Annotated in this window: 49 protein-coding genes, 1 tRNA gene and 1 pseudogene (2 of these 51 running past the window's edge); 31 read left to right on the forward strand and 20 right to left on the reverse strand. The window is 62.4% G+C overall.

Annotated features, from left to right (window positions below; genetic code table 11):
• Positions 1-6,351, forward strand: the end of a protein-coding gene (locus tag ACI7M0_RS00680; RefSeq protein ID WP_405314543.1) for an immunoglobulin-like domain-containing protein. 20,868 nt of this gene lie to the left of the window's left edge; the window shows 6,351 of its 27,219 coding nt (coding positions 20,869-27,219); its start codon lies beyond the left edge, outside the window; the stop codon is at positions 6,349-6,351.
• 145 nt (positions 6,352-6,496) lie between these two features.
• Positions 6,497-6,838, forward strand: a complete 342-nt coding sequence (locus ACI7M0_RS00685; RefSeq protein ID WP_003255921.1) for a hypothetical protein — start codon at positions 6,497-6,499, stop codon at positions 6,836-6,838.
• A 69-nt stretch (positions 6,839-6,907) separates the two neighbouring features.
• On the opposite strand, the gene ACI7M0_RS00690 is transcribed toward ACI7M0_RS00685, so the two are convergent.
• Positions 6,908-7,468 carry a WYL domain-containing protein gene (locus ACI7M0_RS00690; RefSeq protein WP_064491746.1) on the reverse strand — a complete coding sequence of 187 codons (561 nt, stop codon included), beginning with the start codon at positions 7,466-7,468 and terminating at the stop codon, positions 6,908-6,910.
• A 207-nt stretch (positions 7,469-7,675) separates the two neighbouring features.
• Here ACI7M0_RS00690 and ACI7M0_RS00695 point away from each other — a divergent pair, with 207 nt between their 5' ends.
• The 7 genes from ACI7M0_RS00695 (at position 7,676) to ACI7M0_RS00725 (ending at position 15,690) form a co-directional block, all read left to right on the forward strand.
• Entirely contained in the window at positions 7,676-8,470 is a 795-nt protein-coding gene (locus ACI7M0_RS00695) for a tetratricopeptide repeat protein (protein WP_014589291.1), read from the forward strand.
• A gap of 133 nt (positions 8,471-8,603) precedes the next feature.
• Positions 8,604-9,056: a MarR family winged helix-turn-helix transcriptional regulator gene (locus tag ACI7M0_RS00700; protein WP_003255908.1), complete on the forward strand. Its 453-nt coding sequence runs from the start codon at positions 8,604-8,606 to the stop codon at positions 9,054-9,056.
• Positions 9,053-11,140 carry an FUSC family protein gene (locus ACI7M0_RS00705; protein ID WP_020190729.1) on the forward strand — a complete coding sequence of 696 codons (2,088 nt, stop codon included), beginning with the start codon at positions 9,053-9,055 and terminating at the stop codon, positions 11,138-11,140. The genes ACI7M0_RS00700 and ACI7M0_RS00705 overlap by 4 nt, the downstream gene beginning before the upstream one ends.
• Positions 11,137-11,349 carry a DUF1656 domain-containing protein gene (locus ACI7M0_RS00710; RefSeq protein ID WP_003255905.1) on the forward strand — a complete coding sequence of 71 codons (213 nt, stop codon included), beginning with the start codon at positions 11,137-11,139 and terminating at the stop codon, positions 11,347-11,349. Before ACI7M0_RS00705 ends, ACI7M0_RS00710 begins: the two co-directional genes overlap by 4 nt.
• A complete protein-coding gene (locus ACI7M0_RS00715; protein WP_010951565.1) occupies positions 11,346-12,221 on the forward strand; it encodes an HlyD family secretion protein in 876 nt (291 codons plus the stop codon). The genes ACI7M0_RS00710 and ACI7M0_RS00715 overlap by 4 nt, the downstream gene beginning before the upstream one ends.
• The gene (locus tag ACI7M0_RS00720) at positions 12,218-13,636 is read left to right on the forward strand and encodes an efflux transporter outer membrane subunit (RefSeq protein ID WP_129933011.1); all 1,419 of its coding nucleotides are present in this window, start codon (positions 12,218-12,220) and stop codon (positions 13,634-13,636) included. The genes ACI7M0_RS00715 and ACI7M0_RS00720 overlap by 4 nt, the downstream gene beginning before the upstream one ends.
• A gap of 110 nt (positions 13,637-13,746) precedes the next feature.
• A complete protein-coding gene (locus tag ACI7M0_RS00725; RefSeq protein WP_104960572.1) occupies positions 13,747-15,690 on the forward strand; it encodes an FTR1 family protein in 1,944 nt (647 codons plus the stop codon).
• Positions 15,691-15,752: 62 nt separating this feature from the next.
• On the opposite strand, the gene ACI7M0_RS00730 is transcribed toward ACI7M0_RS00725, so the two are convergent.
• Both ACI7M0_RS00730 and ACI7M0_RS00735 read right to left on the reverse strand, forming a co-directional pair.
• Positions 15,753-15,998, reverse strand: coding sequence for a TIGR02647 family protein (locus tag ACI7M0_RS00730; protein WP_003255900.1), 246 nt, complete (start codon positions 15,996-15,998; stop codon positions 15,753-15,755).
• 69 nt (positions 15,999-16,067) lie between these two features.
• On the reverse strand, positions 16,068-16,370 hold the full coding sequence (locus ACI7M0_RS00735) for a hypothetical protein (protein WP_010951568.1): 303 nt from the start codon (positions 16,368-16,370) through the stop codon (positions 16,068-16,070).
• Positions 16,371-16,518: 148 nt separating this feature from the next.
• Between ACI7M0_RS00735 and ACI7M0_RS00740 the strand changes: the two genes are divergently transcribed.
• A complete protein-coding gene (locus ACI7M0_RS00740) occupies positions 16,519-17,181 on the forward strand; it encodes a glutathione S-transferase (protein ID WP_129933010.1) in 663 nt (220 codons plus the stop codon).
• A gap of 124 nt (positions 17,182-17,305) precedes the next feature.
• Here the strand turns inward: ACI7M0_RS00740 and argH are convergent, their stop codons facing one another.
• The gene (gene argH, locus ACI7M0_RS00745) at positions 17,306-18,700 is read right to left on the reverse strand and encodes an argininosuccinate lyase (protein WP_020193156.1); all 1,395 of its coding nucleotides are present in this window, start codon (positions 18,698-18,700) and stop codon (positions 17,306-17,308) included.
• A 297-nt stretch (positions 18,701-18,997) separates the two neighbouring features.
• Between argH and ACI7M0_RS00750 the strand changes: the two genes are divergently transcribed.
• The 7 genes from ACI7M0_RS00750 (at position 18,998) to rsd (ending at position 25,377) form a co-directional block, all read left to right on the forward strand.
• Positions 18,998-19,741 carry a LytTR family DNA-binding domain-containing protein gene (locus ACI7M0_RS00750; RefSeq protein ID WP_129933009.1) on the forward strand — a complete coding sequence of 248 codons (744 nt, stop codon included), beginning with the start codon at positions 18,998-19,000 and terminating at the stop codon, positions 19,739-19,741.
• Positions 19,742-19,859: 118 nt separating this feature from the next.
• On the forward strand, positions 19,860-20,801 hold the full coding sequence (hemC, locus tag ACI7M0_RS00755) for a hydroxymethylbilane synthase (RefSeq protein ID WP_104960573.1): 942 nt from the start codon (positions 19,860-19,862) through the stop codon (positions 20,799-20,801).
• On the forward strand, positions 20,798-21,565 hold the full coding sequence (locus ACI7M0_RS00760; RefSeq protein ID WP_104960574.1) for a uroporphyrinogen-III synthase: 768 nt from the start codon (positions 20,798-20,800) through the stop codon (positions 21,563-21,565). The genes hemC and ACI7M0_RS00760 overlap by 4 nt, the downstream gene beginning before the upstream one ends.
• 45 nt (positions 21,566-21,610) lie before the next feature.
• The gene (locus tag ACI7M0_RS00765) at positions 21,611-22,711 is read left to right on the forward strand and encodes a uroporphyrinogen-III C-methyltransferase (protein ID WP_104960575.1); all 1,101 of its coding nucleotides are present in this window, start codon (positions 21,611-21,613) and stop codon (positions 22,709-22,711) included.
• Entirely contained in the window at positions 22,708-23,946 is a 1,239-nt protein-coding gene (locus tag ACI7M0_RS00770) for a heme biosynthesis protein HemY (RefSeq protein ID WP_010951574.1), read from the forward strand. Before ACI7M0_RS00765 ends, ACI7M0_RS00770 begins: the two co-directional genes overlap by 4 nt.
• A gap of 222 nt (positions 23,947-24,168) precedes the next feature.
• Positions 24,169-24,675 (forward strand): disulfide bond formation protein B, encoded by a 507-nt coding sequence (locus ACI7M0_RS00775; protein WP_010951575.1) that lies wholly within the window; start codon positions 24,169-24,171, stop codon positions 24,673-24,675.
• Positions 24,676-24,906: 231 nt separating this feature from the next.
• Positions 24,907-25,377, forward strand: a complete 471-nt coding sequence (rsd, locus tag ACI7M0_RS00780; RefSeq protein WP_104960576.1) for a sigma D regulator — start codon at positions 24,907-24,909, stop codon at positions 25,375-25,377.
• A gap of 8 nt (positions 25,378-25,385) precedes the next feature.
• On the opposite strand, the gene ACI7M0_RS00785 is transcribed toward rsd, so the two are convergent.
• Entirely contained in the window at positions 25,386-26,024 is a 639-nt protein-coding gene (locus ACI7M0_RS00785; protein WP_049588040.1) for an FKBP-type peptidyl-prolyl cis-trans isomerase, read from the reverse strand.
• Between the two features lie 178 nt (positions 26,025-26,202).
• On the opposite strand from ACI7M0_RS00785, the gene ACI7M0_RS00790 reads away from it, so the two are divergent.
• On the forward strand, positions 26,203-27,180 hold the full coding sequence (locus ACI7M0_RS00790) for an AlgP family protein (protein WP_405314544.1): 978 nt from the start codon (positions 26,203-26,205) through the stop codon (positions 27,178-27,180).
• Here the strand turns inward: ACI7M0_RS00790 and ACI7M0_RS00795 are convergent.
• Entirely contained in the window at positions 27,159-27,638 is a 480-nt protein-coding gene (locus ACI7M0_RS00795; protein ID WP_064491755.1) for a TIGR02444 family protein, read from the reverse strand. The genes ACI7M0_RS00790 and ACI7M0_RS00795 overlap by 22 nt on opposite strands.
• A 50-nt stretch (positions 27,639-27,688) precedes the next feature.
• Between ACI7M0_RS00795 and ACI7M0_RS00800 the strand changes: the two genes are divergently transcribed.
• From ACI7M0_RS00800 to ACI7M0_RS00810, 3 genes are all read left to right on the forward strand, one after another.
• Entirely contained in the window at positions 27,689-29,599 is a 1,911-nt protein-coding gene (locus ACI7M0_RS00800; RefSeq protein ID WP_010951580.1) for an ATP-binding cassette domain-containing protein, read from the forward strand.
• Positions 29,599-30,186 carry a mechanosensitive ion channel family protein gene (locus ACI7M0_RS00805; protein ID WP_010951581.1) on the forward strand — a complete coding sequence of 196 codons (588 nt, stop codon included), beginning with the start codon at positions 29,599-29,601 and terminating at the stop codon, positions 30,184-30,186. Before ACI7M0_RS00800 ends, ACI7M0_RS00805 begins: the two co-directional genes overlap by 1 nt.
• Before the next feature lie 198 nt (positions 30,187-30,384).
• Positions 30,385-31,017, forward strand: a complete 633-nt coding sequence (locus tag ACI7M0_RS00810) for a LysE family transporter (protein WP_010951582.1) — start codon at positions 30,385-30,387, stop codon at positions 31,015-31,017.
• Positions 31,018-31,062: 45 nt separating this feature from the next.
• Here ACI7M0_RS00810 and ACI7M0_RS00815 read toward each other — a convergent pair whose 3' ends face one another.
• Positions 31,063-31,818 (reverse strand): slipin family protein, encoded by a 756-nt coding sequence (locus tag ACI7M0_RS00815; RefSeq protein ID WP_129933007.1) that lies wholly within the window; start codon positions 31,816-31,818, stop codon positions 31,063-31,065.
• 2 nt (positions 31,819-31,820) lie between these two features.
• Complete coding sequence (locus tag ACI7M0_RS00820; RefSeq protein ID WP_129933006.1) at positions 31,821-33,167, reverse strand: nodulation protein NfeD; 1,347 nt, start codon at positions 33,165-33,167, stop codon at positions 31,821-31,823.
• 98 nt (positions 33,168-33,265) lie between these two features.
• Between ACI7M0_RS00820 and ACI7M0_RS00825 the strand changes: the two genes are divergently transcribed.
• From ACI7M0_RS00825 to ACI7M0_RS00835, 3 genes are all read left to right on the forward strand, one after another.
• Complete coding sequence (locus ACI7M0_RS00825; RefSeq protein WP_104960580.1) at positions 33,266-33,724, forward strand: aminoacyl-tRNA deacylase; 459 nt, start codon at positions 33,266-33,268, stop codon at positions 33,722-33,724.
• A 61-nt stretch (positions 33,725-33,785) separates the two neighbouring features.
• Positions 33,786-34,028: a DUF2789 domain-containing protein gene (locus ACI7M0_RS00830; protein ID WP_129933005.1), complete on the forward strand. Its 243-nt coding sequence runs from the start codon at positions 33,786-33,788 to the stop codon at positions 34,026-34,028.
• A 69-nt stretch (positions 34,029-34,097) separates the two neighbouring features.
• Entirely contained in the window at positions 34,098-34,736 is a 639-nt protein-coding gene (locus ACI7M0_RS00835; RefSeq protein ID WP_003255871.1) for a hypothetical protein, read from the forward strand.
• A 6-nt stretch (positions 34,737-34,742) separates the two neighbouring features.
• Here ACI7M0_RS00835 and ACI7M0_RS00840 read toward each other — a convergent pair whose 3' ends face one another.
• From ACI7M0_RS00840 to ACI7M0_RS00850, 3 genes are all read right to left on the reverse strand, one after another.
• The gene (locus ACI7M0_RS00840) at positions 34,743-35,180 is read right to left on the reverse strand and encodes a CBS domain-containing protein (protein ID WP_010951586.1); all 438 of its coding nucleotides are present in this window, start codon (positions 35,178-35,180) and stop codon (positions 34,743-34,745) included.
• Positions 35,181-35,350: 170 nt separating this feature from the next.
• Positions 35,351-37,081, reverse strand: coding sequence for a dipeptidase (locus ACI7M0_RS00845; RefSeq protein WP_129933004.1), 1,731 nt, complete (start codon positions 37,079-37,081; stop codon positions 35,351-35,353).
• A gap of 162 nt (positions 37,082-37,243) precedes the next feature.
• Positions 37,244-37,320: transfer RNA gene (locus tag ACI7M0_RS00850), tRNA-Arg, on the reverse strand.
• Positions 37,321-37,487: 167 nt separating this feature from the next.
• On the opposite strand from ACI7M0_RS00850, the pseudogene ACI7M0_RS00855 reads away from it, so the two are divergent.
• From ACI7M0_RS00855 to ltrA, 4 genes and pseudogenes are all read left to right on the forward strand, one after another.
• Positions 37,488-37,612: pseudogene (locus tag ACI7M0_RS00855) on the forward strand (aryl-sulfate sulfotransferase); the annotation flags it as partial.
• Between the two features lie 184 nt (positions 37,613-37,796).
• Positions 37,797-39,239 (forward strand): NADP-dependent succinate-semialdehyde dehydrogenase, encoded by a 1,443-nt coding sequence (gene gabD / locus ACI7M0_RS00860; protein ID WP_010951596.1) that lies wholly within the window; start codon positions 37,797-37,799, stop codon positions 39,237-39,239.
• Positions 39,240-39,421: 182 nt separating this feature from the next.
• Complete coding sequence (gabT, locus tag ACI7M0_RS00865; RefSeq protein ID WP_003255866.1) at positions 39,422-40,699, forward strand: 4-aminobutyrate--2-oxoglutarate transaminase; 1,278 nt, start codon at positions 39,422-39,424, stop codon at positions 40,697-40,699.
• 473 nt (positions 40,700-41,172) lie between these two features.
• Positions 41,173-42,594, forward strand: a complete 1,422-nt coding sequence (ltrA, locus tag ACI7M0_RS00870) for a group II intron reverse transcriptase/maturase (RefSeq protein WP_029886716.1) — start codon at positions 41,173-41,175, stop codon at positions 42,592-42,594.
• Positions 42,595-42,656: 62 nt separating this feature from the next.
• Here ltrA and ACI7M0_RS00875 read toward each other — a convergent pair whose 3' ends face one another.
• Positions 42,657-42,911, reverse strand: coding sequence for a hypothetical protein (locus ACI7M0_RS00875; protein WP_405314545.1), 255 nt, complete (start codon positions 42,909-42,911; stop codon positions 42,657-42,659).
• On the opposite strand from ACI7M0_RS00875, the gene ACI7M0_RS00880 reads away from it, so the two are divergent.
• Together ACI7M0_RS00880 and ACI7M0_RS00885 are read left to right on the forward strand one after the other, a co-directional pair.
• On the forward strand, positions 42,807-43,964 hold the full coding sequence (locus tag ACI7M0_RS00880; protein WP_405314605.1) for an ISL3 family transposase: 1,158 nt from the start codon (positions 42,807-42,809) through the stop codon (positions 43,962-43,964). The genes ACI7M0_RS00875 and ACI7M0_RS00880 overlap by 105 nt on opposite strands.
• Positions 43,965-44,071: 107 nt before the next feature.
• Positions 44,072-45,331: a response regulator gene (locus ACI7M0_RS00885; RefSeq protein WP_129971891.1), complete on the forward strand. Its 1,260-nt coding sequence runs from the start codon at positions 44,072-44,074 to the stop codon at positions 45,329-45,331.
• Positions 45,332-45,420: 89 nt separating this feature from the next.
• On the opposite strand, the gene ACI7M0_RS00890 is transcribed toward ACI7M0_RS00885, so the two are convergent.
• Together ACI7M0_RS00890 and desA are read right to left on the reverse strand one after the other, a co-directional pair.
• Positions 45,421-46,449, reverse strand: a complete 1,029-nt coding sequence (locus tag ACI7M0_RS00890; RefSeq protein ID WP_064491760.1) for a sensor domain-containing diguanylate cyclase — start codon at positions 46,447-46,449, stop codon at positions 45,421-45,423.
• 99 nt (positions 46,450-46,548) lie between these two features.
• Positions 46,549-47,733 carry a delta-9 fatty acid desaturase DesA gene (gene desA / locus ACI7M0_RS00895; RefSeq protein WP_010951599.1) on the reverse strand — a complete coding sequence of 395 codons (1,185 nt, stop codon included), beginning with the start codon at positions 47,731-47,733 and terminating at the stop codon, positions 46,549-46,551.
• 146 nt (positions 47,734-47,879) lie between these two features.
• On the opposite strand from desA, the gene dibA reads away from it, so the two are divergent.
• On the forward strand, positions 47,880-49,775 hold the full coding sequence (gene dibA / locus ACI7M0_RS00900; protein ID WP_129932965.1) for a phosphodiesterase DibA: 1,896 nt from the start codon (positions 47,880-47,882) through the stop codon (positions 49,773-49,775).
• A 28-nt stretch (positions 49,776-49,803) separates the two neighbouring features.
• On the opposite strand, the gene ACI7M0_RS00905 is transcribed toward dibA, so the two are convergent.
• From ACI7M0_RS00905 to ACI7M0_RS00930, 6 genes are all read right to left on the reverse strand, one after another.
• Positions 49,804-50,448: a methionine ABC transporter permease gene (locus ACI7M0_RS00905; protein ID WP_010951601.1), complete on the reverse strand. Its 645-nt coding sequence runs from the start codon at positions 50,446-50,448 to the stop codon at positions 49,804-49,806.
• A complete protein-coding gene (locus ACI7M0_RS00910) occupies positions 50,438-51,547 on the reverse strand; it encodes a methionine ABC transporter ATP-binding protein (RefSeq protein ID WP_129932966.1) in 1,110 nt (369 codons plus the stop codon). The genes ACI7M0_RS00905 and ACI7M0_RS00910 overlap by 11 nt, the downstream gene beginning before the upstream one ends.
• Before the next feature lies 1 nt (position 51,548).
• Positions 51,549-52,349, reverse strand: coding sequence for a MetQ/NlpA family ABC transporter substrate-binding protein (locus ACI7M0_RS00915; RefSeq protein WP_129932967.1), 801 nt, complete (start codon positions 52,347-52,349; stop codon positions 51,549-51,551).
• Positions 52,342-53,727 carry an LLM class flavin-dependent oxidoreductase gene (locus ACI7M0_RS00920; RefSeq protein ID WP_054889040.1) on the reverse strand — a complete coding sequence of 462 codons (1,386 nt, stop codon included), beginning with the start codon at positions 53,725-53,727 and terminating at the stop codon, positions 52,342-52,344. The genes ACI7M0_RS00915 and ACI7M0_RS00920 overlap by 8 nt, the downstream gene beginning before the upstream one ends.
• Complete coding sequence (locus ACI7M0_RS00925; protein WP_104960588.1) at positions 53,727-54,908, reverse strand: SfnB family sulfur acquisition oxidoreductase; 1,182 nt, start codon at positions 54,906-54,908, stop codon at positions 53,727-53,729. Before ACI7M0_RS00925 ends, ACI7M0_RS00920 begins: the two co-directional genes overlap by 1 nt.
• A gap of 141 nt (positions 54,909-55,049) precedes the next feature.
• Positions 55,050-56,088 carry the 3' portion of an SfnB family sulfur acquisition oxidoreductase gene (locus ACI7M0_RS00930; RefSeq protein ID WP_129932968.1) on the reverse strand. 203 nt of this gene lie beyond the right edge of the window, so 1,039 of the gene's 1,242 nt are visible here — the last part of the coding sequence; its start codon lies beyond the right edge, outside the window; the stop codon is at positions 55,050-55,052.

The following is a 56,088-nucleotide window of genomic DNA, read 5'->3' on the forward strand; positions in this document are numbered from 1 at the left end:
GTGACCGACACCACTGACGAAGTGGTGGCCAAGCTGACCGCCACCCCTTCGGTCACCGAAGGCGGCGAGATCACCTACACCATCACGCTGACCAACAAAGACGGTCTGCCAATCAACAACCACAGTGCATTGACCTTCACGCTGAGCGACGGCAAAACCGTCATCACCGTGCCGGCTAATGGCACCGTGGGTACTGCCACTGTCACTGCCCCGGACAACGTCTACGTCGGCGCTAACGACCCTGTCGTGAAGTCGATCGCAACCGTTGGAGGCGCTGATGTCGGCAAGTTCGAGCAACTGACGCTGGACAAAGCCCCGGTCAGCACTACCGTGACCGACGAGCCTGGCACCCCAGGCAACCCGGGCGGCAGCAACGAAGGCGACCTGGTCAAGGTCACTATTACTGCTGACCAGACCTCGGTGGCCGAGAACGTCAAGCCGACCTTCACCGTGCACGTCAACCAGCCGCTGGCCCACGACCTGGTCGTGACCCTGAGCAACAACGCCCAGGTCACCATCAAGGCCGGCGAAACCAGCGCGCCGTACACCCACGCTGCGCAGGGCGATGACGTCTACAACGACGCTGGCCAGATCAGCCTGGGCATCAACTCGGCGGTAGACGCCACTGGTGCGACCTTCGAGAACCTGGAGCTGGGCGGTGCCGCGAAGGTGGATGTCACCGACACCACCGACGAAGTGGTGGCCAAGCTGACCGCGACCCCTTCGGTCACCGAAGGCGGCGAGATCACCTACACCATCACGCTGACCAACAAAGACGGTCTGCCGATCAACAACCACAGTGCATTGACCTTCACGCTGAGCGACGGCAAAACCGTCATCACCGTGCCGGCCAACGGCACCGTGGGCACTGCCACCGTCACTGCCCCGGACAACGTCTACGTCGGTAGCAACGACCCTGTGATCAAATCGATCGCAACCGTTGAAGGCGCGGACGTCGGCAAGTTCGAGCAACTGACACTGGACAAGACCCCGGTCAGCACGTCGGTCACCGACGAGCCGGGCACCCCGGGCAACGAAGGCGACCTGGTCAAGGTCACCATCACGGCCGACCAGACCTCGGTGGCCGAGAACGTCAAGCCGACCTTCACCGTCCACGTCAACCAGCCGCTGGCCCACGATCTGGTCGTGACCCTGAGCAACAGCGCTCAGGTCACCATCAAGGCCGGTGAAACCAGCGCGCCGTACACCCACGCTGCGCAAGGCGATGACGTCTACAACGACGCGGGCCAGATCAGCCTGGGCATCACGTCCGCTGTGGATGTAGACGGTCGCACCTTCGAGAACCTGGAGTTGGGCGGTGCTGCGAAGGTGGATGTCACCGACACCACCGACGAAGTAGTGGCGAAGCTGACCGCGACCCCTTCGGTCACCGAAGGCGGCGAGATCACCTACACCATCACGCTGACCAACAAAGACGGTCTGCCGATCGACAAGCACGCGGCGCTGACCTTTACCCTGGACGATGGCAAAACCACCATCACCATCCCGGCTAACGGTACAACCGGCACTGCCACCGTCACTGCCCCGGACAACGTCTACGTCGGTACCAACGACCCTGTGATCAAATCGATCGCAACCGTTGAAGGCGCGGATGTCGGCAAGTTCGAGCAACTGACGCTGGACAAGACACCGGTCAGCACGTCGGTGACCGACGAGCCAGGTACGCCGGGCAATGAAGGCGACTTGGTCAAGGTCACCATCACGGCCGACCAGACCTCGGTGGCCGAGAACGTCAAGCCGACCTTCACCGTCCACGTCAACCAGCCGCTGGCCCACGATCTGGTCGTGACCCTGAGCAACAGCGCTCAGGTCACCATCAAGGCCGGTGAAACCAGCGCGCCGTACACCCACGCTGCGCAAGGCGATGACGTCTACAACGACGCGGGCCAGATCAGCCTGGGCATCACGTCCGCTGTGGATGTAGACGGTCGCACCTTCGAGAACCTGGAGTTGGGCGGTGCTGCGAAGGTGGATGTCACCGACACCACCGACGAAGTAGTGGCGAAGCTGACCGCGACCCCTTCGGTCACCGAAGGCGGCGAGATCACTTACACCATCACGCTGACCAACAAAGACGGTCTGCCGATCGACAAGCACGCGGCGCTGACCTTTACCCTGGACGATGGCAAAACCACCATCACCATCCCGGCTAACGGTACAACCGGCACTGCCACCGTCACTGCCCCGGACAACGTCTACGTCGGTACCAACGACCCTGTGATCAAATCGATCGCAACCGTTGAAGGCGCGGATGTCGGCAAGTTCGAGCAACTGACGCTGGACAAGACACCGGTCAGCACGTCGGTGACCGACGAGCCAGGTACGCCGGGCAATGAAGGCGACTTGGTCAAGGTCACCATCACGGCCGACCAGACCTCGGTGGCCGAGAACGTCAAACCGACGTTCACCGTGCACGTCAACCAGCCGCTGGCCCACGACCTGGTCGTGACCCTGAGCAACAATGCCCAGGTCACCATCAAGGCCGGTGAAACCAGCGCGCCGTACACCCACGCTGCGCAGGGTGATGACGTCTACAACGACGCTGGCCAGATCAGCCTGGGCATTAATTCGGCAGTGGACGCCACTGGTGCGACCTTCGAGAACCTGCAACTGGGCGGCAACGCTTCGGTTCAAGTGACCGACACCACTGACGAAGTGGTGGCCAAGCTGACCGCCACCCCTTCGGTCACCGAAGGCGGCGAGATCACCTACACCATCACGCTGACCAACAAAGACGGTCTGCCAATCAACAACCACAGTGCATTGACCTTCACGCTGAGCGACGGCAAAACCGTCATCACCGTGCCGGCTAATGGCACCGTGGGTACTGCCACTGTCACTGCCCCGGACAACGTCTACGTCGGCGCTAACGACCCTGTCGTGAAGTCGATCGCAACCGTTGGAGGCGCGGACGTTGGCAAGTTCGAACAGCTGACACTGGACAAGACCCCGGTCAGCACCGCCGTGACCGACGAACCAGGTTCGGGAACTCCAGGCGCCGGCAACAAGGGCGACGTCACCACCGTCGGTATTACCGGCACGACTTCTCTGACCGAGGGTGAAACCGGCCAGTACACCCTGACGCTGAGCAACGCGTCCAAGTCCGAAGTCACTATCACCCTTAGATACAGCGGTACCGCCCAAAACGGTGATGACTTCACCGGTGTTGCGACCGTGAAGATTCCGGCCAACAGCACAGGCACGACGTTCAACATCGCTACCCTCAACGACAAACTGGTCGAAGGTACCGAGAACTTCGTCGTGAAGATCGAAACCGCCACGGGTGGTAACTTCGAGAACCTGCAGGTTGATAGCAGCAAATCGAGCGTGACGACCACCATTCTCGACAATGACCACCTGCCGGTTTCGCCTGGCGGCGCGGTATTTGGCGTTGAGGACACCGATTACGTGTTTGCCTGGAGTGATTTCAAAGTCACTGATGCCGACGGCAACACTAACCTGTCTGTGACCATTACCTCGCTCCCGGCCGCCGGCAACTTGCAGTTCTTCAACGGTACTGCATGGGTGAATGTGGCCGTTGGCCAGGTGGTCAGCCAGGCTGATATCACTGCCAAGAACCTGAAGTTCGTTCCGGCCCTCAACCAGTCGGGTACGGACAACTACGGTGGTAATGGCGTGGGTAACCAGAAGGCTGACTACGCCCAGTTCAAGTTCAAGCCGAACGATGGCACCAACCTGGGCAGCGAAGTGACCATGAAGGTCGATATCAGCCCGGTTGCCGATAAACCGACCCTGAGCTTCGGCAGTGCCGATATCGAGTCCAAAGGGCTGACCAAGGAAGTCTGGACCAGCCTCAAAGGCCTGGGTACTGGCGGCAACGGCATTACCGGCGAGGATCTGAAGACGGTCTTTGCCAACTCCGGCAGCGCGAACTCCAGCAGCACCACTACCAACGTGCAGTCCGATGGCAGCGTCACCGCTGGCACCGGTTCGAAAACGTCGGGCCTGATCTACCTGGAAGCCGGCAAGGTCTATACCTTCAGTGGTTCGGCCGACGACAGCTTCGTGGTCACCATCGGTGGCAAGACTGTAGTCACAGCCACCTGGGGAGCCGGTGGCGGGGTTTCGGGTACCTTTACCCCGAATACCAGCGGCTACTACCCGATCGAGGTCTACCATGCCAACCAGTCCGGTCCAGGCAGCTATGACCTGAACATCCAGGTGGGCTCCGGTGCCGTTACCGACCTGAGCAGCTCGAACGTCAAGATGTACCAGAACGTTACCGAGATGGCGAACGCAGGCCTGGGTGTGTCCGACCTGCACACCGTGAATGGTCAGAGCTACTACGACGGCTACAAGCTCAACGAAGGGCCTGAGGGTGGCTCGGTGAAACTGGTCGGTATCTCCACCGCCCTGACCGACACTGACGGCTCCGAAAGCCTGAACGTGACACTCAGCGGTATCCCGAAAGGTACCGTGTTGAGCGATGGTGCAGGCCACACGGTCACGGTAGGTACTGCCCCGGTCGATGTGACAGGCTGGAAACTCAGCAGCCTGACGCTGACCCCGCCGGCCTATTACAAAGGCTCGTTCGACATCACGGTTACCTCGACTGCCACCGAAAGCCTGGGCGGCTCGGCCATCACTACCGGCAATATCCCGGTGACGGTGTACGGCGCGACCTACAAGGCCAGTGTGGGTACCTCGGGTAATGACACGCTGACCGGTAGTGAAGGCAACGACATCTTCGTCGCTGACGTATCCGGGCTGAACGTGGTTCAGGGCAAGAACTACAACATCGCCTTCATGGTCGATAGCTCGGGCAGTATGAGCGACAAGTCGATTGCCGACGCCAAGACGCAGTTGGCCTCGGTGTTCAACACGCTCAAGGCCAGCCTGGGCTCGGACACCTCGGGTACCGTAAACATCTTCCTGGTCGACTTCGATACCCAGGTAAACAAGAACGTGGCAGTGAACCTTGCCGACCCGGATGCTTTGAGCAAGTTGCAGGCGGTATTGAACTCGATGGTGGGCGGCTACTACGGTGGCGGTACCAACTATGAAGACGCGTTCAAGACCACGTCCAACTTCTTCAACAGCACCATGGCCACCAGCAACAAAGGTGCGGAGAACCTGACTTACTTCATTACCGACGGTAAGCCAACCTACTATCAGAGCAATGAGTCCACCAACCCTAGCCTGTGGAAGAATGGCAAGAGCCTGGACGATGTAGTCAACGTCAACAATTACAAGATGGGTGACACGTTCAGCGCCTGGGCCGACGCGACTCACAAGGTCGAGATCAGCAGCAGTGGTGTGGTCAAAGTGCTGACCTATACCGAGAACCGCCGAGGTGAGTTGGTGCTCGACTCCACCAAGACGGTCGGCACCCTTCACGCACAGGGTGATGGTACCTATGAACTCTCCAGCCTGGACGGTACCGGCTACGCGGATTACTGGAACTACGTCTACTCGGCCGCAGGTTCTACTGAAAGTTTCGCAGTATTGGGCGGCACCAATGGCTTGAGCAAAGTCCAGGCTATCGGCCTGAACAGCGATGTCACGCTGAACGATCTGAAACCTTACGACAGTGCCGGCAAGCCACAGACCAATATCGACCCGTCCGATTTGGCCAAGGCGATTCTCGGTCACTCCGAAGCAACGGTGCCAGGTGCCGACACCATCGATAGTGGTAACGGCAACGACATCATCTTCGGTGACCTGATCACCCTCAACGGTGTCGTCAGCGAGGGCTACCAGGCCCTGCAGACGTACGTTGCACAGAAGAGCGGTGTTGAAGTCAGTGCTGTCACTACCAGCAATGTTCACCAGTACATCACCGAGCACTACACCGAGTTCGATATCTCCGGTGCCAAAGACGGCAACGACATCCTGTCGGGCGGCAATGGCAATGACATCCTCTTCGGCCAAGGTGGTAGCGACACGCTGAATGGTGGCAAAGGTAACGACATCCTGCTGGGCGGTACTGGCAATGACACCCTGATCGGTGGCCAGGGCGACGATATCCTGATCGGTGGCAGCGGTGCCGACACCTTCGTATGGAAGGCTGGCGACGTCGGTAACGACGTGATCAAGGACTTCAACAAGGCCGAGGGTGACCGTATCGATCTGAAGGACCTGCTGCAGGGTGAGAAGGGCAGCACCATCGACAACTACCTGAAGCTCACCACGGTGGAGGGTACGACCACGTTGCAAGTCAGCAGCGAAGGCAAGCTCAACGCCGAAGGTGGTATCGCCAACGCCGACGTGACCATCAAGCTGGAAGGCGTCAACTGGTCCAACCAGACGATCAACTCGTTGATCAGCGGTGCCGATCCGACCATCATCATCCACAACAAGGACAGCTGACAGACCACCGGGGCCGCACAGCGGCCCCGGCTCTTTCCTGCCACCCGCCAACAGCGCATACTCTGGCGCCGGGCCTGCGCGCCCGGCGATCTTTGCCTATGCTGCTGTCTACCAACAAGGAAACAACGTGACGAGGGACATCGCCATGTTCTACGTGCAACGCAACGCCGCCGGCCAGTTGCTGCGGGTGGAAGCAGCCGCGTTTGATCAGTTCACCGAAATGCTCCCTTCAGACCATGCCGATATCCAGGAATGGTTTGCCGATGACGTCGTGGAGAATAGCCTCAACCAGCTGAAACAAAGCGACCTGGACATGATCCGCGTGCTCGAGGACCTGATCGACGTGCTGACCGCCAAGGGCGTGTTCAAGATCACCGACCTGCCCGCCGGTGCGCAGGCCAAGCTGCTCAACCGTTCCACGGCGCGCAAGGCGCTCAGCAGTCTCAATAACCTGATTGACGAAGAAGAGCAGGGCGGGCTGATCTAACAGCGAGCTGGTTCCCGCGACAGTCGCCGCCGGGTTGGTGTTCGGAGCCAGCGAAGAGGCCAGTACAGGCTACAAATTCTGGTACTGAGCCGCCGCATTGCTCAGAATCCTGCCAATCTCTTCCCGCAAGCCGGCAGGCTGCTCTACCACCACCCTGTCCCCATGGCTCAACAGCCACCAGCGTAATGGCCAACCGTCACTTACCGTGCCGCGTAACCGATGCCCATGCTCCAGCGCCGTCAGTTGCATGTCGCTGCTCAATGGCGCATCCCGCAACTGCCGCGCCAGTGCATCGCTGACTCGTGCCACCAGCTCCACGCCCTCACCCTGCGATGGCTGCAACGCATCCCCTCGCAGATGTGTCAGCAAGTCGAAATTACCGCGCAATTCGCCCACGGCACTGGCCGACCAGTGCCAACCGAATGGAATGCTCTTGTCATTGCGTTCCAGCGGGAATATCAGCGAAAGCTCGTTGAGGTCACGCTCGACAGTGCGTTTGCTGACCGTGAAGCCAACGTCACGCAGGCGCCAGACCAGCTCGGCGCTGGTTATGCCTGGGGAACGGCTGGGCAACTGGCGCAGCAGCGCCCACTGTCGGCTGAGGGTGGCGCGAGTGGTGGCGAACGGCAAAAGATAACGTCCTTGTCTAGGCTTGCCGCAATAGGATGGCGGCATGCGTGGGGCATGGCAATTGGCCACAGCCTGCTCAGATCAAGGAAGTCGCATTTGGTTGCCTCGTGCCGAATCGTTCGCGACAGGTTTTGACGTGACATCACGCAGAATCACGCCTCATCACAGCCGAAGGTTGGGGTTGTGCGTCGTTCAATGAGGATGAACATGTCTGTTGCCAGCAATATCCATTCGCTACTTGCCCGCCTTCTGCCCGAGCGGGTCATCGCCCCTCCTGCCCCTGCAGGAAGGCGACAGCGGCTGTTTTCCGGTGTGGGCTTGCCCAGCCAGCGGTCGCTGCTGGTCAACCGCCTGGATGAGGCCAACGACCTGCAGGCGGTGTATGTCGACCTGCGTCGTCAGGCATTGCAAGGCAGCGTGTCCGCATTGAACGACCTCGGCTGGATCTGGCTCAACGGCAAGTACTGGCGGGCCGATACCGTGCTGGCCGGGCACCTGTTGCGCATGGCGGCCCTGCAGGGCAATGCTGCTGCCTGGTTCAACCTTGGCCAGCAGCACTACTTCGGCAAAGGCATCGACCCTTCCTATGTGCAGGCGGCGGAGTGTTACCGGCAGGCCTTCGACCGCGGCATGCTGCATGCCGCCGCCGCCCTGGGTGACCTGTATGAGGAGGAGGTGTGCGACGGTGACCTGGAATGGCAGGTTGACCTGGTGCAAGCCTATCAGTGGTTCTTGCGTGGCGCCGAACAGGGCGAAGCGCGTTGTCGTTTTGAAGTGGGCTACCGGTTGATGCATGGGCTGCACGTAGAGGCCAACCTCAAGGCAGCGCTGTACTGGCTTGAGCTGGCGGCAGCGGCGGGGGTGGTGCAAGCGGCAGAGGAGCTGGCGGTGCATTTCAGCAGCCGTGATGCGGTGCGGTATCAGGAGTGGCGGGACCGGGCGGTGCAGATGGGCAGCACATTGGCCTTGACCATGAAGCTGGAAGACCAGATCCATCCCTGAGTATGTCTCTTCAGTGCTGACTGAAAAATGAACAACATTTAACCCAGGCTATCCGTCGCCCCCTGTTGACGACAGGGGGATGTCGGGGCGTATATTGATAGTTAGCAAACTATGAATATATTTGGTTCTCTTCATGTCCCTTGATTTCCTGCGCCTGCAAGTCAGCAGTGGCCTGGTAGTCGCTGCCCGCCACTGGCGGCGCATCTGTCATACCGCCTTGACCGGCTACGGCATTTCCGAGGCCTGCGCTGCACCGCTGCTGATGATCGTGCGCCTGGGCGACGGCGTGCACCAGGTAGCTGTGGCCCAGGCCGCTGGCCTGGAAAGCCCGTCGCTGGTACGCCTGCTTGACCAATTGTGCAAAGCTGGCCTGGTGTGCCGCAGCGAGGACCCACTGGATCGCCGCGCCAAGGCACTGAGCCTGACTGCCGAAGGCCGTGCCCTGGCCGAAGCCATCGAAGCCGAACTGGTGCGCTTGCGCCGCGATGTGCTCGGCGGTATCGATCAGGCCGACCTGGAAGCTGCCTTGCGTGTGCTTCGTGCCTTCGAGGCTGCCGGCCTGGGCAGTGCAGGCGGGGTGGCATGAACGGCTTCTTCAGCTCCGTCCCTCCGGCCCGTGACTGGTTCTACGGCGTGCGCACCTTCGGCGCGTCCATGATTGCCCTGTACATTGCTTTGCTCATGCAACTGCCGCGCCCCTACTGGGCCATGGCGACGGTATACATCGTCTCCAGCCCCTTCGTCGGCCCGACCAGCTCCAAGGCGTTGTACCGTGCCGTCGGCACGTTGCTCGGCGCTGGCGGGGCAATCTTCCTGGTGCCGCCGCTGGTGCAGTCACCGTTGCTGCTGAGCATCGCCGTTGCCCTGTGGACCGGCACCTTGCTGTTCCTTTCGCTGAACCTGCGCACGGCCAACAACTACGTGCTGATGCTGGCCGGTTATACCCTGCCGATGATTGCCTTGGCCGTGGTGGATAATCCGCTGGCAGTGTTCGATGTGGCTTCTTCTCGTGCGCAGGAAATCTGTTTGGGAATTGTCTGCGCGGCAGTCGTCGGGGCTATCTTCTGGCCACGCCGGCTGGCGCCGGTGGTAGTCGGTGCCACCGGAAACTGGTTCACCGAGGCGATTCGCTACAGCGACACCTACCTGGCCCGCGATGCCAGCGCTGACAAGGTCGGCGGTATGCGCGGGGCGATGGTCACCACCTTCAACTCGCTGGAGCTGATGATCGGTCAGCTCGCCCACGAAGGTGCCGGCCCGCATACCCTGAAGAACGCCCGCGAATTGCGCGGGCGGATGATCCATCTGCTGCCGGTGATCGACGCCCTCGACGATGCACTGGTTGCCCTGGAAGGCCGCGCCCCGGCCCAGTTCGCCCAGCTTCAACCCGTGCTGGAAGCCGCTCGTGAATGGCTCAAAGGCACTGCCGACAGCGCTTCGGTAGCGCACTGGGCCACGTTGCATGAGCAGATCGGCCGCTTGCAGCCCGCTACAGCCGCCCTCGACCAGCGCGCCGAGCTGCTGTTGTCCAACGCCCTGTACCGCCTGACCGAATGGGCCGACCTGTGGCAGGACTGCTGCACCCTGCAGCATGCCCTGCGTACCGATGATGCCAAGCCTTGGCGTGCGGTGTATCGCCACTGGCGGCTGGGCCGCCTGACAGCGTTTTTCGATCGTGGCCTGATGCTCTACTCGGTAGCCTCCACGGTCCTGGCGATCGTGGTCGCCTGCGGCCTGTGGATCGGCCTGGGCTGGAACGACGGCGCCAGTGCGGTAATCCTCGCGGCAGTTGCGTGCAGCTTCTTCGCCGCCATGGACGACCCGGCACCGCAGATCTACCGGTTCTTTTTCTGGACGCTGATGTCGGTCATCTTCTCCAGTCTGTACCTGTTTTTGGTACTGCCCAACCTGCACGACTTCCCGATGCTGGTGCTGGCCTTTGCCGTGCCGTTCATCTGCATAGGCACCCTGACCGTACAGCCGCGCTTCTACCTGGGCACCTTGCTGACCATCGTCAACACCTCGACCTTCATCAGCATCCAGGGTGCCTACGACGCCGACTTCTTTACCTTCCTCAACTCCAACCTTGCCGGCCCCGCGGGCCTTCTGTTCGCCTTTATCTGGACCCTGGTGATGCGCCCGTTCGGCGTGGAACTGGCGGCCAAGCGCATGACCCGCTTCGCCTGGCGCGACATCGTCGAAATGACCGAGCCTGCGACCTTGGCCGAACACCGCCAGGTTGGCGTACAGATGCTCGACCGCCTGATGCAGCACCTGCCACGTCTGTCGCAAACCGGCCAGGACAGTGGTGTGGCACTGCGCGACCTGCGCGTGGGGTTGAACCTGCTCGACCTGCTGGCGTACATGCCGCGCGCCGGCCAGCAGGCTCGCGAGCGGCTGAACACTGTGGTCGAGGAAGTCGGTGCGCACTACGCCGCCTGCCTGCGTGCTGGCGAACGCCTGCATGCCCCGGCCGCACTGCTGCGCAACATGGAACGCGCTCGCCTGGCGCTGAACCTGGATGAGCTGTACGAGCGCGGCGATGCCCGCACCCACCTGCTGCATGCCCTGAGTGGCCTGCGCCTGGCGCTACTGCCGGGGGTGGAGGTGATGCTCGAACCCGCCGAACAACCGCAACTGCCCCCCGGGCTCGACGGAGCGCCCTTGTGATTGGTGAACTGGATATCAGCGGGGTGTTCCTGCCCACGCTGCTGGTGATGATGTTTGGCACCTACCTGCTGTTCCTGGGGGTGCACGCGGTGCTGGTGCGCCTGCATTTCTACCGCCTGGTCTGGCACCGGGCGTTATTCAACGTTGCCCTGTATGCCGTGCTGCTCGGCGCGGTGGACCACTTTTGTCGAAACCTGATGCTGCCATGAAAAAACCTTTGCTGACCTTGGGCCGTGTGGTCCTGACCTTGCTGGTAGTGACCTTCGCCGCCGTGCTCGTGTGGCAGATGGTGGTCTACTACATGTTTGCCCCCTGGACCCGAGACGGCCATATCCGCGCTGACGTGATCCAGATCGCCCCCGATGTGTCGGGATTGATCCAGAAGGTCGAGGTGCGCGACAACCAGACCGTCAAACGTGGCGACGTGCTGTTCACCATCGACCAGGACCGCTTCACCCTGGCCCTGCGTCAAGCCAAGGCAACCCTTGGCGAGCGCCAGGAGACCCTGGCCCAGGCTTCCCGCGAAGCGCAGCGCAACCGCAAGCTGGGCAACCTGGTGGCCGCCGAGCAACTGGAAGAAAGCCAGTCCCGCGAGGCCCGTGCCCGTTCGGCTGTCAGCGAGGCGCAAGTGGCTGTCGATACTGCCCAGCTCAACCTTGACCGCTCGGTGGTGCGCAGCCCGGTAGACGGCTACCTCAACGACCGCGCGCCGCGTAACCACGAGTTCGTCACTGCTGGCCGCCCGGTGCTTTCGGTGGTCGACAGTGCCTCCTACCACGTCGATGGCTACTTCGAGGAAACCAAGCTGGGCGGTATACACATCGGCGATGCCGTGGACATCCGCGTGATGGGCGACAACACCCGCCTGCGTGGCCATGTGCAGAGCTTCGCCGCTGGCATCGAAGACCGCGACCGCAGCAGTGGCGCCAACTTGCTGCCCAACGTCAACCCGGCGTTCAGCTGGGTACGCCTGGCCCAGCGCATTCCGGTGCGCATCGCCTTTGACGAAGTGCCGCAAGACTTCCGCATGATCGCCGGGCGTACTGCGACGGTGTCGATCATCGAGGGCCAGCGCCCATGAAACAGCTGATCCTGGCTGGCCTGTGCCTGTCGCTGGGGGCCTGCATGATGGTGGGGCCCGACTATGAGGTGCCTGGGGATGCGGCCGTGCAACGCAATGACCTGAACGGCCCGCTGCGCCAGGATGCCGACAGCGTCGTATCGGCGCCGGTCCCCGAGGACTGGTGGCAGCTGTATCAGGATCAGCGGCTGAACGAGCTGGTGCGTCAGGCGCTGAGTGCCAACACCGAACTGCGCGTGGCGGCAGCCAACATCGCCAAAGCTCGCGCTCAGGTGGAGGTGGCTGAATCGCAAGGCGGCTTCAACGGTGGCGCCAAACTCGGCGCTCAGCGCTTGCAGGAGTCGGGCGAAGCCTTCCTGCAGCCTGAGAAGGTGCCGGTAGCCAACATCGGTGAGGCCATCATCAGTGCCTCGTACCAGTTCGACCTGTGGGGCACCTTCAAGCGTGGTACCGAGGCTGCCAAGGCAAATGCCGACGCGGTGCAGGCCGCTGCCGACACTGCCCGCATCACGCTTGTGGCGGACGTGGTCAAGGCTTATACCCAGGTGTGCTCAGCCAACGAGGAATACCACATTGCCCGTGAGTCCCTCGATTTGCAGGAGCAAAGCGTGAAACTCAACCAGCGCCTGCGCGATGCTGGGCGTGGCGATGAAACCCAGGTCACCCGCTCGCAGACCCAGTTCAAATCCTTGCGTGCCGAACTGCCACGCTTCAAGGCCGAACGCGAGACGGGCATGTACACCCTGGCTGCGCTGCTGGCCAAGCCGGTCGACCAGTTGCCTTCCGGTACCGCCGATTGTGCCGAGTTGCCGCACCTGAACCAGCTGGTCCCGGTGGGCGATGGCGCGGCCCTGCTCAAGCGCCGCCCCGACGTGCGCCAGGCCGAACGCCAGCTGGCTGCCGCCACCGCCTATATTGGCGTGGCTACCGGCGCGTTGTACCCGGACATCAGCATTGGCGCCCAGGTTGGCACCATCGGTATCCTGGAGAACCTTGGCGAGCCTTCGACCAACCGCTGGGGCTTTGGCCCGCAGATCAGCTGGAGCATCCCCACCAACGGCACCCGTGCCCGTATTCGCATGGCCGAGGCCTCGACCCAGGCGGCCCTGGCGCACTTCGATGGCGTGGTGCTGAACGCCATTCGCGAGACCCAGACCCGGCTGGCACAGTACAGCGCCTTGCTCGATCGGCGCGATGCGCTGGCCGAGGCGGAGAAGTCGGCGAAGGAAGCCGCGGACCAGACGCACCGGTATTACCAGGCAGGGCGTGAGTCGTTCCTGGCGGATTTGCAGGCGACGCGAACCTATACCGATATGCGTGCGCAGTTGGCTGCAGCCAATAGTCAAGTGGCGCAGGGGCAAATTGCCGTGTTCCTGGCGTTGGGTGGTGGTTGGAAGGGCACCGCCAAGCCCTGATGCGATCCTTGAGGGCTGGTCCGCTATGCCCTCCACTTCATCTGATTTGTAGCAAGATTTTTCATGAAATCTGCCCAGCACCCTTGAGTGAAGCAAAGTGGAAGTGAACAATGTTCTCTTTCGCATTTCCTTCGAGACTGGCCATGAAAACCCGTTCCCGTCTGCTTGCCTGGCTGCCGGCTGCATTGCTCGGCCCGGTGCTGGCGCTGTGCAGCACCTTGGCGCTGGCCGAGTCCCCCGCCGAGGCTGCCAAAGCCCAGCACTTGCTGGACTACATTGGCGCCGACTACCCGCCGACCGTGCAGGACGGCAAGGTAATCGACGAGGGCGAATACCGCGAGCAACAGGAGTTCAGCGCGGTATTGGCTGACCTGGTCAAAGGCCTGCCCGCAAATACTGAACAAGCGGCTTTGGAACAGGGCGTCCAGGCGCTGCGCCAGGCCATCGACCAGCGTCAGGAAGGTACTGCGGTCGCCAAACAGGCCCGGCAGCTGGGTGCGCGACTGGCGGTGGCCTACGAGGTCAGCCAGGCCCCGGTGATTACCCCGGACCCCGCCCGCGGCGCTGCGCTGTACGCACAGAACTGCTCGATCTGTCACGGCGCCACCGGCGCCGGCGATGGCCCGGCTGGCGTGGGCCTGGAGCCTGCACCCGCCAACCTGCGCGATGTCTCGCGCCTGGACCAGTTAAGCCTGTTCGACCTCTATAACACCCTGGCCCTGGGTATAGACGGCACCGAAATGCCGTCGTTTGCCGACCAGCTGGACGACCGCCAACGCTGGGATGTGGCCGCGTATATCGCCAGCTTCACCGCCAAGCCGGAAGCGGGCAAAGGTGACAAGACCTGGAACCTCGCCGACCTGGCTCGCCAAACCCCGGCCGAAGTCGCCGTCAACGAAGGCACTGCGGCCGTCGAGGCATTCCGCGCCCAGCGTGCCCAGCCGCCGCAGGTAAAGCGCGGGCCGGCGCAATTGCTCGAATACACTGCCAGCACACTCGACAAGAGCCTGGCGGCCTACCGCGCAGGCGACCACGATCAGGCCTATGACCTGTCGGTGGCGGCCTACCTGGAGGGTTTCGAACTGGTGGAAAGCTCGCTGGACAACATCGACACCCAGGCGCGCAAGGACACCGAAAAATCGCTGATGGCCTACCGTCAGTCCCTGCAGGACGGCCTGCCCGTGGCCCAGGCCGAACAGCGTCTGGCCGACGCCAAAACCAAGCTCGAGCAGGCGGCCAAGCTGCTGGGCAGCGATGGCCTGAGCTGGACGCTGAGCTATATCTCCGGTTTGCTGATCCTGCTGCGTGAAGGCCTCGAGGCGATTCTGGTGCTGGCGGCGATCCTGGCATTCCTGCGCAATACCGGGCAGCAGTCGGCAGTGCGCAGCGTCAACATCGGCTGGGGCCTGGCGCTGGTTGCCGGCTTCGCCACCTGGGCGCTGGCGGCCTATGTGATCGATGTGGGGGGCGCTCAGCGCGAGCTGCTGGAAGGCTGCACGGCGTTGTTCGCCGCGGTAATGGTGCTGTGGCTTGGCGTGTGGATGCATGATCGCCGCCACGCTGCCGCCTGGAAGGACTACATCAAGAGCAGCCTGGTCAGCGGTGGCGGGCGCTTCGGCTTTGCCGTGCTGGCATTCTTCTCGGTATACCGCGAATTGTTCGAAGTGATCCTGTTCTACGAGACCCTGTGGCTGCAGGCAGGCCCCGCCGGGCATCAGGCGGTGCTGGCGGGTGGCGCGACGGCACTGGTGCTGCTGGTGGGCTTGGCCTGGGTGATTCTGCGGGGTTCGGCCAAGCTGCCGCTATCGCTGTTCTTCAGCATCAACGCCGCGCTGCTGTGCGCGCTGTCGGTAGTATTCGCCGGGCATGGCGTGAAGGCGTTGCAAGAGGCCGGTGTGCTGGGCACACGGCCAGTGGCGTTCTTTGAGTTCGACTGGCTGGGGATTCATGCCGATGCCTACTCGCTGTCGGCGCAAGCGGTGGCCTTGCTGGCCATCGTGTTCCTTTACGGCCGCTCGTGGCTGGCGGAAAAGCGCAGTGCTGCGGCCAACTGACTGGAGCCTGCGCGGTCCCACAGGGACCGCGCAAGGTCTCAGATCTTGCGCCAGCCTGATGCTCAGGCTGGCTGTGGCGCCTTGAGAATGTTCTGCAGCAGCTGGACACTTTCAACGGCGTCATGACCCAGACTGGTCAGGTAGCCGCCATCCGGTTGATCGGTCAGCCCCTTCTCATGCAGGCGTTGCGCAGCCGCGATCAGGGCAGGGGATGCGGTGCTGGTTATCTTGATGCCTTCCTGGCTGCTGTCGTGTTTGAACAGCGCGAGTACTTCCATTTCGTCGATCAAATCGGGGGTAAAAGGCATGGCGACTCCTGACTTCCAGACAAGGATTGCGGCACTTTCTACGGTGCCTGATCTTCGAGTGTAGCCGGGTTATTCGTCGTCGCCTTGATCCATCTCAGGCGGCAGCTCCGGCAGTGCCCGCAGAGCGTTCTCATACCACTCGCCGTTGAACGCACGGTCCTCTACCAGCATGTTGTCGATCTCGAAGGCCAGCACATGGGCCATCAGGTTCAGAATGTCTTCACGCTCATAGCCGACCAGCGTCAGCTTGTTGAAAGTGGCCTTGGCCGCAGGCGGCTCGCCGCTTTCGATCTGGTTTTCGATGGCTTGGGTCAGCGTTGCCTCGGCGAAGGCTTCGTCGTCGTCATTGTCGATGTCGGTGGGCTCGCTCATCGCGGTACTCCTAGGATGGGATGCAACAGTGTGCCATGCCTATGGCGGCAATGCCCGGGCATTGACGGAGTGCATGACGCTGGTCAGGGGCAGGTGTTCAGTCTATAAAGGCCACGCCAACCCCTTACGGCCTGGAGGCTGTTTCGTCATGCTCAAGCTTTATGGATTCTCGGTCAGCAACTACTACAACATGGTCAAGCTGGCCCTGCTCGAAAAAGGCCTGCCTTTCGAGGAAGTCACCTTCTATGGCGGCCAGGCGGCACAGGCGCTGGAAGTGAGCCCACGGGGCAAGGTGCCGGTGCTTGAGACCGAACATGGCTTCCTCAGCGAAACCAGTGTGATCCTCGACTATATCGAGCAGACCCAGGGTGGCAAGGCACTGCTACCAGCCGACCCGTTCGGCCAAGCCAAGGTGCGGGAGCTGCTCAAGGAAATCGAGTTGTACATCGAGCTGCCTGCGCGTACCTGTTATGCCGAGTCGTTCTTTGGCATGTCGGTCGACCCGCTGATCAAAGAGAAAGCGCGTGCGGACCTGCTGGCCGGGTTTGCCACGCTCAAGCGCAACGGGCGCTTTGCCCCCTATGTTGCGGGCGAGCAGTTGACGCTGGCAGACCTGATGTTCTGCTTCTCGGTCGACCTGGCCAACGCGGTGGGCAAGAAGGTGCTGGACATCGACTTCCTGGCGGACTTCCCGCAGGCCAAGGCGTTGCTGCAACTGATGGGGGAGAACCCGCACATGCCGCGGATCTTGGCGGACAAGGAAGCGTCGATGCCGGCCTTCATGGAGATGATCCGCAGCGGCAAGCGCTGAGTCTGGTATTGAGCCCTTCGCGGGCATGCCCGCTCCCACAGGTCTGCACCGTTTTTGAAACTTGTGCAATACCTGTGGGAGCGGGCGTGCCCGCGAACGAGGGCGAAGCCCTCGCCTTGGGGGGTTAGCGAGACGCCAACAGACCCTTGCCACGCACTACGGCAGCACGCACCTGCGCCGGCGCCGTACCACCAATGTGGTCACGCGCATTCACCGAGCCTTCCAGAGTCAGCACGGCAAACACGTCCTGCTCGATCTGGTCGCTGAACTGGCGCAGTTCGTCCAGGCTCATCTCGGCCAAGTCCTTGCCAGTGTCCACACCATACTTCACCGCGTGGCCAACGATCTCGTGGCAGTCACGGAACGGCAGGCCACGGCGAACCAGGTAGTCGGCCAGGTCGGTAGCGGTGGAGAAACCGCGCAGGGCCGCTTCACGCATGATGGCGTGCTTGGGCTTGATCGCCGGGATCATGTCAGCGAAGGCCCGCAGCGAGTCGCGCAGGGTATCGGCGGCGTCGAACAGCGGTTCCTTGTCTTCCTGGTTGTCCTTGTTGTAGGCCAGCGGTTGGCCTTTCATCAGGGTCAGAAGGCCGGTCAGGGCGCCGAACACGCGGCCGCTCTTGCCACGTACCAGCTCTGGCACGTCCGGGTTCTTTTTCTGCGGCATGATCGAGCTGCCAGTGCAGAAGCGGTCCGGAAGGTCGATGAACTGGAACTGCGCGCTGGTCCACAGCACCAGCTCTTCGGAGAAGCGCGAAAGGTGCATCATCGCCACGCTGGCAGCGGCGCAGAATTCGATGGCGAAATCACGGTCCGACACGCCATCCAGCGAGTTGCCGGCCACGGCTTCAAAGCCCAGCAGCTTGCAGGTCAGTTCACGGTCGATCGGGTAGGTGGTGCCGGCCAGCGCGGCGCTGCCCAGTGGCATGCGGTTGGTGCGCTTGCGGCAGTCGACCAGGCGCTCATAGTCGCGGCTGAGCATTTCGAACCACGCCAGCAGGTGGTGGCCAAAGGTGACCGGCTGCGCCGTCTGCAGGTGGGTGAAACCAGGCATGATGGTTTCGGCTTCACGCTCTGCCTGCTCCAGCAGGCCCTGCTGCAGGCGGGTGATTTCAGCCAGGATCAGGTCGATTTCGTCGCGCAGCCAAAGACGGATGTCGGTGGCCACCTGGTCGTTGCGGCTACGCCCGGTGTGCAGCTTCTTGCCGGTGATGCCAATGCGGTCGGTCAGGCGTGCTTCGATGTTCATGTGCACGTCTTCGAGGTCGACACGCCAGTCGAAGTTGCCGGCTTCAATCTCGCCCTGGATGGTTTTCAGGCCATCGATGATGGTGTCGCGCTCGGCATCACTGAGCACGCCGACCTGCGCCAGCATGGTGGCATGGGCAATCGAACCCATGATGTCGTGACGGTACAGGCGCTTGTCGAAATCTACCGAGGCGGTGAAACGGGCGACGAAGGCGTCGACGGGCTCACTGAAGCGGCCGCCCCAGGACTGATTGGTCTTCTCGGTGCTCATGGATTCACTCATTGCAGGCGTGAACGAAAAAGTGGCGTCGATGATAGCAGGGTTGGGCTGGCTGCCGCAGGGCGCCGGTCGAGAGAAATGCCCGGAAAATCGCAGAGAAGGATTTCAAGGAATGAACGGCAGTGTTCCACGGACCGTCTACAGTTGGACAAAGGACTGGCAGTGAATCTGCCGGGCCGAGTGAATCTTTGGCCATCGCACCGGTCTAGAGCGTGACCGCAGTGTCGCTCGAACCACACCTGTCTACGCTATACCTGTGCGAGACTCATTCAGGAATCCAGCGCAATTATGAATGTCCTGATCGTTGATGACGAACCCCAAGGCCGTGAACGCCTCACCCGGCTGCTCGGCGAACTGGAGGGTTACACTGTGCTGGAGCCCAGCGCCACCAACGGCGATGAGGCCTTGGCGCTGATTGAAAGCCTCAAGCCCGATGTGGTCCTGCTGGACATCGGCATGCCAGGCCTGGATGGCCTGCAGGTTGCCGCTCGCCTGTGCGAACGCGAGGCGCCGCCCGCGGTGGTGTTTTGCTCCGGGGATGATGAATACGGTGCAGAGGCATTCAAGGACAGTACCCTCAGCCATGTGACCAAGCCCTTCCAGGCCCACGCCTTGCGCGATGCCTTGCGCAAGGCCGAAAAACCCAACCGCGCCCAATTGGCGGCGCTTACCCGGCCGGCCAATGAAGGCGGCGGCCCACGCAGCCATATCAGCGCCCGCACGCACAAAGGCATCGAACTGATCCCGTTACCCCAGGTGATCTATTTCATTGCCGACCACAAGTATGTGACCTTGCGTCACGAAGCCGGTGAAGTGCTGCTTGACGAGCCACTCAAAGCCCTGGAAGACGAATTTGGCGAACGCTTCGTGCGCATCCACCGCAATGCGTTGGTCGCCCGCGAGCGCATCGAACGCTTGCAGCGCACCCCCCTGGGTCACTTTCAGCTGTATCTGAAAGGCCTGGACGGCGATGCCTTGACCGTCAGCCGTCGCCATGTGGCCGGTGTGCGCAAGATGATGCAGACCCTCTGAGGCCCTTGGACTCGGCCCGCACCTGCACCTGACTGCGTATGACCTGTTGATCCGTATCTGCAAGCGATACCGGCGATGCTGTTATGATCGACGGTATTTCTCTGGATCGGGGCGTTTCATGTCCACTCGCGAAATCCGCATTGCCACCCGTAAAAGTGCTTTGGCCCTGTGGCAGGCCGAATACGTCAAGGCCCGCCTCGAGCAGGCCCACACCGGCCTGCAGGTGACCCTGGTACCCATGGTCAGTCGCGGTGACAAGTTGCTCGACGCGCCGCTGGCAAAAATCGGCGGTAAGGGGCTGTTCGTCAAGGAACTGGAAACCGCGCTGCTGGACAACGAAGCCGACATCGCCGTGCATTCGATGAAGGACGTGCCCATGGACTTCCCCGAGGGCCTGGGCCTTTACTGCATCTGCGAGCGTGAAGACCCGCGTGATGCCTTCGTTTCCAATACCTTTGACAGCCTCGAAGCGCTGCCTGCCGGCAGCATCGTCGGCACCTCAAGCCTGCGCCGTCAGGCCCAGTTACTGGCGCGCCGCCCGGACCTGCAAATCCGTTTTCTGCGCGGCAACGTCAACACCCGCCTGGCGAAGCTGGATGCCGGCGAGTACGACGCCATCATCCTCGCCGCCGCGGGCCTGATCCGTCTGGGCTTCGAAGACCGCATCACCTCCACCATCAGCGTCGATGACAGCCTGCCGGCAGGTGGTCAGGGCGCGGTGGGCATCGAGTGCCGCAGTGCCGACGATGAGATCCATGCACTGCTGGCGCCACTGCACCATGTCGACACCGCTGACCGGGTGATCGCCGAGCGCGCGCTGAACAAACGCCTGAATGGTGGCTGCCAAGTGCCGATCGCCTGCTACGCGGTTCTTGAAGGTGACCAGCTGTGGCTGCGTGGCCTGGTCGGCCAGCCTAGCGGCGGGACCTTGCTGGTGGCCGATGCCCGTGCACCCCGTGCTGCTGCCGAGGCCTTGGGCGTGCAGGTGGCCGAAGACCTGCTGGGGCAGGGCGCCGAGGCCATTCTCAAGGAAGTCTACGGCGAGGCCGGTCACCCGTGAGCCAATGGCGCCTGTTGCTGACCCGGCCTGCCGAGGACTGCGCGGCGCTGGCGCAAAGCCTGGCGGCAGCGGGAGTGGGCAGCAGTTGCCTGCCACTGCTGGAGATTGAACCCATTACCGTGGAAGCCCCACAGCGGCTGTCGCTGGAAGGCTTGCATGACTTCCAGGCGATCATTGTGGTCAGCAAGCCGGCCGCCCGGCTGTTGCTTGAGCATCTGGCCGAGACCAGCAACCGGCCTCCGCAGCGAGGCTGGTTCACCGTGGGTGAGGCAACCGCCGGGGTGCTGCAGGGTGCTGGGCTGAAGGTTTGCTTTCCGCCGCGTGGCGATGACAGCGAAGCGTTGCTGGCACTGCCGGCCTTGCGCCAGGCACTTACCGAGCCGGCACCGCGTGTCTTGATTGTTCGCGGCGTCGGAGGTCGCGAACTGCTGGCAGAGCGTCTTGCAGAGCAAGGTGCTAGTGTCGAATATCTGGAACTGTATCGTCGCTGCCTGCCGGCCTACCCGGCGGGTACGCTGATGCGCCGCATTGAAGCGGAACGCCTCAATGGCCTGGTGGTCAGCAGTGGGCAGGGTTTTGAACATTTGCAGCAGATGGCCGGTGCCGATTGGCAGCGGTTGGCCCAGTTGCCGCTGTTCGTGCCCAGCCCGCGGGTCGCCGAGCAGGCCAAGGCCGCTGGGGCCCAACAGGTTGTGGATTGCCGTGGCGCCAGTGCCACGGCCTTGCTGGCAGCCGTGCAGCGTAGCGCTGCACCTGCCTCTTAAGGCGCTAAGCTGAATGCGGTGCGCCCCCATGCAAAGGATGGATACGTGAGCGAGACTGTCTTGTCCAATAACGATAAACCGTCGGCGCAGGCGCCTGCGGAACCCGTTACCACCCCACCTGCCAAGCGCTCCGGCAGTGGCCTGGCAGCGCTGGCCTTGCTGCTTGGTGCGGCCGGGGTGGCGGTAGGTGGCTGGGGTGTCTGGCAGGTGCGTCAACTGCAGGGCAGTGAGTTCAACCAGGGCCAGCACATCGAGGCGCTGAACCAGCGCGCCGAGGCGCTGCAGCAACGTGAACAGCAGATCAGTGCGCAACTGGCCAGTCTGCCAGCCGCCAGCGAGCTGGAAGACCGCCGGCGCTTGGTAGCCCAACTGCAGGGCGACCAGCAGCGTCTCAGCCAGCGCCTGGAAACCGTGCTGGGAGAAAGCCGCAAAGAGTGGCGCCTGGCTGAAGCCGAGCACCTCCTGCGGCTGGCTACCCTGCGCCTTTCGGCGTTGCAGGACATCACCAGTGCCAAAGCCCTGGTCGAAGGCGCCGACGAGATCCTGCGCGAGCAGAGCGACCCGGGTGCCTTCGCCGCCCGCGAGCAACTGGCCCGCAGCCTGGCCACGCTCAACAGCACTCAGCAACCGGACCGTACTGGCCTGTTCTTGAAACTGGCTGCACAGCGTGAGCTGGTACAGCAGCTGAGCGCCCAGTCCCCCGAGTTCGACAGTAACGCCGATGCGCTTGGCGCCCTGACCGCCGACGGTGATGGTGCCAGCAGGCTGTCGCAGTGGTGGGCAGAAATATCCAAGTACTTCCAGATCGACTTCAATGCCGATGAAAACGTGCGTCCGTTGCTGGCCGGGCAGCAACTGAACCAGCTGCGTCTGGCCCTGAGCCTGACTATCGAGCAGGCCCAGTGGGCGGCGCTCAATGGTGATGCCAAGGTTTACACGCAGGCGCTGGACGACGCCCGCAGCGTACTGCTGGCCAACTTCAACGCAGACAATCCGCAAAGCAAGGCCATGCTCGACAGCCTCAATGCCTTGGCCGATCAGCCGGTGTCGGTGGTTACCCCTGACCTTAGTGAAAGCCTGGCGGCAGTGCAGGCCTATATTCAGCGCCGTCACCTGCCGGCCGAGGCTGAAGGGGGCAAGCCATGAAGCGTGTCTACCTGTTGGCCGTGCTTGCGATCGTGGTTGCTGCGGCACTGGGCATCGCGGTTGCCAAGCACAGCGGCTATGTACTGATTTCCTATGGTGGCTTCCGTTATCAGTCGGGGCTGTGGGCAGCCTTGGCGGGTATTTTGGCGGTCGTCCTGCTGCTGTGGTTGCTGCGCTATCTGGTCGGCCTGGTGCTGACTTCCAGTGGTGTGGTCAACCCGTGGTCACGGCGTAACCGCAGCCGACGTATCCGCCTGGCCATCGAACAGGGCCAGCTCGACCTTGCCGAAGGCCGCTGGGCCAGTGCCCAACGGCACTTGCACCGTGCCGCCGAGGCGGAGCGCCAACCGTTGCTGTACTACCTTGGTGCCGCGCGTGCCGCCAACGAGCAAGGCCGTACCGAAGACAGCGACAACCTGCTGGAGCGTGCCCTGGAGCGCCAGCCGCAAGCGGAGCTGGCCATTGCCCTGACCCATGCCCAGTTGCAAATGGACCGTGGCGAAAACGATGGGGCCCTGGAAACCCTGCTGGCCATGCAGGAGCGCCACCCGCACAACGGCCAGGTGCTGCGCTTGCTGCAACGCCTGTACGTGGAGCGCGGCGACTGGTCTGCACTGATCCGCCTGCTGCCCGACCTGCGCAAGGGCAAGGTGCTGCCGCCCGCCGAGCTGGCTGCTCTGGAGCAACGTGCATGGGGTCAGAACCTGAGCCTGGCGACCACCCGTGGCGAAGATGCGCTCAGTGCACGTCAATCCTTGGAGCGCGCCTGGCAGCAGCTGACCGCAGCCCAGCGCCAGGAACCACAACTGGTGCTGGCGTACGCCGAGCAACTGCGCCAGGTAGGTGCCCAGAACGAGGCCGAACAAGTACTGCGCACGGCCCTCAAGCGCGACTACGAAAGCCACCTGGCCCGCCTTTACGGCCTGGTGCGTGGTGATGACCCGGCGCGTCAGCTGCAAACCGCTGAAGGTTGGCTCAAGGCTCACCCGCAAGACGCCAGCCTGCTGCTGACCCTGGGCCGTCTGAGCTTGCAAAACCGCTTGTGGGGCAAGGCGCGTGACTACCTGGAAAGCAGCCTGCGCATGGAGCGCAACCCCGAGGCCTGTGCTGAGCTGGCCCGCCTGCTCGCGGGGCTGGGCGAGACCGAGCGCAGCAACCAGCTGTTCCAGGAGGGCCTCGGCCTGCTGGACGAGCGCCTGCTGGCGCTGCCTTTGCCAGAAGGCGTGCGCGCCTGACCTACCCCAAGGCCCGCGCAAAGGTGCGGGCATTGGGGGCAGGTAATTTATCTTTCGCTGTCAGTTTGATCTGAAGTCCATTTCTTCCGTCGCCTCCTACGGCATATCTGGAAATTTCCTACGCGATTCAGTGACTTGTCGTTGCTGTCGTGCCTTGAAACAAAGCGTGTCTTTCCTCTACCGTTTCAAGCCACTACTTTTTCCCCGGGACCTTCACCGCCCATGCTGCCGGCCCGTTTGCGCACCTTTTTTCTTCCTGCCTGCCTGGTCGCACTGGCAGTACTGGTTGCGTCCTTCCGTCTGGAAAACACAGTGGGGCTGATGCCGTGCCCATTGTGCCTCAGCCAACGGTTGCTGCTTGGCGGGTACGCGCTCCTGTGTTTCGCAGCCGTGCTGCAGGCGCCGGGCACTCGGGGCATCCTTCGTTATGCTCGGCTGGCCCTGGGCTGCTCGCTGGCCGGCGCATTGCTGGCAGCACGGCATGTCTGGTTGCAGGGGGCTGAGGGGGTCAATGAGGTATGCCCGGTGCCGATCGGGCGAGTGTTCGAGCAATCCTGGAGTGAGGCGGCACGGCAACTGCTGCTGGGTGGCCCGGATTGCCGTTCGCTTGCCTGGAGTTTTCTCGATCTGACACTACCGGAATGGAGCCTGTTGGCCTTCCTGCTGCTGGCGGTGCTGCCCTTGAGTTGCCTGCTGGCGTATCGTTTCCGCACCTTGGCAAGAACATGACCTGGCGCAAGGTTGTGCCATTAGCGCGACCAATGGTGATGTAACAGGGTATTAAACACTTGTATGAACTTTGTGTGCTGCGTACCTTGAAGGGCAGCACGCGCGGGAATAATCTCCCAGCACGCATACCGGAAAAACAACTGCTCGATGCCGTCCTGCTGATGTCACCTTTGTGCTGCGCGGTCGTGGTGCGAGGTGCAGCGGCATCTACCCAGAAGGGAAGAGATCGCCATGCTCGATAGTTGTCAGAACGCCCAGGAACGCTGGGGTGGGGTTCACAAGCTGATCGACCGTTGGCTGGAGGAGCGCCAGGAACTGGTGCAGGCTTTTCGCGCCCTGCGCGATGTGAGGCCAGCCTTCGCCGACAAGGACACCAACGGGGACTTTTGCGCCCTTCTGGTCGACTACGTTTCGGCGTGGCACTTCGAAGTCTGCGAGCAACTGGTCAGCGAGGCCAAGGCGTTCGGAGACGAGAAGGCGCTGAAACTGGCCGAAGAGATCAACCCACGGATCAACGACAGTACTCAGATCGCACTGGCCTTCAATGACCATTGCACCAAGGGGGAGTGCAAGGACACCGAACGCTTTGCCGAGAAGCTGGCCAAATTGGGCGGGTTGTTGCATGAGCGCTTCGAGCTTGAAGACTGCCTGATCGAAGTGCTGCACAACGCACACAAGGAAGAGGGTGCAGTGCAGGCCTGAGGTTGGCGTCAGTCGCCAACCGCCAGCAGTTCAATCTCGAATACCAAGGGGGTGTAGGGTGCAATCAGGTCTCCCGCCCCCTCGGCGCCATAGGCTTGCGCTGAAGGAATTACCAGGCGCCATTTAGCGCCGGTGTGCATTTTCGGCAAGGCGACCTGCCAGCCTTCGATAACCGAATCCAGGTTGAACCATTGGGGGGTCTGGTTCTGGTCGAATATTGAGCCGTCCGGCAATCTGCCCACATAGCGCACTTGCACTTTGCCGCCCGCTTTTGGCTGTGCACCCGTGCCTGCCTGCAATTCGCTGTACAGCACACCTTCCGTTAGTTCGTGCACCCCATAACGCCCACGTTCATTAGCCATGAAACGCGTTTCGGCGGCCTGCAGCTTTTGCGCAGCGGCGTCACCTTCCTGGGCTTCATGCTGCTGCAGCACTGCCTGCATGCGTGCCTTGTCGAGTTTCAGGGGTTGCCCCTGATAGGACTGCTTCAGGCCTTCGACCAGTGCATCCAGCTGCAAGCCCGGCATCTCCTGGCGCAGGCGTTCACCCAGGCTGGCACCCAGGCTGTAGGCCAAATCGTGGTCGTCGTTGTCGGCCAAGGCGAGGGGCGCCATCAGGCATAAACCCAAAACAAGATATCGAGGCAACGCCTGACTCCCAAATACCAGCAATGATTAATTCAGCAACTACACTTTCACGCAGCTGCAAGATAACAACTTTGCCCAGGCATGCAACGCGGCGTAAACATTACGGTCAACATGCCCTAGCGGCGGTAGCAGCAGAAGCATAGTATGAGCCGCAATCTCGTCAGCCAGGAGGTAAACCATGTCGGCCAAAAAGAAGCCAGTAAGTACGCCGTTACACCTGCTCCAGCAACTTTCGGGCAGCTTGCTCGAACACTTGGAAGAGGCCTGCTCGCAAGCGCTGGCTGATGCGGAAAAACTGCTGGCGAAGTTGGAAAAGCAGCGTGGCAAGGCGCAGGAAAAACTGCACAACGGTCGCCTGAAACTACAAGACGCGGCCAAGGCAGGTAAAGCCAAGGCGCAAAGCAAGGCGCAAAAAGCCATCGGTGAACTTGAAGAACTGCTCGAGTCTCTCAAGGAACGTCAAACCCAGACGCGCTCTTACATTCAGCAACTCAAACGCGATGCTCAGGACAGCCTCAAGCTGGCTCAGGGTGTAGGCAAAGTACGCGAAGCTGCAGGCAAGGCCCTTGATCAACGTGCGGCCAAACCGGCTGCCAAGGCAACCGCTGCTGCCAAGCCTGCGGCCAAACCAGCTGCCAGGGCGACCGCTGCCGCCAAGCCTGCGGCCAAACCGGCTGCCAAGACGACCGCTGCCGCCAAGCCTGCGGCCAAACCAGCTGCCAAGACGACCGCTGCCGCCAAGCCTGCGGCCAAACCAGCTGCCAAGACGACCGCTGCCGCCAAACCTGCGGCCAAACCAGCTGCCAAGGCGACCGCAGCCGCCAAGCCTGCGGCCAAACCAGCTGCCAAGGCGACCGCTGCCGCCAAGCCTGCGGCCAAACCGGCTGCCAGGGCGACCGCTGCGGCCAAACCGGCTGCCAAGGCGACTGCGGCTGCCAAACCTGCGGCCAAGCCAGCTGCCAAAGTCCCTGCTGCCAAGCCGGCCGCAAAACCAGCTGCCGCCAAGGCACCAGCACGCACGGCCGCCAAACCCGCCGCCAAACCTGCTGAAGCCAAACCCGCTACACCGGCCGCCGCAACCAACTCGGTGAGCCCGGCTGCTGCAGCACCGTCGGCACCTGTGAGCACGCCGTCTCAGGCACCTTCGGCGTCCTGAAGCGCAGCCGCTGCGACGCGCAACTGAACTAGCGCGTCGTGATGCAGAGCCTGGTCCGGTGCCAGCCGGGCCAGCCAGTCGTCCGCGGGCTCATGGGAGCCCACGGGCCACTGTTGCGAACGTTCCTGCAAGCGCTCCAGCAAGGCTTTTTCTGCCTGTAACTCCAACCCCTTCACCTGTTCACGCAATGCGGCCAGTTGTGCATCACCCGATGCTGGGGTTCGCCATTGCTGGCGCAGGCTGCGCAGCGGGGCGACCACGTCACGCTGCCAAGGCTCGGCAAGTTCTTGCAGTGCTTGCGCACGTTCGCCCAGTACGGCCACACCACGTGCTTGCAGCCAAGTCGCGCACAGCAGCAGGCAGACATCGCCACCCAGTGCCTGCAATTCAAGGCAGGCGGCTTCCACGCCGGGCCTGGCATACAGGGCCAGGGCGTAATTCCACAGGTCGGTGTGCATGGTTCCACTCGCGCTATGGGCCGAGGAAGCTGGTAGACTCCGCGACCATCATGATCAGACTATCCAACCTCACTTTACAGCGTGGTCCGCAGCGCTTGCTAGAAGGCGCCGAGATGACCCTGCACGCCGGTCACAAGGCCGGCCTGATCGGCGCCAACGGTGCCGGAAAATCCAGCCTGTTCGCCTTGCTGCGCGGTGAGCTGTCGCCCGATGCCGGTGACTGCCAACTGCCCGGCGACTGGCGCATCGCCCACATGCGCCAAGAGGTCGACACCCTCGACCGCCTGGCTGTGGACTATGTGCTTGATGGCGACGTGCGCCTGCGCAAGGTCCAGGCCGAACTGGCCGCGGCCGAGCAGGCCCACGACGGCACCGCCCTGGCGCGCCTGCACAGTGAGCTGGAAAGTGCCGACGGCTATACCGCCGACGCCCGTGCGCGCAAGTTGCTGGCTGGGCTGGGCTTCACCAACGAACAGATGGACCGCCGTGTCGGCGATTTCTCTGGTGGCTGGCGGATGCGCCTGAACCTGGCCCAGGCACTGATGTGCCCGTCCGACCTGTTGCTGCTCGACGAGCCCACCAACCACCTCGACCTCGACGCGATCCTGTGGCTGGAAGACTGGCTCAAGGGCTACCCCGGCACATTGTTGCTGATCTCCCACGACCGTGACTTCCTCGATGCCGTGGTCGACCATGTGCTGCACGTCGAGCAGCGCAAGCTCAACTTGTACAAAGGCGGCTACACCGCCTTTGAGCGCACCCGTGCCGAGCGCCTGGCGCAGCAGCAGCAGGCCTACGAGAAGCAGCAGGCGCAGCGCGCGCACATGGAGAAGTACATTGCCCGCTTCAAGGCGCAAGCCACCAAGGCCCGCCAGGCGCAAAGCCGGATCAAGGCCCTGGAGCGCATGGAAGAGCTGTCGGCGGCGCATGTCGATTCGCCGTTCGACTTTGTCTTCCGTGAATCGCAGAAAATTTCCAGCCCGTTGCTGAGCCTTTCCGAAGGTCGCCTGGGTTATGGCGACAAGGCCATCCTCGACAAGGTCAAGCTGCAGCTGACCCCGGGTGCTCGTATTGGTCTGCTCGGGCCCAACGGCGCCGGCAAGTCGACCCTGATCAAGAACCTTGCAGGTGAGCTGGAGCCGTTGTCGGGCCGCCTGGTTCGTGGCGAGAACCTGGCGGTAGGCTACTTTGCCCAGCACCAGCTGGACTCGCTGGACGACAAGGCCAGCCCGCTGCTGCACCTGCAGCGCATCGCCCCTACCGAGCGTGAGCAGACGCTGCGCGACTTCCTTGGCGGCTTCGACTTCCATGGTGCCCGCTGCGACGAGCCGGTGGTTAACTTCTCCGGTGGCGAAAAGGCCCGCCTGGCACTCGCGCTGATTGCCTGGGAGCGGCCAAACCTGCTGCTGCTCGACGAACCGACCAACCACCTCGATCTGGAAATGCGTCTGGCGCTGACCATGGCCTTGCAGGAGTTTGCCGGTGCAGTGGTGGTGGTGTCCCACGACCGTCATTTGCTCAAGAGCACCACGGACGACTTCCTGCTGGTGGCCGACGGCAAGGTCGACACCTTCGACGGTGATCTGGAGGACTACAGCCGCTGGCTGGTCGAGTACCGCCAGCGCAGTGCGCCGGCCAGTACTGCACCGGCCAACCCGGACAAGACCGACAAGAAAGCCCAGCGCCAGGCTGCCGCAGCCTTGCGTCAGCAGTTGGCACCGCACAAGAAGGCTGCCGACAAGCTGGAAACCGAGCTCAACCAGGTGCACGCGCAATTGGCCGAGATCGAGACCGCGCTGGGTGATGGTGGCCTTTACGATGCGGCGCGCAAGGACGAGTTGCGCGACCTGCTGGCGCGCCAGACCAAGCTCAAGCAACGCGAAGGCGAGCTGGAAGAGGCCTGGATGGAAGCGCTGGAAACCCTTGAAAGCATGCAGGCCGAACTCGAGGCGTTGTCCTGATGGAGGAACTGCGTTCGCTGCTGCCAGGGCAATGGATGGACACCTTCTGGCTGGGTTTGCAGATCCTCTTGATCCTGGCAGCGGCGTTCATCCTGCAACGTATCGTCGCCCGCGGGCTGAGCCGCCTGGGCCAGCGTTACCCGTTACCGCCGGAGCTGCTGGTGCCCGTGCGCGGTGGCCTGCGCTGGCTGATCATGGGCAGCGCGCTGCTGTTCGTGCTGGAGCGCATGGGTGTTTCGGCAACCGTGTTGTGGACAGCACTTTCCGGCTTCGTAGCGGTAGCGGCGGTGGCCTTCTTCGCCATGTGGAGCGTGCTGTCCAACCTGTTGTGCGCGGTGTTGATCTTCACGGTCGGGCCGTTTCGCATCGGCGATGTGGTCGAGCTGGTCGACACCCTCGACAAGCCAGGCGTGAAAGGCCGGGTGATCGCTATCAACCTGCTGTTCACCACCCTGCTGGAAGTGCCCGAAGCGGGCGGGGCGCTGGTGCAGGTGCCCAATAGTCAGTTCTTCCAGAAGTCCGTGCGGCGCTGGCGCGGGGCCGAGGTACAGGCCCTGCACAAAGAAACCGCTGCGGAAGCGGACTGAGCCTGTTATGGCCCCTTCGCGGGCACGCCCGCTCCCACAGGTATTCCACAGCGTCTGAAAATGCACTGTAGGCGTGGGAGCGGGCGTGCCCGCGAAGAGGCCAGGTCAGGCCACACAAATCCATCAGAAATCACTGGTTATTTTTTCGCCAAAACCTTAGCTTAACGTTTTGCAACAAATGTTCGAGCGAGGTGTGTGATGTCGATGGAAGTATGGTTAGGCTTTTTTGCCGCCTGCTGGGTGATCAGCCTTTCACCCGGTGCCGGGGCGATTGCCTCGATGTCCAGCGGCCTGCAATACGGCTTCTGGCGTGGTTACTGGAACGCCCTGGGCCTGCAGCTGGGCCTGATCATGCAGATCGCCATCATCGCCGCCGGCGTCGGTGCCGTCCTGGCTGCCTCGGCCACGGCGTTCCAGGTCATCAAGTGGTTTGGCGTCGGCTACCTTGTGTACCTGGCCTACAAGCAGTGGCGTGCCCTGCCGATGGACATGAGCGATGAATCAGGCGTGCGCCCGATCGGCAAGCCGCTGAGCCTGGTGTTCCGTGGCTTCCTGGTCAACATCAGCAACCCCAAGGCGCTGGTGTTCATGCTGGCGGTGCTGCCGCAGTTCCTCAATCCCCATGCGCCGCTGCTGCCGCAATATGTGGCGATCACCGTGACCATGGTCACGGTCGACCTGCTGGTGATGGCGGGATACACCGGGTTGGCTTCGCATGTGTTGCGCATGCTGCGCACGCCCAAACAGCAGAAGCGTTTGAACCGCACCTTTGCCGGGTTGTTCATTGGTGCAGCCACCTTCCTGGCGACCTTGCGCCGCGCGCCGGTCTGACAGACCGCATACAGGCCATTCGCGGGCAAACCCGCGATTGGCCCATCACTCTTTCTCCTTGTCCACCAAACCCTTCAGCAGATCTATCGGCAGCGGGAAGACGATGGTCGAGCTCTTGTCCCCGGCAATCGTCCCCAGCGTCTGCATATAGCGCAACTGCATCGCCCCCGGTTCCTTGCTCAGCATTTGCGCGGCTTGCATCAGTTTCTCCGACGCCTGCAGCTCACCCTCGGCATGAATCACCTTGGCCCGACGTTCGCGCTCGGCCTCGGCCTGGCGGGCGATGGCGCGTACCATCGACTCGTTCAGGTCAACGTGCTTGATCTCGACGTTGGCCACCTTGATGCCCCAGGCATCCGTCTGCGCATCCAGTACCTGGCGGATGTCCAGGTTCAGTTGCTCGCGTTCTGCCAACAGCTCATCCAGTTCGTGCTTGCCCAGCACCGCACGCAGGGTCGTCTGGGCCAGCTGGCTGGTCGCCACCAGAAAATCCTCGACCTGAATGATCGCTTTCTGCGGGTCGAGCACGCGAAAGTACAACACTGCGTTGACCTTGACCGAAACGTTGTCGCGGGTGATCACATCCTGCGGCGGTACATCCAGTACCACTGTACGCAGGTCGACCCGTACCATTTGCTGGATTACCGGGATCAACAGGATCAGCCCCGGCCCTTTGACCTGCCAGAAGCGCCCCAGCTGGAACACCACGCCTCGCTCGTATTCGCGCAGGATGCGAAACGCCGACAGCACCAGCATGGCTAGCACGATCAACACAGCGCCGAAACCGAGTTGCATGAACATGGTCATTCTCCTTGCGTCGCAGGGGCGGCGGCGCTCACTTCCAGCATCACGCCATGGCGCGCGGTCACCCGTACGTTCTGGCCAGTTTGCAGCGGCGTTGCGCACCGCGCTTGCCATGGCTCGCCCTGAGCCAGCACGACACCACAGAAGGGGTCGCTTGCCATCACCTGGGTGACGGTGACCAGGCTGCCGACCAGGCCGGCGTCGCCACTGACCAGCGCCCGTTGCCGGGCCTTGAGAGCCATGCCCAGCACGCCACCGATCAGGAGTGCCGAGAGCAGCGCCAAGGTGCCGATCAAGGCCAGGGGGATGCCGAAACCGGGGGCGTCGGTGTCGATCAGGATCAATGCGCCGACCACAAAGGCAACGATGCCGCCGAAGCCGACCACGCCGAAACTGGGCAAGAAGGCTTCGGCGATCATGAAGGTGATGCCAAGCAGGATCAGCGCCACCCCGGCAAAACTCACCGGCAACAGCTGCAGCGCATACAGCGCCAGCAGCAGGCAGATACCACCGACCACACCGCCCACCGCAGAACCTGGGTTCATGAATTCGAACAACAGGCCGTAAACGCCGATCATGATCAGGATCAGCGCTACGCTGGGGTTGGTGATGACCGCCAGAAACCGTGTGCGCCAGTCCGGCAGATGCTCGACCACGCTGGCGCCTGCGGTCTGCAACTGCCGTGGTTGGCCGGCCGCCTGAAGCGTTTTGCCGTCGAGCTTGCGCAGCAGGTCAGGCAGGTCATCGGCCACCTGATCGATCACGTTCAGGCGCAAGGCCTCGCTGGCGGACAGGCTGACCGCCTCGCGCACGGCTTTCTCCGCCCAGTCGGCGTTGCGGCCGCGCATCTGCGCCAGGCCACGGATGTAGGCGGCAGCATCGTTGACCTGTTTGCGTGCGAGGGTTTCATCGTCGCCGCTTTTGGCTTTGTCGTCACTGGGCGTGCCAGGCGCACCGCCGATCCGCACCGGCGTGGCAGCTCCCAGATTGGTTCCGGGCGCCATCGCCGCGACATGGCTGGCGTAGAGAATATAGGTGCCGGCGCTGGCGGCGCGGGCGCCGCTGGGGGCAACGTAGCTGGCGACCGGTACAGGGCTGGCGAGAATTGCCTTGATCATCTGGCGCATGGCGCTGTCCAGCCCGCCCGGGGTATCCATGCGGATAACCACCAGTTGCGCGCCTTGCGCCTGGGCCTGGCTGAGGCTGCGCACCAGGTAGTCGGCGCTGGCCGGGCCGATGGCGTCGTCGATGTTCAGCACCCACACCGCGCCGGGCGCTGCCTGGCCACCTGGCGTGATGCCAAGCAACAACAGCAGCAACAGCCAGCGCCAGCAGCGGGCGATCACCTGTCGTCACCTCATTTGCGTGTATTTCACAAGTTTAGCCCCGACCACCCGTACCCGGCCTAAAATTGAAAACTGGGGGGCGAAACCGGAGGTGCATCATGCGTATGGCAAAGACCCTGCAGGCCAGCCTGGACAAGGCCAACTGCGACTACGACATCATTCCCCACCCACATTCGGCCACCAGCCTGGAGTCGGCCCGAACGGCCGGCGTGCCCGCCGAGCGGGTCGCCAAGTCGGTGATGCTCGATGACCGTCATGGCAACTACATCATGGCCGTGCTACCGGCCAACCGGCACCTGGACATGACCAAGGTGCGTATGTCCGGGGCCTGGCATCTGACCCGTGAAAGTGGTCTGCCGAGCCTGTTCAATGACTGCGAACGCGGTGCCGTGCCGGCCCTTGGCGATGCTTACCAGATAAAAATGCTGCTCGACCCGAGTCTTACCCGCCAAGGCGATGTCTACCTGGAGGCGGGTGACCACGATCACCTGATTCACATGAGCATGGAGCAGTACATGAAACTGGTGCCGCACGCCGAAGTGCGCGAGCTGTGCTGATGTTTTCAAACCAATGCCAGGCGGGCGTCGTGGACGGCTTGCCTGGCGCTCAGGAGGAACCATGGAAGCGCCGATCCATCCCTTTGCCGAACTGTTCAAGCAGCTGGGCTTACCCGACGATCCCACGAGTATCGATCAGTTCATCACCAGCCATTCCCCGCTGAAGAACGAAATCAAGCTGGTGGATGCGCCGTTCTGGAACGACTCTCAGCGGGCATTTCTCCAGGACAGCATCATTGAAGATTCCGATTGGGCCGTGCCTTTCGATCAACTCAACGAAGCGTTGCGCCGCCCCCGAAAATAAAGCGCCGAGCGGCACCTGACGAGTGATCGGCCGTTGCTATGCTCAGGAAAACAATAAGGGGATAGCGCGATGAAAGATCCCTACGCACCAGGTTTCTGGTGTTCCGTGACGATCCTGGGCACCCTGACGGCCAGTTACTTCTATGGCATCAGACAGACGCAACAGATGAACCAGGCCGTGCATTTCCTGTACGCCGCTGCCGCAGTCACTGTAGCGGTTGCACTGGTGGCGCTGACATGGATCGCCTGGCAGCAGCTGCGCCTGAACAAGCGCGAAGTGGTGCAGGGGCGAACGTTGCTGACCATCTGGAACACCAAGGTTGCGCTACGCCGCGTCGAGACGGTTTTCGACCGTTATTTCTGGGGCAGCTACTGGCATTCGGGGCGTACCTTCGAAGAGGTCATGGGCGAGCTCAGGGGCACTCCGCTGGAGCAGAGCCTGGATGCGCTGAAGCGCCAGTGCCGGGTGCTCGACCGCGAAATCCATGACCGCCATCACCACTGGCTGGCCAACGCTCGCGACCTGTCCAGCGTGGCCCAGGCGATGGCCCGCGAACGCTACCAGCTGGACCTCGGCGAGCCCACGCACAGCGGCCACGGCAATACGGCAGTGCTCAACCGTGACCTGGAAGTGCTGGTGTACACCTGGTCGGCGCGCTTGCGTAGCTTCGACCATCAGCTGGACGAGCTGGAGCGCGCCTACCATTGAGGCGCTTCATTCGCCGCGGATGTACTGCTCCATTTGCTTGATCAGGCTCGCCTGTTCGTCAATGGTTTCCTTGACCAGGTCGCCGATCGACAGCAGGCCGAGCAATCTGCCGTTGTCGACCACCGGCAGGTGACGCAGGTGCCGGTCGGTCATCAGGTTCATGCAGAAATCGAGCTTTTGCTTGGGCTCCACCGTGACCACCGGTGCGCTCATGATTTCGCGTACCGGCGTGGCGGCAGAAGAGCGGCCCTTGAGGACGAGTTTTCGCGCATAGTCCCGTTCACTGACGATACCCACCACCTGGCCACCTTCGACCACGGGCAGCGCACCGATGTTTTTCTCCGCCAGCAGCTTCAGGGCGTCGAGCACCGAGTCATCCGGGCCGATGGTGTACACGGTCTGGTGCTGGGACTTGGTCTTGAGGATTTGTTCGACGGTCTTCATACGGGCCTCTGCGGGTGAAAAAAGCACTGTCTCGGAGTAACTAAAGCATCCGGTACGGCGCTCTGCACGGCAATGCAGGAAACGGCATGGAGGCGATTGAAAAACGTCATTGCCGTTCGCTTGTAGCAGCCCTTTCGCGGCTAAAGCCGCGAAGAGGCCGGTACTGCGCATCAAAGCTTCGGCATCTGCCCGATCCGCGCCACCATTTCGCTCACCACCTGCAAGTCCAGCATGAACTGCTCCACGGTCTTGAACTCGTTGTCGTTGTGCCCGGTGTACTTCACGTCCGGCATGGCCAGGCCAAATTGCACACCGTTGGGAAGATCGTGCACCGAAGTCGCGCCGGCCGAGGTACCGAACTCATGCTTCATACCCAGGTTCTCGGTGGCCACAGCGAGCAGGGCCTTGACCCATTCGCCTTCAGGGTTGCGGTACATCGGCTCGTCCAGGCTGAAGTCGAAGGCCACCGAGGTGTTGCTTTGCCGGGTCCATTTGCCCAGTTTGTCGGCCAGTTCGTCCTTGATCGTGGCGATCGGTTTCCCCTTGGGAATGCGCAGATTCACCGCCAGTTTCACGCCTTTGTCATCCACCCCGACAAAAGTCAGCGAGGTGGTCAGCGGGCCCATGAACGGGTCCTTGAAGGCCACGCCGAGCTTGTTGCCCAGGTAGTCCAGGCCCCAGTTTTCGGCGGCGTAGCGGGCCGCGTCGGTAAAGTGGTTGTGCTTGAGCGACACCTGCTGGCCGAGGCCATTGATGAAGTCGAGCATACGCGCCACCGGGTTGATGCCGGATTCCGGCTCCGAAGAGTGTGCGGAAACACCGGTCACGGTGAGCAAGACTTGCTTGCCGTCGGCCTTGGCGTCGATGCTGAAGTCGCTTCCATGCTGCTTCACATATCTGGCGCCGGCTTGCTGCAGGTGCTTGACCAGCTGTGCTGGGTTGTCAGAAATCAGGGTCGCAACCGAAGTTGTCGGGATCTGGTTGGTGGCCAGGCCACCGGTCAGGTTGACGATCTCGGCACCCTTGCCGCTGGCCGGGCGCTTGGTGAAGCTGGCCATGACCGTGCCGTAGCCTTTCTCGGCAATCACTACCGGGTAGCCGCCGTCGAGGGCCAGGTTGTAATCGGGCGTAGGGTTGCGCTCAAAGTAGTAGGGGATGGCATCACCGCTGGTTTCTTCGGTGGTGTCGATCAGCAGCTTGAACTGCCGGGCGAGCGGCAGGTTTTCGTCTTTGGCCACTTTCAGCGCGTACATCGCCACCACGATGCCGTTCTTGTCGTCCTCGGTGCCGCGGCCGTACATGCGGTCACCTACCAGGGTGACCTTGAACGGGTCCAGGCGCGTACCGTCGGCCAGCTTCCAGTTGTCCGGGTTGACCGGCACGACGTCAGCGTGGGCATGGATGCCGATCACTTCCTTCCCGCTGCCCAGCGAGATCTCGTACACCCGGTTGTCGATGTTGCGGAAGGCCAGGCCGAAGCGGTCGGCCAAGGCCTTGATCTTGTCGGCGATCTTGAGGAATTCAGGGTTTTCGTACTGCGGCGTACCCTCGACATTGAAGGTGGGGATGGCTACCAGTTCACGCAGGGTTTCGGTTGCGGCTTTGCCATACTTGATGCGGGTATACAGGCCGAGCAGGCGGTTGATCTCGTCTTGTTGCCCGGCGGCCAATGGCTTGTCGGCCAGGTAGGCGTCGACGGTTGCCTCGAGGTTGTCGGCCTTGCCCTGGTCGCTGCCTTTGAGCTTGCCGAGGAATTGCCTGAAGTCGCTTGGGTCGCTGCCGTCGAAGGCTTTGATGATGGCTGCGGACTGCTGCTGGGTGAGGTTGGCTTGAGCAGGCAGGGTAAACAGGCCGATGCCGGCCAGCAGCAGGGTGGTGGCGGTGAGTTTTTTCAACTGCATGGTTGTGCGCATTCCTTTGCCAATCATTGTTCAGGGTTACCCGTTCGGGAAACGGGAAGACGCCCACGCTAACACCAATGACCCGTGGTACGGGAGTACCAGAAAGGTGACATGTCGCACAAACGAAAAAGCCCCGGGCTCAGGCCCAGGGCTTTCTTGATATGGCGCACTCGGCGGGATTCGAACCCACGACCCCTGCCTTCGGAGGGCAGTACTCTATCCAGCTGAGCTACGAGTGCAACGCGCACGCATGATACCCATCTGTGTCGTTGACGTCCATCGCCTTGATCTGTAGCTGTTTTTACCGTGTTGGCTGTGCAGATCCCTGTGGGGCGGATACACGACAATACAGATCGGAAATGAACAACGGTGGGTCGGGGGGACCGGCCTTAACCGGGCGTAGGCCAATGCCATCGATTACGACGCTGATGACGACAGCATCATCGTTTCAGCCAACCATCAGGGTGTGTTGAACATTGGCCGTGACAAGCAGTGAAACGAATTTTGGCTTCGCCCCGAGTCTGGCCGCAGCATCGTCTACCCTTTAGCGGCCATTCTGCGGGTGATTTCAGATGGGCTGTTCAACCATTCGTTCTTTTTTTCGAACAGCCTATTGTCCAACACCCCAGCAGCCGCTTAGCATTCGTTTGAGATTTCAAACGCTCGATGCCCTGCCTTGGGCGCTTTTCAACAATCAACAATTCGGGAAGCCGACATGCAGCTCAAAGACGCTCAGTTGTTCCGCCAGCAAGCCTATATCAATGGTGAGTGGCTGGATGCGGACAACGGCCAGACCATCAAGGTGACCAACCCGGCCACCGGCGAAGTCATCGGTACCGTGCCGAAGATGGGCACCGCGGAAACCCGCCGCGCCATCGAAGCTGCCGACAAGGCCCTGCCGGCCTGGCGTGCCCTGACTGCGAAAGAGCGCTCGGCCAAGCTGCGTCGCTGGTTCGAACTGATGATCGAGAACCAGGACGACCTGGCTCGCCTGATGACCACCGAACAGGGCAAGCCGCTGGCCGAAGCCAAGGGCGAAATCGCCTACGCGGCCTCGTTCATCGAGTGGTTCGCCGAAGAAGCCAAGCGCATCTACGGTGACACCATCCCGGGCCACCAGCCAGACAAGCGCCTGATTGTCATCAAGCAGCCAATCGGCGTTACCGCGGCCATCACCCCGTGGAACTTCCCGGCCGCCATGATCACCCGTAAAGCCGGCCCGGCCCTGGCCGCTGGCTGCACCATGGTCCTCAAGCCGGCTTCGCAAACCCCATACTCCGCTCTGGCGCTGGTCGAGCTGGCGCACCGTGCCGGCATCCCGGCTGGCGTGCTGAGTGTGGTTACCGGCAGCGCCGGCGAAGTTGGTGGCGAACTGACCGGCAACTCCCTGGTACGCAAGCTGTCCTTCACCGGCTCGACCGAAATCGGTCGCCAGCTGATGGAAGAATGCGCCAAGGACATCAAGAAGGTTTCCCTGGAGCTGGGTGGCAACGCCCCGTTCATCGTGTTCGACGACGCCGACCTGGACAAGGCGGTCGAGGGCGCGATCATCTCCAAGTACCGTAACAACGGCCAGACCTGTGTCTGCGCCAACCGTATCTACGTGCAGGACGGCGTCTACGACGCGTTCGCCGAGAAGCTGGCCGCTGCAGTTGCCAAGCTGAAGATCGGTAACGGCCTGGAAGAAGGCACCACCACTGGCCCGCTGATCGATGGCAAGGCTGTCGCCAAGGTCCAGGAACACATCGAGGACGCCGTCAGCAAAGGCGCCAAAGTGCTGTCCGGTGGCAAGCTGATCGAAGGCAACTTCTTCGAGCCGACCATCCTGGTTGACGTACCGAAGACCGCTGCTGTCGCCAAGGAAGAGACGTTCGGCCCACTGGCGCCGCTGTTCCGCTTCAAAGACGAAGCCGAAGTCATCGCCATGTCCAACGACACCGAGTTCGGCCTGGCCTCGTACTTCTACGCCCGCGACATGAGCCGTGTGTTCCGTGTCGCCGAAGCCCTGGAATACGGCATGGTGGGTATCAACACCGGCCTGATCTCCAACGAAGTGGCGCCGTTCGGTGGTATCAAGGCTTCGGGCCTGGGCCGCGAAGGTTCCAAGTACGGTATCGAGGACTACCTCGAAATCAAATACCTGTGCATCAGCGTCTGATAGCACGGTAAAGGCTTTACCTCTGCCAGCGGGGCGCGAGAGCGACGTCTCGCTGGCCTTTTTTACATTGCAGTACCTGGTGGCCAGGGCGTTCACAACAGTCGATCAACGAATACTGTTCGCGAGCACTCCCGGCCGCCCCCGAATAAAAGCGCCATTCCTGTCGGCGCAATGAGGGCATTATGAGCAAAACCAACGAATCCTTGATGCAACGTCGTGTAGCTGCCGTCCCACGTGGCGTCGGCCAGATCCACCCGATCTTCGTCGACACCGCGAAGAACTCGACCGTGATCGACGTTGAAGGCCGCGAACTGATCGACTTCGCCGGCGGCATCGCAGTACTGAACACCGGCCACCTGCACCCGAAAGTGGTTGCAGCCGTGCAAGAGCAGCTGACCAAGGTCAGCCACACCTGCTTCCAGGTGCTGGCTTACGAGCCCTACGTAGAGCTGTGCGAAAAGATCAACAAGCTGGTCCCAGGCGACTTCGACAAGAAGACCCTGCTGGTCACCACCGGCTCCGAAGCCGTTGAAAACGCCGTCAAGATCGCCCGTGCTGCCACTGGCCGCGCTGGCGTCATCGCCTTCACCGGCGGTTATCACGGCCGTACCATGATGACCCTGGGCCTGACCGGCAAGGTCGTGCCGTACTCCGCTGGCATGGGCCTGATGCCAGGCGGCATCTTCCGCGCCCTGTTCCCGAGCGAACTGCACGGTATCAGCGTTGACGACGCCATCGCCTCGGTCGAGCGCATCTTCAAGAACGACGCCGAGCCGCGCGACATCGCCGCAATCATCCTCGAGCCAGTACAAGGCGAAGGCGGCTTCCTGCCAGCGCCGAAAGAGCTGATGAAGCGCCTGCGCGCCCTGTGTGACCAGCACGGCATCCTGCTGATCGCCGACGAAGTACAAACTGGCGCTGGCCGTACCGGCACCTTCTTCGCCATGGAACAGATGGGCGTTGCGCCTGACCTGACCACCTTCGCCAAATCCATCGCTGGCGGCTTCCCGCTGGCCGGTGTGTGCGGCAAGGCCGAATACATGGACGCCATCGCGCCTGGCGGCCTGGGCGGTACCTACGCCGGTTCGCCGATCGCTTGCGCCGCGGCCCTGGCCGTGATCGAAGTGTTCGAAGAAGAAAAACTGCTGGACCGCAGCAAGGCTGTGGGTGAGCGCCTGACCGCCGGCCTGCGCGAAATCCAGAAGAAGTACCCGATCATCGGCGACGTCCGTGGTCTGGGCTCGATGATTGCCGTCGAAGTCTTCGAGAAGGGCACTCACACCCCGAACGCTGCTGCTGTTGGCCAGGTTGTCGCCAAGGCTCGTGAAAAGGGTCTGATCCTGCTGTCTTGCGGCACCTACGGCAACGTCCTGCGTATCCTGGTTCCGCTGACCGCCGAAGACGCGCTGCTGGACAAAGGCCTGGCCATCATCGAAGAGTGCTTCGCTGAAATCGCCTGATGTGACGCGCTTCAGAAAAAACCCGCCTAGGCGGGTTTTTTTATGGGTGCGCCAGGCATGGCGCGTTGCGCGTAGCGCAACCCGCTTGGTTGTGGTGGCCAAAGCGGGTGACTTGGAGGTGAAAGTCCTCTACACACCCGGCAAGGGGAAGTGTTAGCCGGAGGCAAGGGTGTCGTGGGTGACCGCGAATCTGAAGGAAGCCCGAGGCAAACTGCTGGCCTGACGAACAGGAAGCGGATAGAGGCGGCACAGCGGGGTGAGGCGGCCCAAATCGTCAAAGCCCAATACTTGCACGGGGCGCTGTGACGTAAATCCGACAGGCATAAGCAGGAAGGTCGCGCGAATTACCCTGGGAGATCTGCACGTTTGCCGATGTGCTACCGAGCGTCGAGAGGCGACGGGATGAACGTGCAGAAGTCAGCCGAAGCCGTAGTAAGTGGCGGATAACCGCGCCACCAAGGGCCGAACAGGTTATGCCGCTAGTAGGCGTCACTGTCTCGTTGGTAGCCGTAATGCAGAAATTTCCTACAACGGAATCTGTCACTCCGAATCCCGGCCAGAAGCCGAGGGTGATGCCTGACAGTGCAAAGGTGCCGGCGGCGTCAGCGACGTGGACGAACGCGGAGCCGGACACGCTGATGGAGCGGGTGCTTGCACCGGCCAACCTCAGGCGTGCGTATCAACGCGTGGTTAGCAACAAGGGGGCTCCGGGTGCCGATGGCATGACGGTCGCTGACTTGGCGGGCTACGTGAAACAGTATTGGCCAACCCTCAAGGCCAGGTTGCTGGCCGGTGAATACCATCCCCAAGCAGTGCGAGCGGTTGAAATTCCCAAGCCGCAGGGCGGCACACGGCAACTGGGAATCCCCACCGTCGTGGATCGCCTGATCCAGCAAGCATTACAGCAACAACTCACGCTACTCTTCGATCCGCTGTTTTCGGACTACAGCTACGGTTTTCGTCCGGGCAAAAGCGCTCACCAAGCCGTTGAAATGGCCCGCTCCCATGTGGCGGCGGGGCATCGCTGGTGCGTGGAGCTTGATCTGGAAAAGTTCTTTGATCGGGTCAACCACGACATCCTGATGGCCTGCTTGCAGCGTCGCGTCGAAGACAAGCGAGTGCTTAGGCTCATCCGCCGCTACCTTGAAGCTGGGGCCATGTCGGGCGGTATCGTCAGCCAACGGCAAGAGGGGACACCGCAAGGCGGCCCACTCTCGCCGTTGCTGTCGAATATCCTTCTGGATGAGCTCGACCGCGAATTGGAACGGCGGGGTCATCGCTTCGTGCGCTACGCCGATGATGCGAACATTTATGTGCGCAGTCCTCGGGCGGGCGAGCGGGTGTTGGCCAGTATCGAGCGCTTCCTGTGCCATCGTTTGAAACTGACGGTGAACCGGAAGAAGAGCCAAGTAGCAGGGGCTTGGAAGTGTGACTACTTGGGTTACGGGATGAGCAGGCACCAGCAACCAAGGCTGCGTGTGGCAACGATGAGCCTGGGGCGTTTACGCGACCGGCTCAGAATATTGCTGCGGAGTGTAAGGGCCCGCAAAGTGGCGACTGTCATTGAGCGAATCAACCCTGTCCTGCGAGGCTGGGCTGGCTACTTCAAGCTCAGCCAGAGCAAACGCCCACTTGAGAAATTGGATGGTTGGGTCAGGCATAAACTTCGCTGCGTCATCTGGCGTCAATGGAAACGGCCCTCAACGAGGGCGCGCAACCTGATGCGCCTGGGCCTGAGCGAAGAACGTGCCTGTAAATCGGCCTTTAATGGCCGAGGCCCGTGGTGGAACTCGGGAGCATCTCATGTGAATCAGGCGCTACCGAAGAGGCTATGGGATAGGTTCGGACTGGTCTCGATACTGGATACGATAAACCGGCTTAGCCGTATAACCTGAACCGCCGTGTACGGAACCGTACGCACGGTGGTGTGAGAGGACGGCGGCTGTGAAGCCGCCTCCTACTCGATTTCTTCACGGAATCCCGGGAAAGACAGAAACAAGAACGCCGGTTTGATGGATGATGTTCGTGCGAGCAAACACATCAACAAACCGGCGTTCTTGTGCACGATATTAATACGTTTCTGCCCTTTTGGGAGGGCTTTTCTGTCATTGCCATCAGGCCTGACGGCGACGATCTGCTGATCGACCTGATTCCGCAGCCCACTAGGTTCCCCACCTGCAGCGGCTGCCATCAGCCCAGCACCGCCATCCACGAATACTGCCAGCGTTCGATCCGTGATCTCCCCATTCTTGGCCATGCGGTACGGTTGAATGTGGAACTGCGGCGCGTTGGGTGTCGCGCATGCGGCAAGCGGATGGAGTCAGTCAGCTGGCTTGATCGCTATTCGCGTATGACCCAGCGCTTGGCCGAGGCCGTGATCCAGGCTTGCCAGCGGCTGCCTACCCTGCACGTCGCTGAGCTGTTTGACTTGCATTGGGACAGTGTGCGCTTGCTGGAGCGACGAGCTCTACAAGCCGCTCTAGAGAAGCTACCAAAGGCCCAGCCCAGGCGCCTGGTGATGGACGAGTTCGCCCTGTTCAAAGGCCATCGCTACGCCAGCGTGGTGCTGGACGCCGATACCCGCCGGGTTCTGTGGATTGGCGAAGGACGTAGCAGAGCGGCTGTCAGGCCCTTCTTTGAGGAGTTGGGGCCAGAAGGCTGTGCGCGGATCGAAGCAGTGGCGATGGACATGAACACCGCATTTGACCTGGAGGTACGCCAACACTGCCCTCAGGCACGCGTGGTCTACGACCTGTTTCATGTAGTCGCCAAGTATGGGCGCGAGGTGATTGACCGGGTACGGGTCGACGAAGCCAACCGTCTGCGCCATGACAAACCCGCGCGCAGGGTGATCAAGCAAGCACGCTGGCTACTGCTGCGTAATCCGGAAAATCTCAAGCGAAAAGATCAACAGGTGCACCTGAGGGATCTGCTGTCGGCTAACCAATCGCTGATGACGGTTTATCTGATGAAAGCAGAGTTAAAAGCGCTGTGGTCGCCCACCACCGCCTGGGGTTGGCGATCAGCCTGGAAGCAGTGGCTGCGTCTGGCTGATGAAAGCGCGATACCGGCACTGAAGCAGTTTGCTAAACGCCTGAAGGGATACTGGCGCGGCATCTTGAGCAGGGTGCGATGGCCGATGCATACGGGCCAGCTGGAAGGCATCAACAACCGGATCAAGGTGATCAAGCGGATGGCTTACGGTTACCGGGACAGCGAATTCTTTTTCATGAAGATCAAGAATGACTTTCCCGGCAATCCGTGAAGAACCTTTTTTATGCCCAGATAAGCCGTGTGGCGCTATGGTTATCGGAGGACTGGCTTTGGAAGCTGCGACGGACTGTGTGTCAGGTTATTCAGGAGTAGTTGGCGATGAGCGCTGCAGCCCCCACCCCACCAAGCGTACTGATTGTCGAAGGCGATCCTTGGGTACGGGACATGCTCAGCGAGATGCTGCTCAGCGTGCGCTGTGACGCCCGCCTGCAGGTATGCGCGGACGGCTCGCAGGCGCTCAGTGCCTTGTCCAGCAAGCCTGACCTGATCATCGCCGCCCGTGAGCTGGCCGGTGTCGACGGCCTCGACCTGCTGCGCAAGGTGCGCGCCAAAGGGCCAGGGGTGCCGTTCATTCTCATGAGTAACCGCAATGACAGCGCCAGTGTGCGCGAAGCGCTGCCCCTGCACCCCACGGCGTACCTGAGCAAGCCGCTGAACCTGGATAACCTGCGCAAGCGCCTGCAAGAGTTGCTGCTGGCCGTTGGCGAGGAGATCGCCTGCCCGGTACCGGCGTTGCAGGCGGGGGCCACCCTGTCAGCCTACCTTGAGCAGCGTCGCGCTACCGCCGATGGCGGGCCGCTGCTGGCCGATGTGCAGGTAGCGATCAATCGAGCGCTGAACCCCCAGGGCCTGAACCTCAGGGTGCTCGAAGAGGAAGTGCGTAACGATCCGCAAGTTACGGCGGTGCTGATCGCTGCCGCCAATAGTGCGGCATTGCACCGTGAAGCCCCGGTGCAGACGTTGCTGCAGGCCCTGAACAAGCTTGGCAGTACCCAAAGCATGAACCTGATCCTGGGCATGACCCTCAAGCGCAGCGCCCGCCTCAGTGACCCGCTGTTGGCGGAGCACGCGACCCGTTACTGGGACCTGTCACTGCACACTGCCGAATATGGCCGCACCTTGGCGCGCATGCTCGAGCTGGACGAGGGGCGTTGTTACTGCGCGGGCTTGCTGCATTGCCTGGGCGACCTGGCGGTGTTGCGCTGCCTGCAAGAGTGGCGGTTGGCCGGGGGGGATCTGGACGAGCGCAATGTGCAGCAATCGCTGGAAGAATTTGCTGCGGCATTCGGCTCGGCGTTGCGTACTCGCTGGCGTTTGCCGCTGGCACTGCGCGAGCTGATCGCTGCGATCTACCAGTTGGGTGGTGGCGTTTACTCGCTGGAGATCCTGGCCATGAACCTGGCTGGGCAGTTATCGCGGCTGCCGGCCGGGCAGGGGCTGGAGAAGGTGGCCAGCGGCAAGACGGCGCGCCTGCTCAAGCTTGGCCTGCCGGAGCTGAGGCGGTTGCGCAAAGTGGAGAACCCGGAAGTAAAGCCGCAGGAAGAACCGCCTGTGGCTGAGGCCGAGGTTTCCAGCTGAGATTCGGGGCCGCATTGCGGCCCTTCGCGGGCTTGCCCGCTCCCACAGGCCCGCGAATAGCGGCCACAGCCAGTGCCCGTGCCGCCTGATCAGCCGCGGACTATCTGGTTCTTGCCCTGCCGCTTGGCCCGGTACATTGCCGCATCGGCCCGCGCATACAGGCTGTCCAGCGCCACATCCTCGTCGGTCAGCCCGGTCAGCCCCTGGCTCACCGTCACCCCGTACGTCTGCTGGCCATGGGTGAAGCTCAAGTGCTGAATCTGTCGTTGCAAGCGCTCGGCAATCTGCTCCGCGACCTGGGCGTTGCAGCCCGGAAACACTGCCGCAAATTCTTCGCCGCCAATGCGTCCGAACAGGTCGCCCCGGCGTAGCACGGCCTTGCCGCTGTCGGCGATGTGTTGTAGCACCTGGTCGCCTTCCTGGTGGCCATAGCTGTCATTGATGCGTTTGAAGTCGTCGATATCCAACAGCAGGAAAGCCAGCGGTGTACCGTCCTCACGTGCACTGTCGAAGGCTTGCTGGGCACATTCGAAAAAGTGCCTGCGGTTACTGCTCTGGGTCAGCACGTCGGTGGTGGCCAGGCGCTGCAGTTCGCCTTCAAGCTGCTTCTTCTCGGTGATGTCTTCGGCGATACCGACAATGATTACCCGGTCGCTATCGTGCTGCTGGTTGATGTAGCACTTGTCGCTCAGCCAGCGCAGTTGCCCGTCGGCATTGAGGATGCGGTACTCGCGGTCTTCCACCGCGCCCTTGAGCAGTACCTGGGCCAGGCTACGTTCGGCGAACTCGAGGTCGTCGGGGTAGATGCTGTCACGCCATTCGTTGTAGTCAGCTAGCACCAGGCTGACCGGGCGGCCGAAGATGCGCTCGTAGGCTGGACTCACGTACAGCACCTGACGGGTTTCCCAGTCGAAGGCCCAGAGCACAGCGTTGACGCTGTCGAGCAACGAGCTGAACAGCTGATCACGCTCACTCAGGCGGGCAACCTCTCCTTGGGCGTGGAGCAACGCCAGTAAAGTCTGGGCGGCTTCGGGAGGAGGGGTGCCGGGGAAAATCGTTGGAATGTTCTTGGCCATGTGCACGGAGCAGGTCTCAACGTGAAAGCGTGCGGCCAGCATCCGGCCCGCCACGCAGGCGATATTCCGGATTCGAGTGGAGAGGTGGGGGCGAAGTTCCGAATGGCACGCCCCGCTGCGGGGCGTGCCGATCAACGGCGGTCAGGCGCCGGTCGGGCGCAGCGAGTAAGTCTTGAGTTGTGCTGCGAAGTCGCGCAGTGCCTGGATGCCGCTGGTTTCGGCCTCATGTACCCAGTCTTTCATGGCTGCCAGCATGTCGTGGCCGTTGGCACTGGTGCGCGCCCAGATCTGCTGCAGGGCCAGGCGCTTTTCGTAGATGGTTTTCAGTGCCTGGCTGTGCGCGAGCATGGACTCGATGCGCACGTGGTGGCGGTCTTCCAGCAGGCTGGTTTCGCGAGACAGCAGCCGTTTGGCACGGCGGAAGCGGTGACGCACCGAGGCGTCGACACGGGCCAGTTCCTGTTTCACCAGCGGGCCGATCACCAGCTTGCGGTACTGGGCCATGATCTGGAAGCGGTTGTTGAGGATGGCCATGGCGGTGTCCATGTCCAGGCTGGCCTTGCCGGCCACCCGGTGGGCGATGGGCGCCACGCGCTGCACCTTGGCCAGACGCAGCAGGCAGAACAGGCGGATCCACGCCCAGCCCATGTCGAACTCCCAGCGTTTGACCGAGAGCTTGGCCGAGTTGGGGTAGGTGTGGTGGTTGTTATGCAGTTCTTCACCGCCGATGACGATGCCCCAGGGCACCAGGTTGGTGGCGGCGTCGCGGCACTCGAAGTTGCGATAGCCGAGGGCATGGCCCAGGCCGTTGACCACACCGGCGGCCCAGAACGGAATCCACATCATCTGCACCGCCCATATGGTGATGCCTATGGTGCCGAACAGCAGCAGGTCGATTACCGCCATCAGTGCGATACCGCCCAGTTTGTAACGCGAGTACAGGTTGCGCTCGATCCAGTCATCCGGGCAGTTCTTGCCATAGATGCGCAGGGTTTCGGGGTTGCGCGCCTCTTCACGGTACAGCTCGGCACCTTTGCGCAGCACTGTGCCCAGGCCCTTGTACACCGGGCTGTGCGGGTCGTCGGGGGTTTCGCACTTGGCGTGGTGCTTGCGGTGGACGGCGGTCCACTCGCGGGTGTTCTGCGCCGTGGTCAGCCACAGCCAGAAGCGGAAGAAGTGCTTGAGCGCGCCGTTGAGCTCCAGGGCCCGGTGCGCGGAGTAGCGATGCAGGTAGACCGTGACGCTGACAATGGTCACGTGGGTCATCAACAGAGTGATGCCGACCAGTTGCCAGGCCGACAGGTCGAGCAGGCCGTTATACCACATAGGTGCAAATACCCTCGAAATGCAGGGGGAAGGGCTGATTATCCCTTGGCGGGGAAATAAAACCAGTCAACCGTTGAGATAGGAGGTCACGACATGTTTCAGCCTTTATAATGCCCACTCCTTTTTGATGGCCTTTCCCACCCGACATGTCTGTTTCCGTTCGCGACGCCTTGCGCATGGCTGCGCTGTATGTGGTGCTCTCGATCCTCTGGCTTGCGCTGGCGGAGGTGATGCTGCACAGCATGACTGACGATCCCTTGGCACTGACCGTGGGGCGGCAGATCAACGTGGTGGTCTGGGTGCTGCTCAGTGCCTTGCTGATCTATGTGTCGCGCGTGCGCCTGCTCAATTTCATCGGCCATGGCGCGCGTTTGCGTTGTGAAGACCGTGAACGGCTGCGCATGGCTGCCGCAGTGTTCGACAGTACCCTCGAAGGTGTGCTGGTGACCGACCGCCAAGGCCTGATCGTGCACGTCAATCGTGCCTTCATGCGCATCACCGGCTACCAGCAGGATGAGGTCATCGGCCAGCGCCCGAGCAAGTTCAAGTCGGGCCACCATGGCCTGGCCTTCTACCAGGAGGTTTTCGCCACCCTGGCCGAGAAGGGCGAGTGGAGCGGTGAAATCTGGAATCGGCGCAAAAGCGGCGAGATCTACCCGCAGTGGCAGACTATTTGCGCCATTCGCGACGACGAAGGTGAGCTCAGCCATTACGTGGCGGTGTTCAGTGACATCAGCGCCATCAAGCATTCGGAGCAGGAGCTTGCCTACCTGGCCCACCACGACCCGCTGACTGGCCTGCCCAACCGCCTGCTGTTTACCGACCGGGTGGAGCAGGCATTGGCGGCGGCGCAGGCCAACAAGCGCGGTTGCGCCTTGTTGCTGCTGGACCTGGATCACTTCCAGAGCATAAACGACGGCCTGGGCCATACCATTGGCGACCAGTTGCTGAAGCTGGTGGGCGAGCGTCTGGGGGAGGTGTTGGGTAACGGTGTGACCCTGGCGCGTCTGGGCGGCGACGAATTCGGCGTGCTGGTCGAGAACTGCCAGCAGGTCGGCCAGGCGGGCAAGCTGGCGCAGTGCATCATCGAGCGTATGCGTGAGCCGTTTCAGTTCGACGGCAACCGTCTGTTCATCAGCGCCAGCGTCGGAATCAGCCTTTACCCCAGCGATGCCTTGGGTGCCGAGCAGTTGCTGCGCAATGCCGACTCGGCGTTGTACAAGGCCAAAAGCAACGGGCGGGCCTGCTATGCGCTGTACACCGAAGAGCTGACCGCCCATGCACAGCATCGGGTCGAGACCGCCGCTGAATTGCGTCGGGCCCTGGAGCAGGATGAACTGCGGGTGTACTTCCAGCCGGTACACGACCTGGCATCAGGCCGACAGGTCGGGGTCGAGACGCTGGTGCGCTGGCAGCACCCCAGGCGCGGCCTGGTACCGCCGGGCGAGTTCATCCCGATTGCCGAACGCACCGGCCTGATTGCCGAGATCGATACCTGGGTGCTGCGCCAGGCCTGCCGGCAAATGGTGCAGTGGCAGGCTGAAGGCCGGCAGCTGGCATTTGTGGGGGTGAACATCTCCAGTCGCCTGTTTGGCCAGCATGAGCTGTATCGGCAGGTAGCCGAAGTGCTGCACGACACCGGCCTCGCCCCGGCCTTGCTGGAGCTGGAAGTGACCGAAAGCGCGGTGATGGAAGACCCTGAGGTGGCGCTGGAGCAACTGCACCGCTTGCGCGAACTGGGGGTGACCCTGGCCATCGACGACTTTGGCACCGGGTATTCGTCACTGCTACGGCTCAAGCGTTTGCCGGTGCAGAAGCTGAAAATCGACCAAGGGTTTGTAGCTGGGTTGCCACTGGATGAGGATGACATCGCAATTGTGCGGGTGATCATCGCCTTGGCCCGTAGCATGGGGATGCAGGTGCATGCCGAGGGCATCGAGCAGGCGGAACAGGCCAGCTTCCTGCTGCAGGAGGAGTGCCAGTTGGGTCAAGGGTACTGGTTCGGGCGGCCAGTGCCGGCTGAGGATCTTCGCTGGGATTGAGAGCGGGCTGCAAAGCAGCCCTCAGATTTCAACGCTTGTTCAAACCCTTCGCCAGGCGGTCCCCGCCCAGCTGGATCAACGCCACTAACGCTACCAGCATGGCGATCACGGTCAGCATGATCTGGCTGTCGAAACGCTGGTAGCCATACCGATAGGCGATATCCCCCAGCCCGCCGGCACCAATCGCCCCGGCCATCGCCGACGAGTTGATCAAGGTCACCAAGGTAATGGTGAAGCCCCCGACGATCCCCGGCAGCGCCTCGGGCAACAGTACATGCCAGACGATGTGCCAGCGCCGGCAGCCCATGGCCTGTGCGGCTTCCACCAGACCATGGTCGACCTCACGCAGGCTGACCTCGGCAATCCGCGCAAAGAACGGTGTGGCGGCAATGGTCAGCGGCACCACTGCCGCCCACACACCATAAGTGGTACCCACCACCAGGCGGGTGAAAGGAATCAGCGCAACCATCAGGATCAGAAACGGAATCGAGCGGAACAGGTTGACGAAGGCGCCCAGCACCCGGTTCAGCAGCCGCGCCTCGAAGATCCCGCCCTTGTCGCTGGTCACCAGCAGCACCGCCATGGGTACACCCACCAGCAGGGCGATCAGTGACGAAACCCCAACCATCAGCAGCGTATCCAGCAAGCCTTCCAGCAGGCGATCAATCCACATGGCCCAATACCTCCACGTCCTCGGCCCATCGGCGGGCACGTTCCAGCAATTGATGGGTGTCGTGCGGCGAGTGTTGCACCGAGAGGATGAGTTGCCCCAAGGCATGTTCGCCGATGGTTTCCACGCCGCCCTGCAGCAGACGCACACGCCCGCCCAGGTCGTTGAACAAGGCAGACAGCTCTGGCTCGCCAAGCACCGTCAGTTTCAGCACTACGGCGCTGTTGCCGCTCGCCGGGTGGGCCTGGAGGCTGGCTTGCAGTGCGGCGGGTAGCTTGGCCTGCAAAGGGGCGAGCAGGGTGCGGGTAACCTCGTGGCGGGGTGAGCCAAACACCCGCCAGACCTCGCCCTGCTCGACCACTGCGCCGCGTTCCAGCACCACTACCCGGTGACAGATGTCGCGAATCACCGCCATTTCGTGGGTGATCAGCACGATGGTCAGCCCCAGGCGCTGGTTGATATCGCGCAGCAGCTCCAGGATCGAGGCGGTGGTTTCCGGGTCCAGCGCCGAGGTGGCCTCGTCGCACAGCAGGATCTCGGGGCTGTGCACCAGTGCCCGGGCAATGCCCACGCGCTGTTTCTGCCCGCCGGACAGTTGCGCCGGGTACACGTGATGTTTTTCCTGCAGGCCGACCAGTTCCAGCAATTCGCGCACTTTGCGCTGGCGCTCGGCCCTGGGCACGCCGGCGACCTTCAAAGGCAATTCGACGTTCTGCCACACGGTCTTGGCCGACATCAGGTTGAAGTGCTGGAAGATCATGCCGATGCGCCGGCGCAGGGCCACAAGCTGGTCCTCATCGAAAGGCGCGATATCCACTTGGTCGATCAATACGCGGCCCTGGCTGGGTTGCTCCAGGCGGTTGATGGTGCGCAGCAGTGATGACTTACCGGCGCCGCTGCGGCCGATGATGCCGAAGATCTCGCTATGGCGGATGTTCAGGTCGATGCCTTGCAAGGCCGGTTGCGCCTGGCCCGGGTAGGTCTTGCCCAGGCCGATGAAGCGCACGTGGGCTTCATTGACCTCGGGGCGCAGGGCCTGTTCCCTGGCCAATGGCGGCAGTGCTTGGGGTGTGGGCGCCCTGAGCGCGCTGGCCTGGCTCATTTCAGCCTTCCCAGCCGGCTTGGTAGAGCTTGCCGTGAGCTTTGTTCAACGCAGCGCGCACCGCTGGCGAATGCTGGTAGATGTCGATGAACTTGGCCAGGCGTGGATCGTCCTTGCTTTGCGGGCGAATGACGAACTGGATCACGTATTCCTTGTTTTCCAGCCCGTCGAACAGCAACGCCGAGGTGGCATCGAAGGTGTTGGCCAGGCGGATGTAGGCCGGGTAACCCTGCACCAGGTCGGCGTCGTCGTAGGCTCGTACCAGTTGCACCGCCTCCACCTGAAGGATCTTCAGCTTTTTAGGGTTGGCGACGATGTCATCCTCGGTGGCCTTGTAGCCCACGCCGGGCTTCAGGGTGATCAACCCGGCCTTGGCCAGCAGCAGCAGGCCACGGCCGCTGTTGATCGGGTCGTTGGCGATGGCCACGCTGGCGCCTTCAGGCAGCTCGGCAAAGCTTTTGTACTTTTTCGAGTACAGGCCAACGTTGTTGATGATGCCCGGGGCGTAAGGCACGAGGTTGAAGCCTGCAGCAGCCTTGGCGTTTTCCAGGAACGGGATGTGCTGGAAGTAGTTCGCGTCGATGTCGCCGCTGTTGAGGCTGACATTGGGCGCAATCCAGTCGCTGAACTCGATCAGCTTCACTTCCAGGCCTTGCTTGTGGGCTTCTTCAACCGCGGCTTCCAGCGGAATGGCAAAGGCCGAGGTGGTGCCGATCTTCAACGGCTCGGCAGCAAGGGTACCGGCGCACAGGCCGAGGGTGATGGCAATGGCCGCGACGGGCCGGAACAGTTTCTCAAGCATGGTGCAGGGCTCCAGTCGGGGTAGGGGTAAAGCGGTAAGCCGAGCCAGGGTGGTCGGCGGGTAAGTGCGGGTGGTCGGTATGGAACAGTTTTTCGCGCAGGGTGCCTTCGGTGTAGGCAGTCTTGTAGCGGCCACGCTGCTGAAGTTGCGGGATGACCAGCTCGACGAAGTCCTCGAAGCTTTCCGGGGTGACGGTGCGGGTCAGGTTGAAACCGTCCAGGCCGGTTTCATCGATCCACGCGATCAACTGCTCGGCCACCTGTTCAGGCGCGCCGACCAGGGTTACGTAGCGGCCGCCCAGGGCGTGCTGTTGCAACAGGCGCCGGCGGGTCCAGGCGTTGTCTTGCAACTGGCGCGTGGCTGACTGGATGGCGTTGCCCTGGTTGAAGGCAATGGGTTCGTCCAATTCATAGGCGGCGAAGTCGATGCCAGTGGACGCGGCGAAGTGCGCGACGCCCGCTTCGGCGCTGGCGTGGCGCAGGTACTCGGCGTGTTTGGCCTGGGCCAGTTGCTCGGTGGCCGCAACGATCACCGTGATGCCCATGAACACTTTGACTGCCTGCGGGTCGCGGCCGGCGGCCTGGGCGGCCGCGCGAACCTTGTCGACCTGGGCGCGGGTGGCTGCCTTGTCTTGGCCACTGATGAACACGCATTCGGCATGGTTGCCGGCGAAGGCCAGGCCACGCGGCGAGCTGCCGGCCTGGAACAGCACCGGGGTGCGCTGCGGTGAGGGCTCGCACAGGTGGTAGCCTTCGACCTTGTAGAACTCGCCCTGGTGCTGAACCTTGCGCACCTTGTCGGGCGTGGCATAGACGCGATGCTCGCGGTCGGCGACCACTGCGTCATCGGCCCAGCTGCCTTCCAGCAGCTTGTACAACACCTGCAGGTATTCATCGGCCTGGTCGTAGCGGCGATCATGCGCCGGTTGCTGCGCCAGGCCCATGGCCCGGGCAGCGCTGTCGAGGTAGCCGGTGACAATGTTCCAGCCCACCCGGCCATTGCTCAGGTGGTCGAGTGTGGAAAGTCGCCGGGCGAACAGGTACGGCGCCTCGTAGGTGAGGTTGGCGGTAAGGCCAAAACCCAGGTGGCGGGTGACCGCAGCCATGGCGGAGACCAGCAGCAGCGGGTCGTTGACTGGCAGCTGGATCGACTCCTTGAGGGTGACGTCCAGTGACTGGCCGTAGATGTCGTAGGTGCCGACGATGTCGGCAATGAAAAGCCCGTCGAACAGGCCGCGCTCCAGCAGGCGTGCCAGGTTGGTCCAGTAGTCCAGGGTCTTGTACTGGGTTGAAGTGTCCCGTGGGTGGGTCCACAGACCGTGGTTGATGTGCCCGATGCAGTTCATGTTGAAGGCATTGAGCAGAATCTGCTTGGCCATCAGATGGTCCCCCGGCGTGGCGGGTTGGCATCGTTGAGGTAGTAGTTGCCGATGGCGTGGTACTTCCAGCGCACCGGATCGTGCAGGGTGTGCACGCGAGCATTGCGCCAGTGGCGGTCGAGGTTGTGTTCGGCCAATGTTGCCTGGCTGCCGCCCAGTTCGAACAGGGTGGTACCGGCGGCGAGGGAAATTTCGGTGCTGATGGCGCGTGCTTCGGCCACGGCAATGGAGGCGGCGGCCACGTTGTCGGCAGTGCTGTCGTCGCGGGCGCGGTCGAGGTATTCGCCTGCGCGCTCCAGCAGGGCTTCGGCCGCGTGCAAGCGGACCGCCAGATGGCCGAAGCTTTTCAGCGTCAGCGGGTCATCCGTGGCCTTGTCCAGGCCGGAGTCGACCCACGGACGGCTGCGGGTGCGCACGAAGTGCAGGGCGTCTTCATAGGCGGCGCGGGCAATGCCGGTGTCGATGGCGGCATGGAGGATCTGCGCCAGCGGGCCAACCGGGGTGGGGCGCTCGAAGGCGCTCTGGAACGGCACCACGTCGGCTGCGCTGACGTACACGTTATCGAACACCACCGAACCGCTGCCGGTGGTGCGCTGGCCGAAGCCGCTCCAGTCGTCGATCACCTGCAGCCCCTGGCTGTCGGCCGGGACGAAGGCCAACTGTTGTATACCTTGTTCATCCACGACCGAGGTTGGAATGCGCTGGGCATAGATGGCGCCTGTGGAATAGAACTTGCGCCCGTTGATGCGGAAACCGTCGCCGTCACGGCTCAGGCGGGTGGTGCGCTCGTGGGCGGTCTTGGTGCCCAGCTCGGCCAGGGCATTGCCGAAACGGCGGCCGGCCAGTACCTCGGCGTACAGGCGCTGTTGCTGTTCGGGGCTGCCGTTTACCCGCAGCACTTCCAGACCGTAGAAATGATTCTGCGGAATCTGCCCGAGCGAACCGTCGGCCTGCGCGATACGGGCGATGACCTTGGCCAGGGTGACGTTGGACACGCCGGCACCGCCGAAGGCTTTGGGCACGCTGATGGCCCACAGGCCGGAACGGGTGAACAGCTCGAGTTCGGCCAGCGGCAGGCGGCGCTCGCGGTCGCGCAAGGCGCTGTCGCGGCGCAGTTGCTGGGCGATGTCTTCGGCGACGGCCAGGGCTTGGGCGTCGCTGGTGATGATAGCAATTGTCATGGAGTTCTCCGGGGGCCGCTTCGTGGCCCTTCGCGGGCTTGCCCGCTCCCACAGGTAAAGTGATGCCGGTTCAGGCGGTGACAATCCTGTGGCAGCGGGAAAGCCCGCGAAGGGCTGCGCAGCAGCCCCAAAGGCAGCAAATCAGATCCAGGAATGCCGTGCAGGCAGGGTGCCGTTAAGGTGGTAAGCGCCCACCGCGTGGTACTTCCAGCGCACCGGGTCGTGCAGGGTGTGCACCCGGGCATTTCGCCAGTGGCGGTCGAGGTTGAACTCGGCAAGGGTGGCGCGGCTGCCGGCCAGCTCGAACAGCTTTTCGCTGGCCTGCAGGGCAATCTCGGTGGTCAGCACCTTGGCCTCGGCCACCGCAATCGAGGCCCGTGCCGCGCTGGCTGCGTCGATAGGCGCAGCATTGACCTCGTCGAGTACCCGAGCAGCTTTGCGCAGCAGCGCTTCGGCGGCGTGCAGCTCGAGTTTCAGGCGGCCGATGTCGGCAATTACATAAGGGTCGTCACTGGCACGGTCGACGTTGGCTTCAATCCACGGCCGGGACTTTTCGCGCACGAACGTGATCGCATCATCGATAGCCGCTTCGGCGATGCCGGCGTCGATCGCCGCCTGGATCAGCTGCGAAGCGGCGCCCTGAATGTTGGGGATATCGCGCTGGCGCCAGTTGTCGATCACCAGTTCCGCGTCCACCGGCACCTGGTCCAGCAGCACGGTACCGCTGGCGGTGGTGCGCTGGCCGAACCCGGACCAGTCATCGACAATGCGCAATCCCGGGCTTCCCCGGCGCACGAATGCCAGGCGCTGGCGGCCTTCATCGTCGAGGGCTTTTACCGCCACCCAATGGGCGAACAAGGCACCGGTGGAGTAGAACTTCTCGCCACTTATGCGGTAGCTGTCGCCGGCGCGCGTGATTCGGGCCTTGAGGGTGAGGGTATCCTTGGTGCCACGTTCAGGCCCGGCATTGCCGATGCGCCAGCCGTCGAGCACGCTGCGGAAGATCAGCGCTTGTTGCGCCTCGCTGGCCGTCAGGCGCAGCAGTTGCAGCATGCCGAACTGGTTCTGCGGGATCTGCCCCAGGGCGGGGTCGGCGGCGCTGATCAGGCGGAACACTTCGGCGACGGTTGCGAACGACACGTCGGGGCCACCGTAGGCCTTGGGTACGGTGATGCTGCCC

It is taken from the genome of Pseudomonas sp. 10(2024) (assembly GCF_045164175.1).
Lineage (GTDB): Bacteria > Pseudomonadota > Gammaproteobacteria > Pseudomonadales > Pseudomonadaceae > Aquipseudomonas > Aquipseudomonas alloputida.

What these genes read in the sequence shown, in the direction of transcription:
- ACI7M0_RS00800 (WP_010951580.1), top strand. Translation starts at nt 27,689, where the DNA reads ATGATCAGACTATCCAACCTCACTTTACAGCGTGGTCCGCAGCGCTTG.
- ACI7M0_RS00830 (WP_129933005.1), top strand. Translation starts at nt 33,786, where the DNA reads ATGGAAGCGCCGATCCATCCCTTTGCCGAACTGTTCAAGCAGCTGGGC.
- ACI7M0_RS00890 (WP_064491760.1), bottom strand. Translation starts at nt 46,449, where the DNA reads ATGCTGGCCGCACGCTTTCACGTTGAGACCTGCTCCGTGCACATGGCC.
- ACI7M0_RS00905 (WP_010951601.1), bottom strand. Translation starts at nt 50,448, where the DNA reads ATGTGGATTGATCGCCTGCTGGAAGGCTTGCTGGATACGCTGCTGATG.
- ACI7M0_RS00910 (WP_129932966.1), bottom strand. Translation starts at nt 51,547, where the DNA reads ATGAGCCAGGCCAGCGCGCTCAGGGCGCCCACACCCCAAGCACTGCCG.
- ACI7M0_RS00725 (WP_104960572.1), top strand. Translation starts at nt 13,747, where the DNA reads ATGTTCTCTTTCGCATTTCCTTCGAGACTGGCCATGAAAACCCGTTCC.
- ACI7M0_RS00920 (WP_054889040.1), bottom strand. Translation starts at nt 53,727, where the DNA reads ATGGCCAAGCAGATTCTGCTCAATGCCTTCAACATGAACTGCATCGGG.
- gabD (WP_010951596.1), top strand. Translation starts at nt 37,797, where the DNA reads ATGCAGCTCAAAGACGCTCAGTTGTTCCGCCAGCAAGCCTATATCAAT.
- ACI7M0_RS00685 (WP_003255921.1), top strand. Translation starts at nt 6,497, where the DNA reads ATGTTCTACGTGCAACGCAACGCCGCCGGCCAGTTGCTGCGGGTGGAA.
- ACI7M0_RS00835 (WP_003255871.1), top strand. Translation starts at nt 34,098, where the DNA reads ATGAAAGATCCCTACGCACCAGGTTTCTGGTGTTCCGTGACGATCCTG.
- ACI7M0_RS00815 (WP_129933007.1), bottom strand. Translation starts at nt 31,818, where the DNA reads ATGTTCATGCAACTCGGTTTCGGCGCTGTGTTGATCGTGCTAGCCATG.
- gabT (WP_003255866.1), top strand. Translation starts at nt 39,422, where the DNA reads ATGAGCAAAACCAACGAATCCTTGATGCAACGTCGTGTAGCTGCCGTC.
- ACI7M0_RS00700 (WP_003255908.1), top strand. Translation starts at nt 8,604, where the DNA reads ATGTCCCTTGATTTCCTGCGCCTGCAAGTCAGCAGTGGCCTGGTAGTC.
- ACI7M0_RS00795 (WP_064491755.1), bottom strand. Translation starts at nt 27,638, where the DNA reads ATGCACACCGACCTGTGGAATTACGCCCTGGCCCTGTATGCCAGGCCC.
- ACI7M0_RS00750 (WP_129933009.1), top strand. Translation starts at nt 18,998, where the DNA reads ATGAATGTCCTGATCGTTGATGACGAACCCCAAGGCCGTGAACGCCTC.
- dibA (WP_129932965.1), top strand. Translation starts at nt 47,880, where the DNA reads ATGTCTGTTTCCGTTCGCGACGCCTTGCGCATGGCTGCGCTGTATGTG.
- ACI7M0_RS00730 (WP_003255900.1), bottom strand. Translation starts at nt 15,998, where the DNA reads ATGCCTTTTACCCCCGATTTGATCGACGAAATGGAAGTACTCGCGCTG.
- ACI7M0_RS00720 (WP_129933011.1), top strand. Translation starts at nt 12,218, where the DNA reads ATGAAACAGCTGATCCTGGCTGGCCTGTGCCTGTCGCTGGGGGCCTGC.
- ACI7M0_RS00805 (WP_010951581.1), top strand. Translation starts at nt 29,599, where the DNA reads ATGGAGGAACTGCGTTCGCTGCTGCCAGGGCAATGGATGGACACCTTC.
- ACI7M0_RS00810 (WP_010951582.1), top strand. Translation starts at nt 30,385, where the DNA reads ATGTCGATGGAAGTATGGTTAGGCTTTTTTGCCGCCTGCTGGGTGATC.
- ACI7M0_RS00740 (WP_129933010.1), top strand. Translation starts at nt 16,519, where the DNA reads ATGCTCAAGCTTTATGGATTCTCGGTCAGCAACTACTACAACATGGTC.
- hemC (WP_104960573.1), top strand. Translation starts at nt 19,860, where the DNA reads ATGTCCACTCGCGAAATCCGCATTGCCACCCGTAAAAGTGCTTTGGCC.
- ltrA (WP_029886716.1), top strand. Translation starts at nt 41,173, where the DNA reads ATGCCGCTAGTAGGCGTCACTGTCTCGTTGGTAGCCGTAATGCAGAAA.
- desA (WP_010951599.1), bottom strand. Translation starts at nt 47,733, where the DNA reads ATGTGGTATAACGGCCTGCTCGACCTGTCGGCCTGGCAACTGGTCGGC.
- ACI7M0_RS00885 (WP_129971891.1), top strand. Translation starts at nt 44,072, where the DNA reads ATGAGCGCTGCAGCCCCCACCCCACCAAGCGTACTGATTGTCGAAGGC.
- ACI7M0_RS00715 (WP_010951565.1), top strand. Translation starts at nt 11,346, where the DNA reads ATGAAAAAACCTTTGCTGACCTTGGGCCGTGTGGTCCTGACCTTGCTG.
- ACI7M0_RS00790 (WP_405314544.1), top strand. Translation starts at nt 26,203, where the DNA reads ATGTCGGCCAAAAAGAAGCCAGTAAGTACGCCGTTACACCTGCTCCAG.
- ACI7M0_RS00925 (WP_104960588.1), bottom strand. Translation starts at nt 54,908, where the DNA reads ATGACAATTGCTATCATCACCAGCGACGCCCAAGCCCTGGCCGTCGCC.
- argH (WP_020193156.1), bottom strand. Translation starts at nt 18,700, where the DNA reads ATGAGCACCGAGAAGACCAATCAGTCCTGGGGCGGCCGCTTCAGTGAG.
- ACI7M0_RS00705 (WP_020190729.1), top strand. Translation starts at nt 9,053, where the DNA reads ATGAACGGCTTCTTCAGCTCCGTCCCTCCGGCCCGTGACTGGTTCTAC.
- rsd (WP_104960576.1), top strand. Translation starts at nt 24,907, where the DNA reads ATGCTCGATAGTTGTCAGAACGCCCAGGAACGCTGGGGTGGGGTTCAC.
- ACI7M0_RS00915 (WP_129932967.1), bottom strand. Translation starts at nt 52,349, where the DNA reads ATGCTTGAGAAACTGTTCCGGCCCGTCGCGGCCATTGCCATCACCCTC.
- ACI7M0_RS00775 (WP_010951575.1), top strand. Translation starts at nt 24,169, where the DNA reads ATGCTGCCGGCCCGTTTGCGCACCTTTTTTCTTCCTGCCTGCCTGGTC.
- ACI7M0_RS00770 (WP_010951574.1), top strand. Translation starts at nt 22,708, where the DNA reads ATGAAGCGTGTCTACCTGTTGGCCGTGCTTGCGATCGTGGTTGCTGCG.
- ACI7M0_RS00840 (WP_010951586.1), bottom strand. Translation starts at nt 35,180, where the DNA reads ATGAAGACCGTCGAACAAATCCTCAAGACCAAGTCCCAGCACCAGACC.
- ACI7M0_RS00735 (WP_010951568.1), bottom strand. Translation starts at nt 16,370, where the DNA reads ATGAGCGAGCCCACCGACATCGACAATGACGACGACGAAGCCTTCGCC.
- ACI7M0_RS00695 (WP_014589291.1), top strand. Translation starts at nt 7,676, where the DNA reads ATGTCTGTTGCCAGCAATATCCATTCGCTACTTGCCCGCCTTCTGCCC.
- ACI7M0_RS00825 (WP_104960580.1), top strand. Translation starts at nt 33,266, where the DNA reads ATGCGTATGGCAAAGACCCTGCAGGCCAGCCTGGACAAGGCCAACTGC.
- ACI7M0_RS00845 (WP_129933004.1), bottom strand. Translation starts at nt 37,081, where the DNA reads ATGCAGTTGAAAAAACTCACCGCCACCACCCTGCTGCTGGCCGGCATC.